Below are 57671 nucleotides of genomic sequence, written 5' to 3'. Positions count from 1 at the left end.
CTCCTTGGGGAAACACCAAGATCCTTAAGGAGGATGAACAAAATGAAAAAGAGTTTGGTTTTTGCTATGGCCATGGCTCTCGGCGTAAGCGCTACCGCTTTTGCTGCGAACCCCTTCTCCGACGTTCCTGCTGGCCACTGGGCTTATGCAGCCGTTGCTAAACTGGCTGCAGCTGGGATTGTTGATGGTTATCCTGATGGCACCTATAAAGGTGACCGCACCATGACCCGTTATGAAATGGCCCAGATTGTGGCCAAAGCCCTTGCTAAAGGCGCTATCGGTGCTGATGACAGACTGGTTGGCGAATTTGCTGACGAACTCGATAACCTCGGTGTTCGCGTAGCGAAACTCGAAAAGAACGCTGACAACGTCAAGATTACTGGGAACGTTCGTCTGAGCTACAAGCAAAATAACGGCGGTAAGTTTGACGGGGCCGAAGATAAATCCCAGTCCAGACTCCGTACCCGTCTGTTCTTCACGGGCGAAGTGAACGACAACTGGCATTATGTAGCCATGCTCGAAAATAACCAGTACTTCCAGGGCCAGAATGAATCCGGTGATGATGACACGGACTTCCAGAGAGCATATCTTACTGGTAACATCGGTGTTGTGAACCTCTCCGCTGGCCGTCAGGAAGGCTTCTGGGGCGACGGCAACATCTATGATGACCGTGTAGACAGCGTGAAGGCTACTGTTCCTTTCGGTGTTGCTCGCTTCACCGCTGAATACGGTAAAATGGCTAACAAGAGCACTTATAGCTGGCAGAAAGAGGTTTCGAAGCAATACCCTAATTACACGGACGATGACTCTGTTGCCGACGAATTCTGGGCTACCGGCCTTTATGGAACCTGGGGCAACTTCGACCTCGGTGCTGAATATGTCCATGCCGATGATGTAAACGGCAACGTTGGCATTATCAATGGTACTGACAAGATTTGGGATGTCAGCGCTAAATACAATGTGGGTAAGTTCAACCTTGGCGCTATGTACCTCAAAGGCGACGACGACACCCTGAAAGATTATGGTAAATACAAAGATGCCGATGACGATGGATACGTTGTATCCATGGGCTGGGCGGGCGCAAAGGCTTCTGATCCTGGTTCTTGGGGCCTTTATGCTAAATACTATGATCAGGGAGCCCCGACTGTCATTGACCACACCATGAATGGTGCTTGGGACAAATTTGACGGTGAAGGCTTCAAGGGTTACAACGTTGGCGGCAACGTCACCCTCGCTAAGAATATGGTTGCTACCGTCGAATACTACGACCTCAAAGGTAAAGAATCCGATCAGCATGCTCGGACCCTCTGGTCTCAGCTCGTTGTTACGTTCTAATCCCTTTAGAGCGGATAAAAGGACAGTGCTTCGGCACTGTCCTTTTTTATTCCTCGCCGCAGGAACTACGGCATAGTGAAAAGAAAGAGCCCAGCAATGCAGGCTGCATTGCTGGGCTCTTTGTCTTGAGTTATTTTATTTCTTAGGTACGATGCAGGCTGCATCGTACCGATTGCGTCGGGTCTTTTGCCTTCGTGTTTTCGCCTTAGAGACGGCGAAAGCCGTTCCGCCTTGGCAAAGGCGGCTCGATTTCGGAGACATCGAGCTCAGAGGCAAAAGACCGTGCGGGCTGCCAGTCCTCGCTGGCTGCTTGTTTCGGCAGTAAGGTGAAGGACACGGTTTGGCGCCGCCGTGAGGTCTTTTCCCCTTCGGTCTTTTAGCATCAGAGCATCTTTCCCAGCTTTTGCTTGACAGCCGCGGCCTTGGCCGCAAGACGGCGAGAGCCGTAGGCTCGTGACAGCTTGACAGCCTTCTACCTTATCACTATCCCCTTCGTAACCCTCATGAGCAGCGTCACGCCGCTGCTTCCCAGGATTTCCACCGGTGTTTCGACGACTTTCATGACAGGTACTTTCCGAACGGCGCCCTTTTCCCTGACACCCTTGGATCCTAAGGCATGGATCACCATGGGGATTCCGTTTTTTTCTCCGCTGTAGATCATGATATGTCCGGGCATATAGAGGAGACTTCCAACAGGCAATGTCTTTAACAGCGATAGGCGCGCTTTTCGCGATAGCCCTTGAAAGGAAACGCCCGGTGTCGTGCGGGCCTGTTCTCCGCTGTTTCGCGGCAGCTCGATTCCCATGGACCGATAGACGTCCTGCGTGAGGGCCGAGCAATCGACGCTTTCTTTTCTGCCGCCCCAGCCATAGGGCGCACCGAGATGACGCCGGGCAAGAATAAGCAGGTTTTCTTCCGTGTAGGGGAGGGGCCCCTTGTGCAGGGAGTCATCAAAACGCGCTTTTTCTTTTTGGATGACAAGGCGGCCTGCCTGATCTCGCATGGGAAGGAGAAGATGGCCCTTTTCAAGGGGAAGGGAGCTTCCCATTTGGTAAAGGGCTGTGTCTTTTCCCTTTCCCAATGTAAGGACCCTATTTGTGACGACGGCTTTTTCCTTGGGCGCGGCATACGTCAGCCATGTGGCGCGGTCTGTTTCGGCTACGCTTTCTTTTGGCACCCAGCCGCGGTAAAAATAGGCGCGGACAAAAAGAAACCGCCCTGTCGCATCCTCGTGATAAATCAGGACCGGTACGGCTGGATCGACAGCTGTTTCCTGGAAAACGTCAAAGTCACGGTCCGTAGGCGCCGAATAGGCACGCATCCCCGTCGGGAAACTCTTAAGATCCGTGCGTTTCACAGTGACCCCGTAGCGTAAGGGGATGACAGAAGGAATGCGTCCGTAGGCACAGCTGATAAGTTCCTTCTTTTCTTTCTCCGTCATGAGACGTCCATCATGGTATAAGGCGCGCTTCATCTGATAGCGGCTGAGCTCGCTTTTAAGCTTTTCTGCCGTCATGGGAGCGGTTTCGTCTGTGATGGGGCCGCCCATCTTTTGGGATATGGCGGTATTTAGGGCATGGATCTGCGCGCGGTCCATCAAAAGGGGCGGTTGCTGCTGATGTTTTGTGGCCTGCTGAACCTCAGCGGCCGGCTTTTTTGCCTGTACGGGGGTCGCTGTGAGGGAAATTCCCACAACCGTGAGTATACAAAGTAAAGTCATGGACTTCATGAAGGCACCTTCTTTCCGTATCTATTATAAGAGAGATGAAAATGAAAGAAAAGGGGCGAGGATATTGTGATGGGGTCCTTCGCCGTCCTAGGAAAGGCGCCTTATGTCCTGAAGGCCCATGAAAAAAAGAGATCAGGAATCCCGTACCAGAAAGGGAAAGGGCTGCTGATAGGAACGCCTTTCAATCCATCATGCAGTCCTGTTCCCTGTTTTGCTATAAAGATTGGCCTTCCCATCTCCTACTGTCTTTCTCTTAATTAGGGAAAAGTTTTTCCCTTTTTTCTTTCGCCTTTTATTTTTTTGCTCTTTTGAATTGGCCATGTTGCCAATATTTATAAAATATCACGAATTTTCTTTTCATTATGCAATAATTCTTTTCGAAAAGAGAAATAAGCTTGCGCTTCTTTAGGCGATATGGTACTATTCTTATACGAGAGTAAAAAGCGGACAACGTCCAACAACACAAGGGAGGCATCTCACATGAAGAAACTCGGCTTACTGCCACGCCTGATTCTCGGAATTATTTTAGGTATTGTGATCGGAAATCTTAATTTACCTAGTATAGTCAGAATTTTGGCAACATTCAACTCTATCTTTGGTAATTTTTTAGGCTTTACGATTCCCCTGATCATCGTTGGTTTCATTATCCCCGGGATTGCCGATTTGGGTAAGTCAGCCGGTAAGCTCCTTGGCGTGACCACCCTCATTGCCTATTGCTCCACCGTTATTGCTGGCTGCCTGGCCTTTTTCACGAATCATGCCCTTCTTTCCCATATCATTTCCCCTGATATGGCCCGCGATCTGGCTAACCCCGAAAAGGGGCTGCTCCATCCGTTTTTTACCATTGATATGCCGCCTTTGATGGGAGTCATGAGTGCCCTTCTCATTGCGTTCATCCTTGGTATTGGCATTGCCGTCTGCCAGGATGACTTGCTGCGAAAGGGATCCCACGAATTCCAGCGCATCATTGAAAAACTCATTGCCAGCATCATCATTCCGCTTTTGCCGCTTCACATCTGCGGGATCTTTGCGAATATGACCCACGCTGGGCAGGTGGCCGCCATTATGAGCGTCTTTGCCAAAGTTTTCCTTGTCATCATCTGCCTGCACATTGTCATCCTTGTGGTTCAGTACACCCTTGCTGGTTCGGCAGCAGGCGGCAATCCCATCAAACTGCTCAAAGGCATGCTTCCAGCTTACATGACGGCAATTGGGACCCAGTCCTCAGCCGCTACGATTCCTGTTACCTTGGCCTCTACGAAAAAGAACGGGGTCGCCGCGGGGATTGCGGATTTCGTGATTCCCCTTTGCGCCACGATCCATCTGTCGGGCAGCACCATTACATTGACGAGCTGCACCATGGCCGTTATGCTGCTTAACGGCAGACCCATTGAATTCAGCAACATGTTTGGGTTCATCCTCATGCTGGGTGTCACCATGGTTGCCGCCCCGGGCGTTCCTGGCGGTGCTGTCATGGCTGCTCTGGGCATCCTGCAGAGCATGATGGGCTTTACGGCTGATCAGCAGGCCCTCATGATTGCCCTATACCTGGCACAGGATAGCTTTGGAACCGCCTGCAACGTAACGGGTGACGGTGCCATTGCCATCCTGGTCAATAAGATTGCCGGCAATAAGCTGGTTCCTTTAAAAGAAGTCTCTTTTGAAACTGAGGGCGAAGCCTAACATGACGCCTCCCCTCACAGAAGGGAAGGTAAGACGTAAGGAGGTCCTTTTAGGCGTTTGTGCCAAAGGACCTCTTTTGTCATCCTTTTCGCAAAAAGACAAAAAATATTTTTCTTTTGAGGCAAAGAATCACGAATTGACTTATGACATCATGGAAGATACAATAATACGTATAGAAAACCAAGGAAAGTGCTAGTCATTCCATTTCCAATGCAGTTCGGTACTTTCAACCTCTAGGGAGATGGAATCATGAAATATAATCCGCTTCTTGAACCATATAAGGCATTGGTGCCCTTTTTGGCAGAACTCTTGGGCGAAAGCTGTGAAATCCTGCTCCACGATATTTCCCAGCCCAAACACTCCGTGATTGCCATTGCAAACGGATTTCACACTGGCCGCAAGGTAGGCAGTCCTTTTACGGACCTTGCCATCAAGATCATGGAGGAAAAGGCCTATGTGAAGCGGGACTATTTGGCAAACTATAACGGACGCAGCAAGAACAAGAATTTTGTTTCGTCCACGTTTTTTATCAAGCATGAAGGAAAGGTCATTGGGCTTTTGTGCATCAACCGCAATATGGACGCTATGACAGAGCTTGACCTTGTCCTGCAAAAATTGAAGAAGGCCTATAATCTTGAGGGAGCCCTCGATGATACGGATGAATCCATGGATACGCCCGTCGGGGATATCCTGCCCCGCATGGTAGCAAGTGAAATGAGGGCCGTAGGGGTGCCGCCGGAACGGATGACGCGGGAGGAAAAAGGAACGGTCATCCGCAATCTCATGAACGCCGGTATCCACCAGATGAAGGGCGCTGTCGTCGAGATTGCCCGTCAGCTTCATTTGTCCGAACCGACAGTGTACCGCTATATCAAGCGGGAAAAAGGGGAGGACAAGTAAGGGCTTCTCCAAAAAAACTGACCCATCCAGGATTTTTCTCCTAGACAGGCCAGTTTTTCTTTTTTTTAGAGGACCAACGTTGGAGCGGCGTAGACACGGGCCAAAAGATCCTGGTTCAGGGCGTAGAGGCTCTTGGGGTCGCTGCCGAAGAGTTTCATCTTTTTAATGATGTCATCGACGTTCTTTTCTTCTTCTCCTTGTTCTTTGACGAACCAGTTGAAGAACTGCATGGTCCGGTAATCATCTTCTTCATGGGCGGCCCCATAAATCTTATTGATGGATTTTGTGATAAATTGTTCGTGCTCAAGAGCGGCTGTGAGCGGACTCATGAGATCCTTATATTTTCCTTCCGGTTTATTGATGGTGCCAAATTCGACATGGACATTGTTGTTTTGCAGGTACGTTCTCATGAGCATGGCATGATCGCGCTCTTCCTGGGCCTGGATTTCAAACCAGTGGGCAAAGCCATCAAGACCCTGATCCGTGTAGAAATTGGCAAAGTCAAGGTAGAGGTAGGCGGAGTAAAATTCCAGGGTTACCTGTTCATTGATGAGTTTTGCAGTTTTCTTGTCAAGCATGCATATCGTCTCCCTTGTAAATGATTTCGCCCCTATTATAGCACGGGAAACGGGTAATGGCGCGGTTTGTCATTGACACGATGGAAAATGCTGGGTATAGTAAGGGCGTCAAGCACAATATTGTACCGCCGGGTACGCCGCCCTGTTCCAGTAGGCCTTGAAGGGATAGGGGGCGTACCCTTTTCCTCATTTTATTTGACGCATCAATTACGCTGATTCGATGCATGTCTATTTTTTGTTAGGTAAGGAGGAATTCCTGATGGACGAATTCATTTATAAAGCCCCTTATGAAGAAGAGGGCAAGCGGATCCTTGAAGTCAATATCCTGCCTGAAACGTACTGCAGCTTTAATTGCATTTATTGTCCCATTGACCGGAAAGAAGATCGGCATCAGACGGATGAAATCCAGGATTTGGGGGACGTAACAAAAGCGCTTGATGATTTGGGGCGCCGCATGGAGGAAGAGCGGATCGAGGAAGTCTTCCTGAATGGTCATGGGGAGAGCTTGCTTCATCAGGCCTTGCCCCGTATCATTGACTTCATTCATCAAAAAGGAGCTGCCGTGCGGCTTCTTTCAAATGGCTACCTCTTGCATCGGCCCGAGTACCAGGCTCTTGCCAATCGTTGTGAGGCCGTTATCGGCGAACTCAAGAATGCTGCGGATGCCGGTTTCCAAAAAAGTCAGCGGCCCCTTTCCGGTTATACCTTGGAGCAATATACTGCCAATATGAAAGCCTTCCGGGCGCAGTATCACGGCCGCTTCATCTTTGAAGTGACCATCGTAAAAGGCTATAATGACGATGAAAAAAGCGTGGCTTTTTTGGAACGCGTCGTAAAGGAGCTCCATCCCGACAACCTTGCCGTCATCCCCATTGATGAGCCCTTCCAAAAGGTCCTGGGTGTGGGGGAAGACCGATTGGAGGCAATCCGAAAAAGATTGGAAAAGGCGAGGGGATAAAACACAACGCTGGCTCCAAACCGTCCCTTCTTTGAAGGGGGCCGAATCCATTTACCCTGAACCATGTTTTTCGGCTCTTTGCTGGCACTTCAGTGGATATTTTCCGGTTTCAATTCCCCGCCTTACCCAAGGCGGATCGATGCTGCGCATCGAGTACTAAGGCAAAAGACTGAACATAGATCATTCCAGCTGCTATCGTGATTTCTACATTTCAAAAGCCCCCGTCTTACAATAAAAGCGAAGGGCCCAAAACCGAACCTACGTCTACGTCGGTTTTGGGCTTAACTTGCCGTTTTTTTCTTGCGGCCCTTTGCCTTAGTGTTTTCCCCTTGGAGACGGCGAAAGCCGTTCCGCCTGACCAAGCTGGCTTGGTGGGTAGTTGGATGAGGAGGGGCGGTTTGGCGCCGTGCGTTCCGGTCTTTTTCTCCGATTGTTTTTTGTAAAGTCGGTTCAGATGGATCCAATTGCGAGGAGCCCCCGCTTCCCCATCAAATCAGGCCGATTTTGCCCTGAATTCACAGCATACACGAATCGCTATATCCGCGTGAACAAGATGCGTCGGCAACGACTCTTTTCAATTGTCGCCTTTTTTGGTAAAATAGGCGGGACTACTTTGCTACGAGACCAAAAAGGAGAGACTCATGAGTATACTTGATGTTGCCCATCTGTCCCACAGCTATGGCGGTCGGGAGATTTTTGAGGATGTTTCCTTCCGCCTTGAAAAGGGGGAGCACGTGGCCCTTGTCGGTGCCAACGGTGAGGGCAAGTCGACGTTTATGTCAATCATTACGGGAAAACTGTCCCCTGATGATGGCAAGATCACCTGGGCGCGGCGTACGAAGGTTGGATACATGGACCAGCACGCGGCCCTTGAGGCGGGAAAGACCATCCGCGAAACGCTGCGCACGGCCTTTCAGGATCTTGTCGATGAGGAAAAGGAAATGCTTGCCGCTTACGATAAGATGGCATCGGCTTCACCGGACGAGCTGGAGCGCCTCATGGCGGATACGGCCGAAATCCAGGAACGGTTGGAGGCGGCTGATTACTACAACCTTGATACAAAAATCGAGGAAGTCGCGGCGGGCCTTGGACTGCGCGATATTGGCCTTGATCATAAGGTCGATGAGCTTTCGGGCGGTCAGCGCACGAAGGTGCTTCTTACAAAGCTCCTCCTTCAACATCCTGACATCCTGCTTCTTGACGAACCGACCAATTATCTGGATGCGGAACATATTGAGTGGCTTACGCGCTACCTGCAAAACTATGAGAATGCCTTTATTGTCATTTCCCATGATGCGCCATTTCTTAACGCCGTAACGAACGTCATTTGGCATGTCGATAACCTGGGTCTCACACGTTATACGGCAAACTATGAAAAATTTGAGGAAATGGTGGCCATCAAACGGCGCCAGTTGGATGCCGCTTATGAACGGCAGCAGGCAGAAATCAAAAAAGAACAGGACTTCATTGCTCGTAATAAGGCCCGTGTCGCGACGCGGGGGATGGCCAATAGCCGAATGAAGAAACTGGCCAAGATGGAAGTCCTTACAAAACGTGCCGAAAAACCCAAACCCCATTTCCAGTTCAAGGAAGACCGGGCGCCTTCTCGTTTTGTCCTTGTAGGCACAAACCTTGTCCTAGGGTATCACGATCCCCTGACAAAACAGGTGGACCTCAAGATCGAGCGGGGCGAAAAGATTGCCATCCGTGGGACGAACGGCCTTGGGAAATCGACCCTGTTAAAGACCTTGCTTGGCATGATTCCGCCCATTGCAGGAACCGTGGAACGAGGGGAATTTGTTTCCGTCGGCTATTTTGAGCAGGAAAGCGCAAAGGGCAACCAGAACACGGCCCTTGAGGAACTGTGGCAGGAATACCCGGGCATGGCCAATGCCGAAGTCCGTGCCGCCCTTGCCGCCTGCGGCCTCACCAATGATCATATTACGACCAAGATGACGGCCCTTTCGGGCGGTGAAGCGGCCAAGGTGCGGCTCTGCAAGATCATGCAGCAGCCGGCCAATCTGCTCGTCCTTGACGAACCGACAAATCACCTTGATGTGGAGGCCAAGGAAGAACTAAAGCGTGCCCTCAAGGACTATAAGGGAACCTTGATCCTTGTTTCCCACGAACCGGATTTTTATGAAGACTGGATTGACGAGGTCTGGAATATTGAAGGATGGTCGACAAAGATTGTCTAAATTGTATATAATGTAATACAAAGCAACGTGAGGCTGTGGAGTGTGAATGTGAATGCACCGCTCACTGCTCCGCAAAAATGGCAGCATGCCGTATTTTAGAGGGGAGTCAATATGCTTACACTGGATGAACTGTACAAAAAAATGCTCGCTCGTGCTGTGGAAGGAAAGGACGTTACGGACATCAAGGATGCCGATCCCAAGATGATCGAATGCCTGGCCCATCCGGAAGAAACGAGTCTTGTTTGGCGCGCCAAGGACTGCACTTGCTCTGAAGAGGAACAAGGCAGCTGCGCCCAGGTCTGCCACTGGGATGCCCTGCATCCAGGCAAGGACGGGATTTCCATTGATAATGATAAATGCGTAGGCTGTCAGGCCTGCGTCGACGCATGCAAACTGGATGCCTTAAAGACCAAGAAAGATATCATTCCCGTTGTGGAAGAACTCAAGAAAGCGGAAACACCGATTTACGCTCTTGTAGCGCCGGCTTTTTCCGGTCAGTTTGGTTCCAAGGTCACGGCTGGCCGCCTGCGCACGGCCTTAAAGATGTTGGGCTTTTCGGGGATGCTCGAAGTGGCTGTCTTTGCCGATATCCTGACGCTCAAGGAAGCACTGGAATTTAACAAGAACGTCAATAAAGAAGGGGACTTCCAGCTGACGAGCTGCTGCTGCCCTATGTGGATTGCCATGATCCGCCGTCTTTATCATGAACTGATGCCCAATGTACCGGGCTCCGTTTCTCCTATGATTGCTGGCGGCCGTACAGTCAAAGTGCTGCACCCCAATGCCAAGACGGTCTTTATTGGGCCCTGCATGGCTAAAAAAGCCGAAATTAAGGAGCCGGACCTTAAGGGGGCCATCGACTATGTCCTCACTTACGAGGAATTGCGGGACCTATTTACGACGACTGATATTGACCTTGAGCACTTGGAAGAAGATAATGTACCACACGCGTCTAGAGCGGGCATTCGGTATGCCTATGCTGGCGGTGTGGCAGAGGCTGTTGCCGCAACGGTAAAACGCCTTGATCCAAACCGCAAGATTGAAGTCAAAGTGCGCCGCGCCGACAGTGTGCCTGACTGTAAGGCCATGATCGATTCAATCCTGAAAGGGAACCGAGAAGGCAACTTCTTTGAAGGTATGGGCTGCCGCGGCGGCTGCGTCGGCGGACCGAAGGCCCTTGTTCCCAAGGAACAGGGAAAACTGAATGTTATGGCCTACAGCGATGAATCAACGTACAAAACGCCGGCCGAGAACCCCTATGTGATTGAACTCTTAAAACAGCTCGGTTTTGAAACGGTTGAAGAATTCCTCACAAAGAGCGACCTTTACGACCGTAAATTTGATTAAAAAAAGTTCCCTTTGGGCTGATGAGGCTCAAAGGGAACTTTTTTGTTTTCGTCAGAAGAACGATCCAGTATGCCGGGGCCCGTCAGCTAAATTTGCGGACGCGGAGCTTGATGCCGCAGGAGGCTGCGACCTTGCGGCTTTTTTCAATATCCTCGGGCGAAAGGACATCAACAACGGTCATGCGCGTATCGGGAATGCTCTTTTTGCAGGCTTTGGCAAAGTCCAGCATGGCCTTATAAGCACCGGTGAGGGTGGGCTTTGTTACACGGTTATATTCCTTTTCGTCCGGCGCGTTGAGGCTGATGGAAACGGAATCAAGCAGCCCTGCCAGTTCTGGTACGATGTCGCGGCCGTTTTCTAGGCTGCCAAGACCGTTCGTATTGAGACGAAGGTTGAGCCTTGGATGGAGGCGGCGTACATAACGAGCCGTTTGTTCCAAGAGGGGAAGGGCACAGGTCGGCTCTCCGTAGCCGCAGAAAACAAGTTCCTGAAAACCGGTGAAATCAAAGGCGTCAATGGCTTTTTTGACCTGGTTCCAGGTAGGGTTTACTTTGTGCCACAAGGTGGGCGCATCACCAATGCCGTCATGCTGGAAGCGGATACAAAAGGTACAGCGGCAGTTGCACTTGTTTGTGAGGTTGGCGTAGACACCGTCCTTATACGTGTAGAGAATTTGAGCCATGATGGGTCGCACTCCTTTCCAAAGGAAGAAATAGGGCTGTCTTGACGCCGCTTTTATCAAGAAGGCTGGCTATGAACCCATAAAATAGGAGGCTGCCGCCAGATTGAAGGGCGCTCCCTATGATGGAGGTCAAAAGTGCGGTTTTGCTGCCAAAAATGAGCCCTTCTGCCAGATAATAGCCTATGGTGGAAATGATCCAGGAAAGAAAAGGGGCAATCTTGTTGCGGCGGCAAAGAAGCGTTGGGGCCTTTGACGTAAAGGGCAGGGTAATGAGCATTTTGATGATGATCGTTGCCGGTGCCCACATAGGAGCCGTCAATAGGTCCGCCAGGCCGCCGCCAATGGCGCCGGCAAGAAGAGCATAGGGCTGAGGCAGGAGGGACGCGGCCACATAGATGAACGTATCGCCAAAATGGAGATAGCCGCCATTTGGACCAACAGGGATGTGGCAGATATAGGCCGTAAAAAGACAAATAAGGGCGGCAATGATTCCAGTCAGGGTAAGGAGCCGGAGCCGCGTTTCACGCATGGGCTGAATCATGACCATCCTCCTTTGAGGAACGTAAGAGAGGGAGAAAAGGCTCGTAATCAATGCCGGCGTTACCGGGGGTATGCTCTTTTTGTGCAGCAGTAATGCCTTTTGCAATGAACTGGCCTGCTTTATTGACGCTGGGGACGAGACCCTCTTTGTGCAGGCGTGCCGCAAGGAGTACGGCCGCGAAAAGATCGCCCGTTCCTGAATAGGAGCCGCCTAGATGAGGGAATATCACGGGGTGCCTGCTGCCTTTGGAAATGATAAGGTTGCAGATTTCCTTTCCGCTTTTTTCACCCTTTAGGGGAATGCCTGTAATGACAAGATCTGTCTGGGAAAAGGCGGCAGCTTTTTGAGTAAGAATGGCAAAAAGGGCATCTTTATCTTCTTTTTCTCGGTTCATGATGGCATCCATTTCTGTACCTGTAAGAAGGCAGAACTCTGTAAGATTCGGCGTGAGGAAATCGGCCTTTTCCGCAAGGCTCCGCATGGCTTCGATGGAAGCGTCCGTAAAACCCTTATAGACGCGTCCCTGATCCCCTAGGACTGGGTCGCAGAGATAGGTCACGCCTGGATGGTGAAACGTGTCAACAAATTCAGCTGTCTGATAGGCTGCTTCAGGGGACGCAAGATAGCCTGAGAGAATCCCGGCAAAAGTGATCCCGAGCGCGTTCCAGTGGCGCCGATAGGCTTCCATGTGGGATGCCAAGGAAACCGAATGATATCCTTCATAGCCCGTTTGGGCTGTAAGTACGGCTGTGGGCAGGGGACAGGCTTCTATACCCATGGCGGCAAGAACGGCAATGTCCGCCGTAAGGGAGCAGCGACCCAGGCCGGAAAGATCGTTGATGACAGCTGCCCGCAGGTGCATGAAATCGTCTCCTTTTTGTTGTGTTTTGGGATGGCCCCGTAAGTCTGGGGTCTGTCATTGTTTTCTGTTATAACACAGGAAAAGAACCTTGAAAAGGAACGATTCGAAGAAAAATGAAGGCAAACCGTGAACCTATGGGCTAAGCGTAACATCTTTCTCGGTAGGGGATACATCATCCAGGCAAAATAACGGGAAGCTCCTTATTGTTAAGATTATGTTGTCCAGATACTGCTTATCAAAATAAAGGAAGGTCTCCCATGGAATAGAGTGATCTGTCATCAAAATAATAAGGGAGCTAAGAACGAAAGTGAGATGAATAAGACCTTCTGGGCCGTCCTCCTCAAGGCAGCAGGACCTCTTGCAGAGAACAGAGGGTTTTGCCGCCTTCGCGGCGATTTAAATAGAAATGGGGTTCCTCGTTTTTGCAATACAACTTCTTCCCTTTTAGCACCGTTGATTCCCGTTTGCGGGTTGCTGTACTTGGCGGTAACTTCCTGTGGCAGGACGTTCACTTTATCGGATTGCGCCATGCCTGGACACAAAAAAAGACCATCGCGGCGCGATGGTCTTGCTTTTTCAATTGGTGCCGAAGGCCGGACTCGAACCGGCACGCTTTGAGGGCGCTTGATTTTGAGTCAAGTGCGTCTGCCAATTCCGCCACTTCGGCACGGGTTTGGTGCAACGAAGATATTCTAGCATTGAAGCATCATTTTGTCAACGGATTTCCCCGTTTTGGTGTGCTGCAGTCAGAACGCAAATTCATAGGACGCGTCAATACGGACTGGCCCGCCGATGGTGATGCCTGTCAGTTTTCCGTCTTTCATGGCTGCCTTGATGGAAATGGGACCGCCCGGTTCCTTGAGGATGAGGGCAAGCGATTTTTGATGACGCAGGCCTAGCGCTGCCGCCGCTGCCGCACTGCCGCTGCCGCAGCTGCGCTCCCAGTAGAGGGTCCCTGTTGCGGTCACAAACACAGCGGGAATCATGCGGGCCGACTTTTCTTCTACAAGGATGAGCCCATATGCATCGGGAAGTGGCCCAGTACTCACCTTGTTTTTAAGGGCAAGCCAGTAGTCCATAGGGGACAGGGCATCAAGTTCTTCCGTAAAATAGACATAGTGATCGATACCGGGAAGAACGACATGGATGAGGGAGACTTCTTTTTCGCCAACCCTCATTGCTTCTTCTGTTATGGATAAGGGCAGCGGCAGGTCAATTTCCGCGTCATAGGTGGGGGGAGTGCTGCCAAGCTTTTTGACGCGGGCTTCCATGGGGGCTTTTGCGCCGGAACAGGTTACTTCAAAGACCCCTTCTTCGCCATGGATGTGGGCCCAATAGGCGGCTGCGGAGCGGGAGGCATTGCCGCAGAATTCCCCGCCCATCATTTCAACGCGGACGGAGCGGCCGCTTCCTGATAGGCAGCCTGCCTGTTCGGCGTCAGGATCTGCTGAAAGCAAAGCATCATTGAGTTCCCGCCGATCATCCACAGGAACAGGAGAGAGCACGAAAAGCGTGATGTTGCCGCTGGGATCAAGTTTTACCACATTGACGTTCATCATAAGCACTCCTTTATTGAAAAAAATCATAAGCTCCATGAATCATGGTAAAACTATTATAACCTATTATTCTGATAATTTGGAAAAATTCTTTTACGATTTTAGAAAAAAGGAAATTTCATATAATGAACCGCAAAAATTTACAAGGACGGCACATTTATATGGTACAATAAAGATTACGACACAATAGAAAGGAAGAGAAAAGATTCGCATGAAAACAAAGAAATTCCTGGAAACCCTTCTTGCGGGCTTGACTTGTCTTTCATTCTGGTCCGGGACCGGAGAGGCGGCCGATGCACGCTGGGATGACGGGGTTCCCCGCTATACAGAGGCAAAGGTCATCATCCACGAGGATGGGCCTAACCTTCTTTTTTCGGATAGTCCGGAAATGGTTCAAAAATGCGGTGTCATGTACCGCGATACGGTCAAGGGCAAGTTCCGTCTTTTTTTCCACCATGTCAATGATACGGACAGCAGCAAGCGGCTTGCCATCGTCCTGCGCCGAACCGGGATTCGTCCGGCCCTCGTGCAGCTGGGAAGAAATGGCATTTCAGATCCTAACCGTGACTGGCTGGAAGCCGGAAAAGAGGCCCAGATCCGCTACTATGGCAAGCAAAAGGAAACAGATCCCTTGAGGATAAGCCGGATGACTGACTTGCTTGGGCTCCAAAAACCGACCATCATCCGTCCCCAGGAACTAGTGACGGGCATTGTCAACCTAGAGTCGGACCGGCCTGTAGAAGTTTCCGTCATGATGATTCCTGTAAAGACCGATCTGGGGCTTGCCCTTGACGCATATGGCATCCTGCCTCCTGATGAAGGGGATCATGTCCTGCGCGGGACCTTCCCTGCGTCCGATGTCCATGTTCGGCTTCAAGAGGCGTACCCATCGAATAAACTGGAAACCTGGGGCATCAAACTTGCTGACGACGTCCTCAATCCCTATGTGCGGGGAAAAGACGCGACAACGGGTAAGAAGGTTGTCAATTATGGCAATTATGGGGTCATGTATGATGTCATCCTTCCGACCAAAGGAAAGCGGGACACGGTCCTGCGCTTTAATCCATATGGCGGACCTTATGCCGGCGCGGGCCTTCTTTCCATGAATGGCGAAGAGGCTAAGGAAATAAAGATTCCTGGACATGGACTGGCCTTTGGCTGGTCCCATGACGGTGAGACCATGGTTCTTGGAACCATTCCGGAAAACGGGGAGGCGACCTTGCATTTTTCACCGCCTGGATCTTCCAATCTGCCAATTCGCCTTTTTCTTTCTCCTAAATCCTAAGCCCTGATGAAAGTGCAAATGACGCTGAGATGGGCATTCATCATGATTATATTCCTTTTTAAAAATAATTCTTAAAAAGTTGTTGCTATTGTTTAGGATATGTGGTATACTCTAGTTGTTACCGAGAGAGGGTAATAAAAAATACGGTATAAGGAGAGATCATCATGAAAGAATTAAAAGGTACGCAAACGGAAAAAAATCTTCAGGCTGCTTTTGCTGGTGAATCCCAGGCTTACAATAAGTATGGATATTATGCAAGTGTGGCTAAGAAAGAAGGCTACGAAAAGGTCGCTGCAAACTTCCTGGAAACCTCCAAGAACGAAAAAGAACATGCAAAGATCTGGTTCAAGGCCCTTCATGGCGGTTCCATTCCTGATACGGTAACGAACCTCAAAGATGCTGCTGCTGGCGAAAACTATGAATGGACCGATATGTATAAGGAATTTGCTGAAACGGCAGATAAGGAAGGTTTCCCTGAACTGGCCTTCAAATTCCGCGCTGTCGGTGCCATTGAAAAGCATCATGAAGAACGCTATAAGGCCCTCCTCCAAAAGGTAGAAGACGGCACCATGTTCAAACGCAGCGAAAAGACCGTTTGGATCTGCTCCAACTGCGGTCATATCGTAGAAGCCGAAGAAGCGCCTCAGGTTTGCCCGGTCTGCGCTCATCCGAGATCCTTCTTCATGGTTAACTGCGACTGCTTCTGATTCATCGGACTGGATGCAGGTGCACTAACTGGCGGAAGATTCCCTGTTCTTTCCTTCAGGAGAGGGCAGGGAATCTTTTTTATCCTTATGTTAACTTAAAGGTAAATTTGGTTGACAGTGGGTGGATAGGTCCCTATAATGAACCTATCCGATATAAGGTTCAAGCGGACGCCCCATAGGGCAAACCCTTCCTTTCCCTCTAAACCAGGAGTCTTGAAGATGCATCCTTCGAGGCTTCTGGTTTTTTATGCATTTGTTGTTTGGACAACGGTTCTTTTTGCATGCGGGACGTATACTGGATCCATCAAGCGGAGGTCCCTTCTTGTCACGATGATGAAGGCCGCAGGTGACAATTTGCAGCATGATAAAGGAGTGTGTCTTATGGCAAAGAAAATTACAGATACGGTGACTTGGGTTGGGAAGGTTGACTGGGAACTGAATGAATTCCATGGTCATGAGTATTCGACGGAAAAGGGGTCCAGTTATAATGCTTATCTCATTAGGGATAAAAAAACAGTGCTCATGGATACGGTTTGGAAACCTTATGACGATGAGTTTGTAGAAAACCTAAAAAAGGAAATTGATCTTCACCAGATTGACTATATCGTCATGAACCATAATGAGAACGATCACAGCGGTGCCCTGCCGGCCCTGATGGCAGAAATTCCGGATACGCCGATTTACTGCACGAAGAAGGGAGAAGCCATCCTGCGCGGTCTTTATCATAAGGACTGGAATTTTGTCAATGTAAAGACGGGGGATACCTTGGATCTTGGGACCCATCAGCTGATTTTCATTGAAGCTCCCATGCTGCATTGGCCTGATACGATGTTCACTTATATGACGGGTGAGAATATCCTCTTTTCCAATGATGGTTTTGGCCAGCATTTTGCAAGTGAAGATCTTTTTAATGATCAAGCCGATCAGGCTGCCCTTTATGGTGAGGCCATGAAGTATTATGCTAATATCCTCAACCTTTACAGTCCCATGGTGACAAGAAAGATTGACGAGATTCTTGCCATGAATGTTCCTGTTTCCATGATTTGCCCAAGTCACGGCGTGATTTGGCGGAAAGACCCGCTATCCATCGTAAAGGCGTATCAGAAATGGGCCCAGGCTTATCAGGAAAATCAGGTGACCATCCTTTACGATACCATGTGGAACGCGACGCGGCGCATGGCAGAAAAGATTGCGGAAGGCATCAAAAAGGCTGATCCGACGATTGTAGTCAAACTCTTCAATACAGCCGTTGACGATAAGAATGATATGATAACGGAAGTCTTTAAATCAAAGGCCATCCTTGTTGGTTCACCAACAATCAATTATGGCTTCCTTTCTTCTATTGGAAGCATGATGGAAATGATCCGGGGCCTGAAGTTCAAAAATAAGAAAGCAGCTGCCTTCGGCAGTTACGGCTGGAGCGGCGATTCAGTGAAACAGATCTCGGAGCTTCTTGATTTAGCCGGGTTCACGGTTGTGAATGAAGGACTCAAGATGCTGTGGATGCCTGATGAAAAAGGCCTTGAAACCTGTGAACAATTTGGTGAGGATTTTGTAAAGAGCTTGAACGCATAAATCATCTATAGGCAGTGAAAAAGGAAATCATGTCTGCCGCGTTAAAAAATAAGAAGCCTTGAAGCAGCGATAACCTTCAAGGCTTCTTGTTTTTTAGATCAAGGATGTTTCGAACGGTCTCATTTTTTAAGAACAAAGGAAGCAGCAGATTTCCTAAAATCGTGACGCTGATGATTTCTCCGAGGGCCACGTACCCCATGGTAGGAAGAAGGGGCAGGTCCGCCATGTAGTTGAGCTCAAACCCGATGAGAAGGCCGTTGGAAAAAACGGGCATCAAACTTGCCAGGAAGGCGGATCTGCAAAAGCGCATGAAATAAAGTCCCAGGAAGGTGGCCGAGGTGCCAATCAGCATATCCGTAATGCCGAAAGGACTTCCTACATTGGAAATAAGGCAGCCCAAAGTCAGGCCCGGAATAAGGCCTTTATCATAAAAGGCAAGGAGTGTCATGAATTCTGAGACCCGCACCTGGACCGCACCGTAGCTTACAGGTGCCAATCCCAAGGTCAGGGCTGCGTAGAGGGCTGCCACCATGGCTCCGCGATAGGCTTTCAAGCGGGTTTCCATCATGATAGGGCCTTTGCTTTCATTTCCAGGTAGTGGCGGGAATAATAGGGCCCGAGCTGGGACTCCCTATGATCATAGCCATAGGCCCGCTTTGAAATGGAAAGGATGGGCGGAGCCTGGATCCTTTTGGCAACGGAGAGGCCGCAAAAAAGGTTCCACCACCGTTCGAGATCGCTGATAAAGGAGGCCGCATCGGGAAAGAGCTTATGGGATAGGCCTTCTTCACAGCCGATGCGAGCATCCAGGGTGCTATCCAGATACCAAGCAAGGAACTCTTCCGGTGCCTGCTTTCCCCAGCTTTCGACGAAGGCGCGGAAAAGATAATCGTGGTAGGGATAGTGAAGGGGATCGCCGCCCGTACCGACGGTCTGTTTCTGAGAAAGTTCAGCACTCGGTTTGATCGTAAAGACTTCATCAGGAATAACATCCTTGTGGTAGACCTGTTCATTGAGATAGCGCCCCAGGGCATAGACTTGGTGCTTCCATAGGTCGCCAATGAGAGCCATGACACCGGCAATGTCTCCATAAAAGGTGGCATAGCCAACGGTCATTTCCGACTTATTGGAGTTGCAGGAAAAGCCGCCGCCCCAAAGGGAAGCCATGCCGGCAATAACGCGGGCCCCACGGTCACGGGCTTGGATATTTTCAAGGGCAAAGGACGATACGGAAAGGGTTTCGTCTTTTCCCGTGCCATAATCATGAATGGTTGCGGATTGCAACTGCTTTTCCGTGAGGGATACGGATTCTTCAATGGGAATCACGGCATAGTGGGTACCCAGGGCTTCTGCCATCTTTTGGGCAAGGCCCTTGGTGAGGCTCGAATTAAAGCGTGATGGCAGGTTGAGGAGAAGCACATTTTCCGGGCCCAGGATGTGCACATAAAAAGCAGCCGTTACCGCTGAATCAATCCCGCCCGAAAGACCGATGGTCATCTTACGGATGCCTAGCTGGTCCAGGAACTTTGAAGCTCCATAATAGAGGGAATGGTAGATTTCCTCGATTTCCGTCATCTTTGGATGGACCGTTCCGGTTGAGGAAAGGGCTCCTGTTTCGGTATCAAAACTGCCGGTAAGGAAGGCCTCCTCAAAGGAAGGCGCATCGCAGAGCACATTTCCTTCCTTTGTATAAAAGGTGCTGCAGCCGTCAAAGGTGAAGATGTTCTTCCCGTTATTCTGGATGCCTACGCCGTTGCAGTAAAGAAGCGGCAGACCGCAGTCCCTTGCTTGTTTTTTAAAGAGCTCCCCGCGTTTGCGGTTTTTCTGTAGGGTAAAGGGCGAACAGGAAATATTGATAAGAAGCTGTGCCCCGTTTTTAGTCAGGATCTGTGGAACATTGAAATCATAGTTTTCGGTCCAGCCGTCCTCGCAAATAAAGACACCGAGCTTCACTTCTTTCCCCCTGATGGTCACAGATACAGGCTGGATGAGGTCTTCCAGGGTTTTCCCCGGAAGATGGGGCAGGAGTTTTGCCAAGCTGTGGAAATACCGGCTGTCATCAAATTCCCGGTAGTCAGGCAGGGCCGTTTTGCTGATAAAAGCCTGAGACAGGCCACCCTTTTTGAGTTTTCCATCTTGGGCAATGAAGGCGGCATTATATTTGCGGGGCCGGCCATCTTCATTCACAGCCCTTTCATCAAGGGCAATATTGCCGAAGATGACGCAAATATCCTGCGTGGCTGCAATGAGATCCTTCCCGTAATCGCGGCAGTCACGCAAAAAAGCGCGCTGCTCCCAAAGGTCACCTAAGAGGTAGCCTGGAATCAGCTGTTCAGGAAAGATGAGAATATCGATGCTGGCACGCTTTGCTTCTTCAATGGTTTCGAGGGCCCGGCGCAGATTGATCTCGGGACGGCCGGGGCGCACTTCCACCTGTGCGCATGCAATCTTGATTTCCATAATGCGTCAACTCCTATCGGGGGACAGCCGCAACAGGTCGGCTGGGCTTTTTTCGTCCACTGTCTCCCTTCATGTTCCTTCCCATTATAGCAAAGGAAGGCCCCTGTTAAAAGCAAAAAAGCGGGGACGATGCCATCCTTTATGAATGAGGCCCTCAGATGGCCCTGGGCGTTCTTTGGAGCAGGAACGGAAAAAAATGACTGTTACTCATCAGACACGATGCTTGCGCATCGAATTTGACTATGCTATGATACGAATACGAAAGCAGAAGTGGAGGGGACTATGTTATACGTAAGTACAAGAGGTAAAACAGATATGGTGAGCTCTGCCCACGCTATTTCCAGTGGGCTGGCCAAAGACGGCGGTCTTTTTGTGCCCCGGGATTTTCCTCCTGTGGCCCTTGCTGAGATCGATGCCATGAAGGGTAAGCCTTATGGCGACCGTGCCGTACAGATCCTTTCCCGGTACCTGACGGATTTTTCGGAGGAGGAACTTCGGGAATGTGTTTCAGCTGCTTACAGCAAAGAAAAGTTTGGCGGTTTTGCAGCGCCGCTTCATCTTCTCAAAAAGGATACTGATATTCTGGAACTATGGCATGGTCCAACGAGTGCCTTTAAGGATATGGCACTCCAGATCCTGCCTCATTTCCTTACGAGAGCCGTCCGCAAGACGGGCGAACAAAAAAAGAGCGTGATTCTCGTTGCGACAAGCGGCGATACGGGAAAAGCGGCTATGGCCGGATTCAGTGATGTGCCGGATACAGAAGTCATCGTCTTTTATCCCCATGGCGGGGTCAGCGATGCCCAGCGCCTGCAGATGACGACGCAGCGGGGGAATAATGTCCATGCTGTTGCGGTTGAAGGCAATTTTGATGATGCCCAGACTGGGGTCAAATTGCTTTTTGGCAAAGCGGAGCTTGCAGCTGAGCTGAAGGAGCAAGGCTGCGCTTTTTCTTCTGCAAATTCCATCAACTGGGGCCGCTTGGTGCCGCAGATCGTCTATTATTTCAGCGCCTATGCCGATGCTGTGGAAAAGGGACGTATCCAAAATGGTACGGAAATCGTCTTTTCTGTTCCCACGGGCAACTTCGGTGATATTCTTGCCGGCTACTATGCCAAGCTCATGGGCCTGCCAGTGAAGAAGTTCATCTGCGCGTCAAACAGCAACAATGTCCTGACCGATTTCATCAACACGGGGACCTATGATCGGAACCGCGAGTTTCATCGAACCATTTCCCCGTCTATGGACATCCTTGTTTCAAGTAACTTGGAACGGCTCCTTTATGAAAAGACCGAGCATAACTCTGAGAAAATCAACGAGTGGATGGATGCCCTCCAGGAAAAAGGCGCCTATTCCATTGGACGTGATATCCAGGATGCCGTTGTCAGTGACTTCTTTGGGGCTTGGATCGATGAAATCGAAACCCAGGAAACAATTAGTGATGTCTTCAATAACTATGGCTATGTCCTTGATCCCCATTCAGCTGTTGCCTATAAGGCCCTACAGAAGTATCGCCTCATGACCAGCGACGAGACGTACGGCATTGTCCTTTCAACGGCCAGCCCGTTCAAGTTCAGCGATGTGGTCCTGCGGGCCCTTTATCCTGATGACTATGAAGGCAAGGTCCTGACGGCTTTTGAGGCCATGGATGAGCTGAGCCAAAAGGCTCGAATCGACATTCCGCAGGGCCTCAAGGAACTGCGCGGCCTGCCGGAACGGGAAAGCGATATCGTGGCCCCGGGCGAAATGGAAAAGGAAGTCAAGAAGATTCTTGCCATTGACTAAGATAAGAACGATAAGAGACTGTGAAAAATGAACCATCATTTTTCGCAGTCTTTTTTGCCTGTTACAAAGTGCAGCTAAGTAGGGTGGGGCCGTCTCTTATTTTTTACTCGGAAGCACAAATCGCTCCAATTCGATGGAGTTAGGGACCTTCTTTGCTTGGAAAAAGAGTCTTTTGAGAGCCAGGAAGGCATGGCGATTCGTAAGAAGTCCCGTACCACAATCCAAATTGTGAAGACGCCTGAAACAATCCCGCTGTCGGTCGGGCCGCTCCTAGGACTTTACGGATTGCAGAAGCCCCTGTTTCGCCTACGTCCATAAAGGAATTAAATAGTGGAGGCAAGAATTTGTGGGAAATTGGTATGTATTTTGCGCCGAGCCTGATACTGCCCCTATCTGTCCACACTGAATAGACAAATAATTCTAACAATGGATAGGCAATAATGACTATTAATTTGTAAATTTTGTTGCATTTTTACGAGGATTTTATGGTTTTGAGGCTTATTTTTTTAGCTGAAGTATGATATCATAGTGTCCATAGATTTTAAACATATGATGAAGGGGTATCAAATGGAAGTCACTCAAATTACGCAAATCAGACGGAAAGTCCTGACCATGCTCTCGAAGATGGCCTATGATGGGAATCTGCCAGACCATGTCTACGACATCCTCCAGATCGTCCAAGAGGATTCGCCGCGTCTGCGCTGCTGCGTTCACAAGGAACGGGCCGTTTTGAAGGAACGCATCAACGTAGCCTTAGGTCTTGATACGGACCTGAATATCATTGAAGCTGCCAAAAAGGCCGTTTCGGAACCGGTTGACCGCACGCAGCATGTCATTGCCGTCCTGCCGGAAGGCTGCTCGGCCTGCCCGGTGAATAAGTACATGATTACGGATGTCTGCCGCCGGTGTCTGACCCATCGCTGCATGAATGGCTGCCCGAAAAAGGCCATTTCCGTATATCAGGGCCGTGCCCATATTGATTATGATGTATGTGTTGAATGCGGCAACTGCAAACGGGCCTGCCCTTATGGCGCTGTCGTTGAAATCTCCCGTCCCTGTGAAAATGCCTGCAAGGTCCACGCCCTTCATATGGGGGCTGACAAAAAGGCGGAAATCGATAAAAATGTCTGTGTGGAATGCGGTGCCTGCCGTGGGGCTTGCCCCTTCGGCGCCATCGAGGAACGGAGCCACATTGTACAGCTTATCCAGGACCTCAAGGCTGAAAATCGCAGCGTCTATGCGCTTTTGGCGCCCTCTTTTGTCGGTCAGTTCGGGCTCAAGGTCTCTCCCGGTCAGATCAAAAAAGCCTGCCGCATGCTGGGCTTTACGCAAGTCAAGGAAGTTGCCGTTGGGGCAGATATGACGGTCATTTCAGAAGCTGAGGAATACGTGGAAAAGGTGGAGCACGGCGACCAGAAACTCTTGACAAGTTCCTGCTGCCCTGCTTTTGTGGCAACGGTCAAGCGTCATGCTCCGGCCCTTGCTGACTGCATCTCCGATACGGTTTCCCCGATGGTGGCCCGCAGCAAGGCTGTAAAACACAATGATCCTGGTGCCATCACGGTCTTTGTCGGTCCCTGCATTGCAAAGAAAGTCGAAGCCCGCGAGCATCCGGATGAAATCGATTATTCCCTGACTTTTGAGGAATTAAAGTGCATGATGGACAGCCAAGGAATCAACCCGGCTGAACTGGAAGCCGAGGACTTCCAGCCTGATTCTTCCGCTGATGGATGCAGCTTCCCTCAGGAAGCCGGCGTCAGTAAGGCCGTGAACGACTATACGGAAAAATTCCATGACATCACGGTAAACAGCCACTATTGCAATGGTCTGGAAGAATGTCTCAAAGCACTCAAGGATTACCAGGATGGCAAGCTTGACATCAAATATCTAGAAGGTATGGCCTGTGTCAAGGGCTGTCTCAATGGTCTGGGATCACTCACGGAACCGGGGCTTACGCGTGTTCTTCTCAAACGCTTTGCTGACACAACGAAGGTCAAATGTGCCGGCGACAACGATTTTGCCCAGAACGAAGTCAAGCATGTTGACATGGAACGCGTCTATTTGCGCAAATAAGCGCTTTGTGATAGAATAGGCGGGTAGTACACAGTTTTGTTGGGAGGAATTCAGTATGTCCGGACACTCCAAGTGGGCCAATATAAAGTTCAAAAAAGGAAAGGCCGACGCCTTGCGCGGCAAGATCAACACGAAAATCGGCCGTGAAATCACCATTGCTGTCAAGATGGGCGGCTCCGATCCAACGGGCAATATGCGCTTGAAGCTGGCCCTTTCCAAGGCCAAAGCCAATAACATCCCGAAAGAAAACATCAAGCGCGCCATCGCCAAAGGCGAAGGGACGACAGAAGGATCGAACTACGAAGAGATTACCTATGAAGGATACGGTCCTGCCGGCGTTGCCATTATGATCAGCGCTCTGACGGATAACCGCAATCGTACAGCTGCCGATGTGCGTCATGTCTTTTCCAAGGGCGGCAATATGGGTGAATCTGGTTGTGTAAGCTGGATGTTCAAGAACAAAGGCCTTTTCACCATCGAAAAGGAAGGCGCTCCGGCTGAGGACGAAGTGATGGAAATTGCGCTCGAAGCGGGTGCCGAGGACATGGAAACCAACGATGATACCTATGTCATTACGACCGCTCCGGAAGATTATGATGCTGTGGAACAGGCCCTTGCTGACCACAATATCAACGTTGCCATGAGCGAACTGTCCTTGATTCCTGACAATACCATTGCCGTTACCGGTGAGGATGCAGAAAAAGTACAGAAAATGATCGACAGCTTTGATGAACTCGACGATGTGCAGGATGTGTACACCAACGCAGATCTGCCTGACGAGGAATAAGCTTGGATTTGGGCCGGCCGTCTGGGACTACCAGGGCCGGCTTGTTTGTTATATAAGGAAATGGATTGTGATCAAGGAGGCCCCATGTTAGCACTCGGAATCGATCCGGGGACCGCGATCTGCGGTTACGGTCTGGTGAAATTGGAACGAAGCCGGCTCATTCCCATCCATTACGGATCCATCCTGACCGATAAGGATATGCTGCCGGAAAAACGGCTCCAGATCATCTATGAAGCCTTGACCGGCCTCATCAAGGAGTATAAGCCGGATTTCATGAGCGTAGAAAAGCTCTTTTTTAACCGCAATGTCACAACGGCCATTGCAGTTGGACAGGCCCGCGGCGTCATCGTCCTGTCAGCGGCCATGGCCGATCTGCCGGTTTATGAATATACACCGATCCAGATCAAACAGGCCATTACGGGCACGGGCCGGGCCGATAAGAAACAGGTGACCTATATGGTCATGAAGCTGCTCCACTTAACGGAAGAACCGAAACCGGATGATACAGCAGATGCCCTTGCGATTGCCATTACAGGCCTTAATTTTGTCCGCGAAAAAGATCTTATGGAGAAACTCAAATGATTGGATTTATCAAAGGACGCGTCGATACGATTGGAAGCAATTATGCATTCGTTGAAACCCAAGGTGTCGGCTACCGCATCTACATGAACACATCGGATTTGGGACGCATGGTCCTTGATGATAAGGTCAAGGTCTATACGTACCTTGCCGTCCGGGAAGATGCCCTGACCCTTTACGGCTTTCTTTCCCAGGAGGCCTATGGTCTTTTTACAAAGCTCATTACGGTAAGCGGCATTGGCCCGAAGGTGGCACAAGGAATCCTTTCCGCGTCAAAGGTGGACGATTTCCTGCTTGCCATCAAGAATCGGGATGTGAAATTCCTGACCAAGCTTCCAGGCATTGGAAAAAAGACGGCAGAACGCATGCTCTTGGAGCTAAAGGACCTGACGGGACCAGAAGGCCCGCTGCCCGAATCAAATGGAGGCTTCCTCGCTCCAGAAGGCCCAGCTTCTGCCCTGACGGAAACCATGGAGGCGCTTGCTTCCTTAGGGTACACCCAAAATGAAATCTCAGGCGTCATGAACCGCATCAAGGTGACGGCGGACATGTCAGCGGAGGACCTGCTCAAAAAGGCCCTCCAGGTCATGGCAAGGAGGGGATAAGCTGTGGAAGAAGATCAGCGCATCATTGCCGGCGGTGAGCAGGTTCAGGATGGCTGGCAGTACAGTCTCCGGCCGCGCAGGCTCCAGGAATATATTGGTCAGGAAAAGGTCAAAGAGAATATGACCGTCTTCATTCAGGCTGCCCTCAAACGCCGGGAAGCCTTGGATCATGTCCTGCTTTATGGACCGCCTGGCCTTGGCAAGACGACCCTTGCCAACATCATCGCAAACGAATTGGGCGTCAATATCCGGATTACCAGCGGACCTGCCTTGGAACGGCAGGGGGACCTAGCCGCTATTTTGACCAATCTGGACGAAAGCGAAGTGCTTTTTATCGATGAAATCCACCGCCTGCCCAAGACCGTGGAAGAAATTCTTTATTCGGCTATGGAAGACTACGCCCTTGATATCATCATCGGCAAGGGCCCTGCTGCCCGCAGTGTGCGCCTTGACCTGCCGCGCTTTACTCTCATTGGGGCGACAACGCGTATGGGAAGCGTGGCAGCTCCGCTGCGGGACCGCTTTGGTGTCATCTGCCATCTGGAATTTTACACGGCCGAGGAACTCCAGATCATTGTGGAACGGGCAGCGGAAATCCTGAACGTCAAGATTGACCATGAAGGAGCTTATGAAATCGGACGGCGCAGCAGGGGTACGCCCCGTGTAGCCAATCGCCTCCTGAAACGGGTCCGGGATTTTGCCGAAGTGGCCGGGGCGGACACGATTACCAAGGAAATCTGCAGGAAGACCATGGAGCGACTTGAAATCGACGACTTGGGCCTTGACCGCAGTGACCGGCGCCTGCTTACGAAGCTTGTCAAGGATTTTGGCGGCCGTCCTGTCGGTGTCGATACCCTGGCTGCTTCGTTAAATGAGGAATCAGAGACGTTAGAAGATGTCTACGAGCCTTACCTCATGCAGCTGGGCATGCTCCAGCGGACCCCTAAAGGCCGTCAGGCAACAGCGGCGGCATATCGTTATCTTGGAATTGCCTATCCGGAAGGAAGATGACCATGAATATCCTGCTTCATGCCTGCTGCGGTCCCTGTTCCTGCTATCCAACAAAGGAACTGACGGCTGAAGGGCATACCTTTACGATGTATTACTTCAATCCCAATATCCACCCTTACAAAGAATTCAAGCGGCGCCTCAATACGCTTCGTGAATTTTGTGAGGCCCGTCATTATCCCCTCGTAGCGGATAAGAGCTATCCTCTGGAAGATACGCTTCGGGGCATGCTCAGTGAACCGACTGTGCGCTGTGCTTACTGCTATCGCGTGCGTCTTGAAATGGCCGCCCGCTACGCCAAGGAACATGGCTTCGATGCGTTTTCCACGACCCTTCTCGTAAGCCCTTACCAAAAGCATGACCTCATCCGCAGAACCGCCGAAGAAGCGGCTGCGCGGTTTGAGATTCCCTTCTATTATGAAGATTTTCGTACGGGGTATGAAGAAGGCGTTGAAATCAGTCTCGATCTTGATCTTTACCGTCAGCCGTATTGTGGCTGCATCTTTAGCGAACGGGATCGCTATGAGATTCGCAAGCGGAAGAAAAACATTCCCGAAATCATGGCAAAGGACGCGGGGCGATGAAGATGAAAAAGATCCTGACCGCTTTTTTTCTCGCCGTTATGCTGCTTTTTTCCCTAAGTGCTTCGGCCGCTTCCCTAGGTCCTAAGATCCGGGTTGGCCTGGTCGTGGATCAGTATTCGGCAGAACTGAGTTCTGCTGGAAAAATAACGGTCATTGATGGACGGGGAAAGAAGGTCACCCTGTCACCAGGGCGGCATTTCATCTCCGTCAAGGGCGGACGTTTTTATGCCGATAAGAAAAAGCTTTCTGGCGGCAATCTTTCTTTTGTGGCCCAAAATGCCAGTCAGCCCGTCCTTGTGAACCGGAAGAAATACCGCGGGGCCTTGACGGCGGTCATGACCCGTGAAAAAAAGCGCCTTACCATTGTCAACGCGCTTCCCGTGGAGGAATATCTTTATGGGGTGGTGGCTAAGGAAGTCATTCCTTTGTGGCCTGATGAAGCCATCAAGGCCCAGGCCGTTGCTGCCCGCAGCTTTGCTCTCTACCATTTGGATCATCCCCAGTATGAAGGGTTTGATATCAAGGCGACGGACCAAGGACAGGTCTATGGCGGTATCGAAGCTGAGCATCCCAATACGACAAAACTCGTCAAGGCAACGCGCGGCGTGACGGCTGTTTATGACGGGGAGCCCATCCAAGCCTTTTTCCACAGTACGAGCGGCGGTTATACAGAAGCGGCCGTAAATGTCTGGGGAAAGGATATCCCTTATCTTCAGGCCGTCAAGGATGATGACAAGGATTCTCCCAACTACAGCTGGACCAAGAGCTTTACGGAGGCTCAGCTCGAACGGACGCTGAAACAGGGCGGCTATGACATTGGCAAGCTGCAGGGCATCCGTCTCCTGCCACTGGGAAAAGCGCCCATGAAGTGGTCCAGTGATCGCGGTACCAGCGGCCGGGTCAAACGGATGACCTTCAAGGGCAGCCGCCGTGACGTAACCCTCACGGGCAGCCAGGTGAGATCTTTATTGGGCCTTAACAGCACTCTTTTTGAGGTAACCATCGGAACGGATGAACCTGACTCCATCGATGTGTCCATCAAGAATGCCTATGGTTATGAAGTGGGCCGCAAGAAGATCCCCATCGACAAGAAGACTCGCCAAGGCATGGGAACGAAGGTTGGGGACCTGCGCTTATTTGCCGGGGTCAAGGACGAAAAGGTCTTTTTTGTCGGCGGCGGTTGGGGACACGGTGTGGGACTCAGCCAGTGGGGCGCCCGCGGTATGGCCCTTGAAAAGAGTGCCCGTCGGAAAAAGGATTATTATAAGACCATTCTCCGGCACTATTATCGGGGCATTTACCTTGAAGAACGTTACTGAGCCTTACGGCCATGGATGAACCAACGCAAAAAAGCGTCTTCTTTTTGCCTATCATTTTTGACCGTCCAGCCCATTCCTGATACAATGGAGGCTGGACGGAACTATTTTCTGCCTGATTGATGAATCAAACAAACGGGGAGGCCCAGGGCCGAGCCATGAAGGAGTTAATATGGAAGTTACTGATTTTGATTATGATCTGCCCAAGGAGCTCATTGCGCAAACACCGATTGAACCAAGGGATGCTTCGCGTCTGCTTGTCATGGATAAAAAGACAGGTGCATTGGAACACCGCCATTTTTATAACCTTCCTGAATACCTAAGACCGGGTGATGTCCTTGTCTTCAATGATACCCGCGTTATGCCGGCGCGTCTGCACGGGACAAAGACGACAGGCGCCCATGTTGAAGTCTTTTTGCTTACGCGAAAAAACAATACGGATTGGGAAGTCCTTGTGAAACCAGGGAAAAAACTCCAGGAAGGGGCGGAAATCATCTTCAGTGATGAACTTTCCTGCACCATCCTTGAAAAAACGGATTTTGGGGGCCGTATTGCCCGTTTTCGCTTTGACGGTGTTTTTGAGGAAATCCTGGACCGCTTGGGAGAAACACCGCTGCCGCCATATATCCATGAAAAACTCAAGGATAAGGAACGCTACCAGACCGTGTATAACCGGGAGCTTGGAAGCGCCGCGGCGCCGACGGCGGGCCTTCACTTTACTAAGGAATTGATGCAAAAAATCAAGGAGATGGGCGTTGAAGAAGTTTTTGTGACCTTGAATGTTGGCCTTGGAACATTCCGCCCTGTCAGTGAGGAACGCATTGAGGACCATGAAATGCATAGTGAGTTCTATACGGTTTCCCCTGAAGCAGCCGCTGCCTTGAACCGGGCCAAGAAAGAGGGCCGGCGCATCATTGCCGTCGGCACGACGAGTGTCCGCACCTTGGAATCGGCGGGAGCAAGCGGCACCATGGTGCCCGGCGGCAACTGGACCAAGATTTTTATCTATCCGGGCTTTAAGTTCCATTTCGTCGATGCCCTTGTCACCAATTTCCACCTTCCCCAGAGTACGCTCATCATGCTGGTTTCGGCTCTTTCGAGTCGGGAGAACATCCTTCATGCCTATGGGGAAGCGGTGAAGGAAAAATATCGTTTCTTCAGTTTTGGCGACGCCATGTTCATCAAAGATTGATAAAGGAGTCTTTATGCACGCTGTTTACTTCGAACTCATCAAGGAAGATCCCCGGAGCGGTGCCCGCTTGGGCAAGCTTCATACGCCTCACGGTACCTTTGATACCCCGATGTTCATGCCCGTTGGGACCCAGGCAACAGTCAAGACGCTTACGCCGGAAGAACTTTACGACATGAAAAGCCAAGTCATCCTGTCCAATACCTACCACCTGTTCCTGCGGCCTGGGACGGAGCTTATCCGTAAGGCCGGCGGCATCCACCGCTTCATGAACTATGAACGAGGCATGCTGACGGACAGCGGCGGCTTCCAGGTCTTTAGCCTTGGTGCCATCCGTAAGATTACGGAAGACGGGGTGACCTTCCGTTCCCATATTGATGGATCCAAGCAGTTCCTGAGTCCGGAAGTGGCCATGAAGGCCCAGGAAGACATCGGGGCCGACATCATCATGGCCTTTGATGAATGTATTCCTTATCCGGCTGATTTTGACTATGCCAAAAAGTCGACGGAGCGAACGACACGCTGGGCAAAGCGCTGTCTTGCCGCAAAGACGCGGGATGACCAAGGCCTGTTTGGCATCGTTCAAGGCGGTATGTACCCAGAACTGCGCAAGTACAGTGCCGAAGCCTTGTCAGAACTTGACTTTGCCGGCATGGCTATTGGCGGTCTCAGTGTCGGCGAGCCCCACGAGCTGATGTATGACATCTTGGGCAAGACGACACAGTACCTGCCGAAAAACAAGGCCCGTTATTTGATGGGCGTTGGCACGCCGGACTGCCTCGTGGAAGGGGTGAACCTAGGCGTCGATATGTTTGACTGTGTCTATCCGACGCGGGTCGCGCGCAATGGAACGGCTATGGTCCGGTCGGGGCGGCTCGTCCTCAAAAATCTTGAATTCAGGGAGGACTTCCGACCTATTGAAGAAGGCTGTGACTGCTATACCTGCCGTCACTTCTCAAGAGCCTACATCCGGCACCTTTTTAAATCGGAAGAACTTCTTGCCATGCGCCTTTTATCTATACATAATCTGCGTTTTCTGTTAAAATTTGCAGAGGACATGCGCAGTGCCATTGCTAATGATACGTTCCCTGAATTTAGGGCGGCGTTCTTAGACCAATACCAAAGAACCAGTAGGAGGTAAGTAAAAGATGGAAAACGTTGTACAAATGGCTTGGCCTTTTATCCTTATGGGTGTGATTTTCTATTTCATGATCTACCGCCCGCAGAAGCGTGATCAGAAAAAGCGCGCCAATATGCTCGATTCCCTGAAAGTGGGCACGCGGATTGTCACCATTGGCGGCATCTTTGGCGAAATTGCCAAGATCAAGGATGACCGCATCCGCATCAAGGTCGCGGAAGACGTTGAAATCTGGATTCGCCGCGCTGCTGTCGGGACCGTTATCACTACGGAACTGCAGAAGGCTGCAAAAGAAGAAAAATCAGAAGCAAAAGCAGAAGAAAAAGTAGAAGAAACCAAAGCAGACGCTGCTGAAGAGGCGAAGGAAACGGCTGCTTCCGAGGCTTCCAAATAAGATGGATAAGCGCACAGTCCGTAAGGAAGTCGAAGAAAGACGCGCCAGGCTCAATCAGCGCGAACTGAATAAGTTCAATAAAGAAATCAACAGCCACATTTCTGTGAGCCGCTTATTTCTAGAAGGAAAGGTCATTATGGGGTATCTTGCCATGGCAGGAAAGGAAGTTTCCGTCGACCAGGCGATGCAGACAGCCCTTAATATGGGAAAGACAGTCTGTGTCCCCCAGATCTTGGACCTTGATGGCCATATGCAGGCTGTTCGCCTTGTAACCTTAAAGAAACTGGCAAAGGATATGTATGGCATCCGTACTCCGCAGGAGCCGGTCGAGGTCATCAGCCCTGAGGATATTGACCTTATCCTTGTTCCTGGTGCGGCCTTTACGGAACACGGCGACCGCTTGGGAAAGGGCAAAGGATTCTATGATCGTTTCCTGCCCCGCTGCACGAAAGGGGTTGCCATGGGTGTTGCCAATGAGGTCCAGGTCCTTCCAGAACTGCCGACTCAGGCCCATGACTTCAAAATCCGCTATCTTGTGACGGAAAAAGCACTTAGGGTGTGTAAATAAGCCTCATAACAGGGGAGGGACCGCGCTCAACCGGAGCCATGAAAGGGCCTTGTGCCTTTTTGTGGGTCCCTTGTCTTTTTTCTTGGATGCCAGGCATCCGCAAAAATTTGCAATCCATCAAGGAGGAACTTTATCTTGCAGCAGAAAAATCGGATCAAGCTGATTGTGTCAGTGTTGGCCATTATCATCTGCTTTGCGCTCCTAGTCAAGCCTTTGGCGCTTTCTGTCAAACAGGGCCTTGACCTTCAGGGAGGGACCCATGTTGTCCTTCAAGCCGAAGATACACCGGAAGCCAAAGTTGATGATGATGCCATGAACCGTTCCATCAGCATCATTGAGCGCCGTGTCAACGAACTCGGCCTCACGGAACCGGTCATCCAGCGTCAGGGCCGGGACCGGATCATTGTTGAGCTCCCGGGCGTCAAGGACCCGGAACAGGCCATTGCCATGCTTGGCAAAACGGCTATGCTTGAATTCAAGGACATGGAAGGCAATACGGTCCTGACTGGTAAGGACCTGAAAGATTCCAAGGCAAGTGCCGATCAGTCGGGCCGTCCTGTCGTTACCCTTCAGTTCAATGAGGAAGGAGCCAAGAAGTTTGCCGAACTGACCGCAAAGAATGTAGGCAACCAGATTGCCATCCTGCTGGATGGCAAGGTCCTGACAGCGCCTCGTGTCAGTGAACCGATTACGGGCGGAAATGCCCAGATTACAGGTTCCCAAAATGCCCAGGAAGCTGAACATCTGGCTATCTTGCTCCGCAGTGGATCCCTTCCCATCAAGCTCGAAGTGGTGGAAAACCGCACCGTCGGTCCGACCTTGGGCCAGGATTCCAAGGATAAGAGCGTCAAGGCATTTGCCATTGGGGTTGCTGGCGTCTTTATCTTCATGCTGTTCTTTTACCGCCTGTCTGGGTTCATTGCTGACGTTGTGCTGCTTCTTTATACGCTCCTCGTCCTTGCCGTCATGAAAGGCCTCAATGCCACACTGACCCTTCCGGGAATCGCGGGGATCATTCTTTCCATTGGGATGGCGGTTGATGCCAACGTCCTTATCTTTGAACGCTTCAAGGAAGAACTGAAAGCGGGCAAGACCTTGCGCGCAGCCGTAAATGCCGGTTTTTCCCGTGCCTTTGTAACCATTATGGACTCCAATGTGACGACCATCATGGCCGCTGCCGTGCTGTTCTATCTTGGCACAGGCCCCATCCGTGGATTTGCCGTGACGTTGGCCTTAGGTGTCCTCATCAGTATGTTTACGGCCATTACGGTTACGAAGTTCATCTTGAACGCCTTGGTTGGCAGCCAATTTACGAAGAATCCTTTCTTCTATGGAGCCAGCCTTCCGAAAAAAGATAAGGAGGTGGAAAAATGAAGCACTTTTCCATTGTGAAAAAAGCGAAGGTCTTCTTTTCCATTTCCCTGATCTTCCTTTTGGTGGGCGTTGTGTCTATGCTCACAAGGGGCTTCAATCTCGGTATTGATTTCACGGGCGGCAGCATCATTGATGTGAAGTTCGAGAACCCTGTAACCGTAAGTGAGGTCCGTGATGTCCTTTCAGACCATAAGCTGGGCAGCAGTATCATCCAGTTGGGCAGTATGGATGGACAGCAAACCGAAGAAAGCCAGTCCGTCCTCATCCGTACGGGCATCATCAGTGATGACCAGCGCGTTGAGACCATGACGGACATGACTAATCGGCTGGGACCCAATGAGGTCCTGCGTGTGGAAAACGTCGGGGCCACGGTAGGCCGCGACCTTGTAAAATCGGCTATGGGCGCCGTTGCTCTCAGCTGGGTGCTCATGATCATCTACATCACGATCCGCTTTGAGCATAACTTTGCCTTTGCCGCCATTATCGCCCTTATCATCGACGTCATGGTCACGCTCAGTTGGTTCTCCCTTCTGCAGCTTGAAATGGATTCGTCCTTTGTGGCGGCGCTCCTTACGGTGGTTGGCTACTCCATTAACGGAACGATTGTTATTTTTGACCGGATCCGGGAAAACCTCCATACTCACCGCCGCAGCGAAAGCTTGGGGGATATGGTGGATAATTCAATCTGGCAGACGATGAACCGTTCCATCTATACGTCGGCGACGACCCTTTTTGCCGTCATTGCCATCTTCCTGTTTGGTGGGGAGACGATTCGGAACTTTTCTTTTGCTATGCTTGTTGGCTTTAGCAGTGGGTTCTATACGTCGACCTTCCTGGCTGGTCCCTTGTGGATCAAGCTGCGCAGCCGCGGCACTCACAAATAAATGAATCATAAAGCAGGGTATCGTTTCGTTTTTGGGGACGGTATCCTGTTTTCTTTTGAAAAGTCTCCTTTGAAGGGGAGGAGAAGGGACGTTTTGTCCATAGGGAATCCAGCAAGATCCTGTAAAATATTTTTCAAAAAAAGAAAAAAAGTACTTGCATAAAATGACCTCATGCTGTATTATATACGAGTAGTCACTTTTCAGTGACTGACGTGGTCCGCTAGCTCAGCTGGTAGAGCACCTGACTCTTAATCAGGGTGTCCAGAGTTCGATCCTCTGGCGGATCACCATTTTTTTTGGCCGGATGGTCAAGCGGTTAAGACACCGCCCTTTCACGGCGGTATCGGGGGTTCGATTCCCCCTCCGGTCACCAACTTTGATGGGCGCTTAGCTCAGCTGGGAGAGCGTCTGCCTTACAAGCAGAATGTCAGCAGTTCGATCCTGTTAGCGCCCACCAACTCCCGAGAATAAGACCTTTGGATGATTCCAGAGGTCTTTTTTGCTGCTTAAAAAAGGAATTTCCCGTATGTTGTAGAATATAGAGGTAAACGCCTCTGATAAAAGGAGGGATTCCTTATGTTTATGACGTTTCTTCTAATCGGCGTCGTCTTGCTCATGGTAGAAGCTGCAATTCCCGGATTTGGGATTTTTGGCGTGACCGGTCTTTTCTCCCTCTTGGCCGCTCTCTTTCTCTATCTTGGCGGTGGAGGACAGGCGCTTTTCATTGTCGGTGCCCTGCTTTTTTTGACCCTTGTCCTAGGCTATTGGTTCTTTCACAAAGGCCCGCATAGCCGCATTGGGCGGCGCATTACCTTAGGACTGCGCTTTACCGCCGATAAGGGCTATGAAGCCACTGAACGCCTAACCCAGATGGTGGGACAGACGGGAACGGCGGCAACGCCCCTGCGCCCATCCGGACGCGTCGCAATCCACGGGGAGCCTTATGACGCCATGACCCGTGGGGAATTCTATGAGGCCGGCACACCGGTCAAAGTCATTGCCGTCAGTTCACGGCAGCTCGTTGTCGAAAAGGAGGTCCCATGATTGCTTTATTGAGCAGTTCCTTCGTTGTCCTGATTCTTTTTGTCCTCATTGTCCTCTTTCTGCACTTTGTGCCCCTTGGTCTTTGGGTGTCCGCTCTTGCCGCCGGGGTCAATGTGGGAATCTTTACCCTTGTTGGGATGCGGCTGCGCCGTGTTGTGCCCTCAAAGATTGTCCTACCCCTGGTGAAGGCTAATAAAGCCGGTCTTGATGTCAATGTGGATCAACTTGAAGCCCATTATCTTGCCGGTGGGGACGTGGACCGCGTTGTTGATGCCCTCATTGCAGCGGAACGGGCTGCCATCCCCCTTACCTTTGAACGGGCTGCTGCCATTGACCTAGCTGGACGCGACGTCCTGGAAGCCGTGCAGATGAGCGTCAATCCGAAAGTCATTGAAACCCCGTTGATTTCAGCCGTGGCCAAAAATGGGATTGAACTTAAGGTTCGGGCCCGTGTTACGGTTCGTGCCAATATTGACCGTCTTGTTGGCGGTGCCGGGGAATCGACCATCATTGCCCGAGTCGGAGAAGGCATTGTCACCACGGTAGGTTCCTCGGAAGAGCATACGGACGTCCTCGAAAACCCGGATCATATTTCCCGCACGGTCCTTAGCAAGGGACTTGATGCTGGCTCGGCTTTTGAAATCCTTTCCATTGATATTGCCGATGTTGATGTGGGACGCAATATTGGTGCCCAGCTCATGACAGACCAGGCCGAAGCCGATAAGAACATTGCCCAGGCAAAAGCGGAAGAACGGAGGGCCATGGCTGTGGCCAAGGAACAGGAAATGCGTGCCTATACGCAGGAAATGAAGGCCAAGGTCGTCGAAGCCCAGGCTGAAGTTCCGGCCGCCCTGGCGTCCGCCCTGCGTGAAGGACACCTGGGTGTCATGGACTATTACCGCATGAAGAACATCAATGCCGATACGGCTATGAGGGAGCAGATTGCAGGTGGTGAGCCCCTGCAGGGAGTGGATCATCCAAGTGAAGAGTAAGGAGGCCGCCGCATGGATCATTTCATTTTCTTTGTCTTCCTCGCTTTTATCGTTTTTTCCAATGCACACCTCATTGCGCGAAAAAAGCGTCCTGTCCTCAAGGAAAAGCGGCCCTTGCGGATAAGGCCAAAAAAGCGGCCGCATGAAGCACCCGCTCCTTGTGATGGAGCGGCGGCAGTCCTTGCGGAAAGTAAGGACCGCGGTCCCCTCAAAGAAAGCCTTGAGGAGCTAAAACCCAGCGTTCAGTTAGTCTCGAACCAGGAGGACCTGAGAAAAGCTCAAAAAGCCGTCCAGACAGCGCATAGGCGCCACAGCCGGCAGCAGAAACTGCGGGAAGGCATTCTGTGGAGTGTCATTTTAGAGAAAAAATGGTAAAATAGATAGGACCTTTGCTTTTGCTGACGGGACTGCGGCACTGCTGCAGCCCCGTTTTCCTGTCACTTTGATGGGGCCTTGCCCCTTTCTTGAAAGGAACGTACCTATGAAAGACGTGATATTCTTTGACCTTGACGGAACCCTCACGAAATCGGAGGAGGGAATCATCCGCTGCGTCCAATATGCGCTCAGGGAACTAGGCATGCCGGTGCCTGCAAAAAAGGACCTTTTTTATTTCATCGGACCGCCCCTTGTCGATTCTTTCCTGACCCTTCCTGGGTTTACCGAAGCCATGGCCCTTGAAGCGACAGCTCTGAACCGGAAACGCTACACTGCAATCGGCATCTTTGAAAATGAACTGTACCCAGGCATTACGGACCTATTGGAGGCGCTTGATGAGGCAGGGTTCCTGCTTGCTACGGCATCGGCCAAACCGGAAGTTTTTGTGCGCCACATTACCGATCATTTTGGCCTTACGCCTTATTTTCGGGAAATTGGCGGTGCTTCCTTCGATGCCTCCCGGCGAACCAAAAGTGCAGTCATCGCAGAGGTCCTGAACCGGCTTGGCCTTCAAAAGACAAAGGAACGCGTCCTCATGGTGGGGGATACGGCCTATGATGTTGAAGGTGCCCGCAAGATAGGCATCGACTGTGTAGGGGTAACCTACGGCTACGGAAAGGAAACGGAGCTTGCCGCTGCTCATCCTCTTGGGCTTGCTGCTACGGTAGAGGCCCTCAAGGACGGTCTTTTGACCCATGCCTTTGGCTGATGACGGCAGGCTCCTGATTTGACCTTGCTTCCCACTTTTTCTATAATAAGGGGAATCATCATCCTAAAAGGAAGTGTCACTTTGGAAAATCTTGAAATCCCATCAGGGATCCTTGCCCTGATCCTTGTTCTTTTTATCTTTTTTTCGGCGTTTTTTTCAGCGGCGGAAACCGCGCTGACCGGAAGCAACAAACTGCGGCTCAAGAATATCGCCCGCACGGGTGATAAACGGGCGAGCATCGTGATGAAACTCCTTGACAGTTTTGACCGGACGCTCACGACCATCCTGATTGGCAATAATGTCGTCAACATTGCTGCGGCCTCCTTGGCTGCTGCCGTCTCAACAGCCTATATGGGAGCTTCGGGCCTTGCCCTTGCTACGGTGCTGACGACAGTCATCATCCTGATTTTTGGAGAAATCATCCCTAAAGACCTCGCTAAGGATCAACCTGAAAAATATGCCATGAAATCGGCGCGGCTCCTTTCCGTCCTCGTCCTCCTATTTATTCCCTTTACCTTTTTGTTCCGTATCGTCAAAAAGGCCATGGGACGCTATGCTTCCAAGATGCCCCCTCGTTCTGCTACGGAAGAGGAACTCATGCTCATGGTTGATGAAGTGGAAACAGGGGGCTTCATCAAGAAAGCGGACAGCCTGCGCATCAAGTCAGCCATTGAATTCAGTGATATCCGTGTTCGGGAGATCATGACGCCTCGTGTCGACATTGAAGCCATCGATATTTCTGAGGGAAACAAAGCGGCCCTTGCCATTTTTTCAACAAAAGGATTCTCCCGTCTTCCCGTTTTTAAGGACGACTACAGTGAAATCATCGGGGCCGTCCATGCCCGTGATTTTTATGCGTCCTATCTCAAAGATCCTGATTTTGACCTCAAGACCATCTTGAAGCCTGTGGTTTTTGTCCATACTTCGACAAAAATTGGCCTTGTCATTCAAAACTTGCAGAAGGCCAAGGTGGAAATGGCTATTGTTGTCGATAGTTATGGGACCATTGACGGCCTTGTGACAACCGAGGACATTGTTGAAGAATTGGTCGGTGAGATTTGGGATGAACATGACCGCATGACTTCATCTTTTCGCAAGATTGCCCAACATACGTATCTTGTTAACTGCGATTCCAATGGACAAAACGCGAACCTCTTTGATCTTTTCCGCTACCTGGACCTTGATAATGCTGTCTATGGCCTGGAAAATAATTCCATCAGCGGATGGGTCATTGAGCGTCTGGGCGAAATTCCCGAAAAAGGGGCTTCCTTTGACGAAAAGAATCTCCATGTAACGGTGACAAAGACGGATGCCCACCGCGTGAAGGAAATTGTTGTTGAAGTGCGTCCTATAAAAAATGAAGAACATGGCTGAACTGTACCTGATCCAACTGATATGTAGGGCTTGCTTCTTCTAAAAAAAGCTTTTTCAAGACCTTCCGTTACATTGGGCGGAGGGTCTTTTTTGCCTCCCAAAAGGTCTTGGAATCATTTTCCTGACGCCTAGAACAGAGCTTTTTTCCTGACGGAGTCACAGCGCTGCTAAAATATTTTTCCCGTTTCAGGAAGGACATTGTGTTATAATAGAATGGCTATGGTATCTTCAAAACTTGTTTTTTCACGCCGAAGGACCCTTGCCCTTGAAATCGACCGGGACGGTCAGCTCATCGTGCGGGCCCCTTACGGGACGCCAAAAATATATATTGATCGTTTTGTAGCGGAAAAAAAGGAATGGATTGAGACGCACGCCGCGAGGATGCGCCGCCGCCGCGCTCGCTACGGAGCCCTTACTCTGAGGGAAGGGGAGACCCTTCCTATCTTGGGAAGGAACGTGACGCTTCGCATGACGGAAGAAAATGGCATTTCCTTCAAGGAAACAAGCGGGGAACTCTTTTTTCCTGTGACTGCGGCAAAGGTGGACCTGCAGCGCTATTTGTACGGGCTTTTAAAGGAGTTTTTACAGCGCCTTGTCAGCCGTTACGCTGCCCTTATGCAGCTTCCCGCACCGCCCTTTTCTTTATCCAAGGCACGGACACGGTGGGGTTCATGCAGCAGCCGGGGACATCTGCGCTTTAATTGGCATCTTGTTTTTTGCACGCCGTCAGCGGTGGAGTATGTGGTTGTCCATGAATTGTGTCATCTTTTTTCCATGCATCATGACCGCGTCTTTTGGTCTTACGTAGAAAGCTATCTTCCTGACCGAAAAGTACGGGAAGGATGGCTCAAACAAAACCAGGGGGTTATGGAAATCTTATGAGTATCAACAAACGGATTCTTTTGTGTCTTTTACTCCTGCTTCTTGTGGGTGGGGTATCCTTTCATCTCATTCATCAGAGCCCTAAATATATTGCCCAGAAAAAGGAAATTGAAAAACAGGAATCCCAACTTGTCCATGATAAGGATACAAAGCTGCCTTATACTTTCCTTAATAATGTCATTGCCCAGTCGGGGGCAACGAGTTCTGTCTATTATAAATCCCTCGATACGGGAGAGGTCTTTTATAACTTTTCGGGAAAGATGCCAGCTGGAGGACTCATCCGGCCTTACGTTGCAGCGGCGCTCCTGGATGCGGTGAAAGAGGGCAATCTGTCCCTTGATGAGACGGTCACCGTGACAGCCAAGGCCCTACGCAAAAAGAGCCCGGCTCTTTCCAAAATCAAGCCGGGGAGCAAGGTTCCCGTCCGCATCCTTTTGGAAGACATGATGCTCGATCAGGATGAAACCGCTCTTTATGAACTCGTGCGCTTTATCGGATGGGATGAAATCAATGCGTACCTTCTTCGAAAAGGGTATGCAGACACCATTTTGGGGAGCCCCGATCTTGTAAAAACGGAAGAAACGGCTGAGGACAAGGAAAAAAGTGAAACCATTTCCTATACCTCTGTCAATGATATGGTCACGCTCCTAACACGGCTCTATGAAGGAACCTGTGTTTCCAAGGAACTGGATGCCTATCTGTTGGGACTCATGGAAAAACAGAATGATCGGCAGCTTTTAGGTGCCCTGCTTCCGAAGAAACTGCGCCTTGCCCAGGTCTCAACCAGTGAGGGCCGCGTCCAAAATGCAGGGGGCATCATTTATGCCAAGGAAAAATACATCCTTGTCATCATGACGGATAAAGCCCTTCGCAAGGATGAAACCATGAAGACCATCAATCAGATTTCTTCCATTATTTTCAATACGGTCAATGACAAAGAGGTGTTCAAGAAATGAAAAGAGATGTAGCAATCATTGGCGGCGGTCCTGCGGCAATTTATGCCGCTTATGAATTTGCCCTGAAATACCCCGATATAAAAGTTGTGATTCTTGAAGAAGGGCATGCCATTGATTTCCGTAACTGTCCCATCATTGCAGGAAAGACCGAACAGTGTGTCCGCTGCACGCCCTGCAGCATTATGCGCGGCTTTGGCGGGGCCGGCGCCTTTTCTGACGGCAAATATAACTTTACGACGGAATTTGGCGGCTGGCTGAGTGATTACCTGCCGAAAAAGACCGTCATGGAACTCATTGATTATGTCGATGAAATCAACTGCCGCCACGGCGCGCCGGGGGAAGTCTTTTCCACAAAGAACTGTCGCATTGGGAAAAAAGCGCTGGGCCATGACCTGCATCTGCTCAACGCGAAGGTCCGTCATCTGGGGACCGATAACAACCGCCTCCTGATGGGAAGCATCTACCGTTTCCTTTTGGCTCATGGCATTGAAATCAGCTGCGATACCCAGGTGGACCATATTGAAAAAAAAGAGGATGGCTATCGCCTCCTCATCAAAGGGCAGGAAGAACCGGTGGACTGCACCTACCTCATTGGTGCTCCGGGCCGCGCCGGTGCCGAATGGTTCAGCAAGGAATGTGAACAGTTGGGACTTGACCTGACAAACAACCAAGTTGATGTCGGTGTTCGTGTCGAAGTGCCGGCTCAGGTCTTTGAAGATATCACAAATGAAGTCTATGAAGCCAAACTCGTATATACAACCAAGCAGTATGGCGACAGGGTCCGCACTTTCTGCATGAATCCCAATGGGTATGTCGTTGCAGAAAATACGGATGGAATCGTTACGGTCAACGGGCACTCCTTCAGCGATCCGGCCCGCAACAGCGGCAATACAAACTTTGCCCTTCTTGTGAGCAACAAGTTTACAGAACCTTTCAAGGAACCGCACCGCTACGGAAAACACATCGCTTCCCTGTCAAATATGCTGGGCGGCGGCGTCCTTGTCCAGCGCTTCGGGGATTTGGTCAAGGGCCGCCGAACCAATGCCCATCGTCTCAGCAAGAGTTTTCTACGACCGACCTTGAACGCCGTGCCCGGCGATTTGAGCCTTGTCCTGCCAAAGCGGCATTTGGACAACATCATTGAAATGATTTACGCGCTCGATAAGGTTGCCCCAGGAACGGCCAATGATGATACGCTTCTTTACGGTGTAGAGGTCAAGTTTTATAGTTCCCGTCTGGAACTTGATGGCAACCTGGAAACCCAGCTGCCCAATTTCTTTGCCATCGGCGACGGCGCGGGCATTACTCGCGGCCTTTCCCAGGCGAGTGCATCCGGTGTCTACGCCGCCCGCGTGATTGGTGAGCGCGCAGCGCGGAAAGGATAACCCGTCATGCGAGCCATCCTCGACCAGCCGCTGTTTTTGGCGTATCTTGCTGTCATCAATGTGGCGGCCTTCTTCATCTACGCCTATGATAAGTACTGTGCCATCCATAATAAATGGCGCATTCCCGAAAAGGTCCTGCTCCTTCTTGTCGTCTTTGGCGGCGGAATGGGGGCCTTTGGCGGGATGAAACGCTTTCGGCACAAGACGCAGCATATAAAGTTCCGCTTTGGTGTCCCTCTCATCATGTTGCTCCAAGTGGCGGGACTCATCTATCTGAAATAAGGAAAGTCCCGTACTTTTCTGCATCATCCGTTTGAGCTAGGGAAGGTGCTGCGCGATTTTGCGGCATCTTCCTGTTTTTTTATTGATAAGGAGTCCTTTATGGATCAATTTGTCCATCTCCATACCCATACGCAGTTCAGCCTCCTAGATGGGGCCTGCCGGATTCCGGACCTTGTCAGTTATGCCAAGGAGCTGGGAATGCCGGCCCTTGCCATTACCGATCATGGTGTCATGTATGGTGCCATCGAATTCTATCAGGAATGCGTCAAGCAGGGAATCAAGCCCATCATTGGCTGCGAAGTCTATATTACAAGCGGTTCCCACACCGTAAAGAATATGGAGGCCCGCGGCAAGCTTTATCATCTGATCCTTCTTGCCGAGAATCGGACAGGGTACCAAAACCTCATGAAGCTTGTTTCCATTGGGCAGGTTGAAGGCTTTTACTATAAGCCGCGCATTGATAAACAGGACCTGCGCAAATATCATGAAGGCCTTATCTGCCTCAGTGCCTGTGTGGCCGGAGAAGTGGCCCGCCACATCGTGCGGGGCGAAAAGGAAACGGCGGAAAAGGTCATGCTTGAGTACCTTGACATCTTTGGAAGGGACCATTATTATCTCGAAATCCAAAATCATGGTCTGCCCGAGGAAAAGGCTGTGGCCGACGAACTCCATCACCTGGCCCGCAAATATAACGTGAAGCTTGTTGCCACAAATGACCTCCATTATGTCCATCAGGACGATGCCAAGGGTCAGGATATCCTCCTGTGTATCCAGACCAATGCCCGCTATCTTGACCCGCAGCGCATGCGCTTTAATAACGACTCCTATTATCTAAAGAGCCGAAGCGAAATGGAAGCTCTTTTCCCTGATGACGCAGAGGCTCTTGACAATACTCTTGAAATCGCGGACCGCTGTGATCTCACCCTTGAATTTGGGCATCTTCTCCTTCCTGAATTCCCACTTCCCGAAGGGGAGACGAGTATGGATGCGTATCTGAAAAAGCTCTGCGTCAAAGGATTTCAAGAGCGCTATCCCAAGGATGATGGATCGGCTCAAAAGCGGATGGACTATGAACTTGGTATCATCCGTCAGATGGGCTATTCAGGTTACTTCCTCATTGTCTGGGACTTCATCAATTACTGCAGGACCCATGATATACCCGTTGGTCCGGGCCGTGGCAGTGCCGCCGGAAGCATTGTTGCGTACCTTACAGGCATTACGGACATCGATCCCTTGAAATATAACCTCATCTTTGAACGTTTTCTTAATCCGGAACGCGTGAGCATGCCGGATATTGATACGGATATCTGTTATGTGAAACGCCATTTGGTGGTGGACTATTTGGCCAGTAAATACGGAGAAAGCCACGTGGCCCAGATTGTCACCTTTGGGACCCTGGCGGCCAAGGCGGCAATCAAGGATGTGGGCCGTTCGATGGAAGTGCCCTTGAACGTTGTCGGGCAGGTCAATAAACTCATCCCCAATACACCGGGGACAACCCTTAAAAGTGCCCTTGAAGGAAGCCGGGATCTCCAACAGCTCGTCCAGAACGATCCCAGCATTGCCCAGCTCATGGACTTTGCCGGCCGTGTCGAAGGCATGCCGCGTCATACGTCGACCCATGCGGCCGGGGTTGTCATTACGCCGGGAGAACTGACCAATTACGTCCCGCTCCAGATTACCTCGACAAGCGATGATGACCATGAATATATCTGTACCCAGTATGACAAGGACTGTTCCGAGGCCTTAGGCCTTCTTAAAATGGACCTTTTGGGGCTCCGGACCCTCACTGTCATTGATGATACGGTGAAGATGATCGAAAAGAATCAGGGCATCAAGCTTGATATCCACCATATTGACCTCGAAGATCCCAAAACTTGTCAGATGCTCTGCGCAGGTGATACGGCGGCCGTCTTTCAAATGGAATCAGACGGGATGACCCGACTGATGAAGGAACTGGGACCGGAATCCATGGCCGATCTCATCCCTCTTGTGGCCCTTTATCGACCGGGCCCCTTAGGAAGCGGTATGGCGGAGGACTTCATTGCCGGCCGTCATGGAAAGCGCACGGCTAGGGTCCTGCATCCTCTTATGGAACCCATTGTAGCCGATACGTACGGCGTTATCCTTTATCAGGAACAGGTCATGCAGATTGTCTCCGTGCTCGGCGGTTTTAGCTTGGGCGAAGCCGATATCCTGCGCCGCGCCATGGGAAAAAAGAAGGCAAAGCTCCTTGACAGCATGAAGGAAAAGTTCCTTGCCGGCGCGGCAAGGGAGCACCAGATCAGCCGTCAGCTGGGGGAAGAAATCTTTGCCCTGCTGCAGCACTTTGCTGGTTATGGCTTCAACAAATCCCATTCTGCCGCCTATGCCCTTGTGGCCTACCAGACAGCGTATCTTAAAGCCAATTATCCGGTGGAATATATGGCGGCATTCCTTAACAGCGTGATCACGGTAGCGGAAAAAGTCAGCTGGTATATCAGTGTCTGCCGCGATATGGGCATCAAGGTCCTGCCGCCTGACATCAATTCCAGTGAAGCCGCTTTTTCCGTTGATGGCGATAATGTGCGCTTTGGCCTTGGCGCCATCAAGAGCGTCGGGGAAACGGCTGTAGCCGTTATCCTCAAGGAAAGGGAAAGACATGGGCTTTTCAAGGACTTTTTTGACTTTGCCAGCCGGGTAGACCTGACCAAGGTCAACAAGCGGGTCGTGGAAAACCTCATCAAAAGCGGTTCCATGGATACCTTTGGTTATCGTCGCCGTCAGCTTCTTGCCATCATGGACCGGGCGCTTGACGCGGCGGCCCAGGATCAGCATGACCGCATGACAGGGCAGCTTTCCCTGTTTGGCGGCGATACGCGGCAGAGCGCTGCGGCCATCCCTATCCCGGACCTGCCGGAAATCCCTAAGGACGAAGTCCTGCGTCTTGAAAAGGAACTCATCGGATTTTACGTCACGGGCCATCCCTTGGACGCGTTCCGCAAGGTCCTTTCGTCCATGACCGGTATTGCCCGCTGCACGGAGGAACACTATCATGACGGCGAACGCGTGACCGTTGGCGGCCTCATTACAGGTGTCCGCATCCGCTCAACGAAAAAAGGGGAGCGTATGGCGACCTTTATGCTGGAAGATTTGACTGGCAGCATCGGCGTCATTGCCTTTCCCCGCACGTATGGGGAGTGCCGCAGCCAGATTGAGGAAGATCAGCCTGTCGCCATTACGGGCATGCTGAAATTTGACGAAGAGACACCGCGCCTGTTTGCCAATCGCATTGAACCTTTGCGGGAGCGCGAAAAGGAAATCCACCTTTTCATTGGCAAAGGACGCAACACGCCCGATGTCCAAGCCCAGCTGGGCGCCATTTTCAGCGCCTTTCATGGGAAAAATCCTGTCTATCTTCATGTGGAAGAGACCCGGCAAGTGATCCGTACGCGGCCCCAGTTCTGGGTGGACGGGAAGGCACCGGGATTTACCGACGCCATCAAAAGGGTCCTAGGGGAGGAGGGCCTCCGCTGAGTCATGTCTTTTCATAAGGGTCCCTGCAATTTTGACAGGGACCCTTTTTATCCTTCTCTGGAATCTTCCGTTTCTGTTAGCGGAAGAGGTTCAATGGAAGGACCATCTTCGGCAATCAGGAATAGGGGGCTTTTCTTATAGGAGAAAGGAAGAGGAAGAGGGAGAAAAATGAGTCTTCATGCCTCTTTTTCATTTCTTTCCTGTCGTTTAGAAGGAATGCTTCATAAGTTAAATATTATATGTAACTTCAATGAGTTCAGTAAAATCATAGCTTTTCTCTTTGCCGATTCTCACAAGATTGGGCAAAATAACCAAGTTGTACGTTACAAGTGGACAATGAATGTGAATATAAAACGTAAATTTTCTCAATTTTGTAAAGAAAATAAAAATAATGACCATTCCTCCGCTCATAAGAGCCTTCTAACTTGCATGACGCTGGTCTCCGTGTTACAATAAAGCGGTATGGATTGAATATTTCAAGTTTTTAGGAGGTCGCTTTGTAATGAACATCTTTGTATGTGTTAAACAGGTACCGGATACCGCCGAAATGAAAATCGACCCGGTTACCAACAACCTCGTCAGAGACGGTGTCACCAATATCATGAACCCGTATGACCAGTATGCTTTGGAAACGGCTCTGGAAATCAAAGATTCCATGGGTGCCAAGGTTACGGTCATCACCATGGGACCGCCCCATGCTGAATCCGTCCTGAAGGATTGCCTTGCTGTCGGTGCTGATGAAGCTATCCTCGTCAGTGACAGAGCTTTCGGCGGCGCTGATACGCTTGCTACGAGTGCTGCCCTGGCTGAAACCATCAGACATCTTGGGATTCCTGATCTCATTATGTGCGGCCGTCAGGCTATTGATGGTGATACGGCACAGGTTGGTCCTGAAATTGCTGAACATCTGGATCTGCCGCAGGTTACGGCTGCCCTGAAAGTTCAGGTCAAAGATGATAAAGTCGTTGTTGACCGCGACAACGAAAATACGTCCATGACCCTGGCCATGAAGATGCCTTGCGTCGTTACGGTTATGCGCAGCCCTGAACTTCGTTTTGCCAGCATCAAAGGCAAGATGAAAGCCAGAAAGACCCAGGTTCCTGTTTACAGCGCTGACGATCTCCAAATCGACCACAGCATCATCGGTAAAGCCGGCTCCCCGACTCAGGTCATGAAGAGCTTCACTCCGAAAGTTACGCAGGTCCATGGCGAAATCTTCAACGATGAAGATCCTGCAATTGCTGTCGATAAGCTGGTCAACAAGCTGATCGCTGACAAGATTATTACGAAGTGAGGTAGGGATAACAATGGCTAAGAAAACCGGTAACGAAAAAGATTTATGGGTTTATTGCGAACATTACGAAGGTAAACCCGTTCATGTCGTATACGAACTGCTCGGCGAAGTTAGAAAAATGGCCGATAAGTGCCATCAGCGTGTTGGGGCTGTCCTCCTGATTGATGATCCGAAAGACATCCCTCAAGACCTGATCGCTCATGGCGCTGACGTTGTTTACGTTGTCCGTGATCCAAAGTTTGCTCATTATTCCACGGAACTTTACACCAACGCTTTCGCAGAATTGATTACTGAATATCGTCCTAACGCCATCCTTATCGGCGCTACGAATGATGGCCGTGACCTTGGTCCTCGCGTGGCTGCCCGTGAACGTACCGGTCTGTGCGCAGACTGCACCATTCTGGACGTCGAAGAAGACGGACTTGTTGAATGGACCCGTCCGGCTGCTGGCGGTAACATCATGGCCACGATCCTCTGCAAAGAAGACCGTCCTCAGATGGGGACCTGCCGTCCGAAGACCTTCAAGGCTCCGGAAGCTGATCCTTCCCATAAAGGTGAAGTTGTTGAATATACCCTGAAACATCAGATTGAAGACCGCGTTGAAGTCCTGAGAAGAGATCCGGTCGTCACCGAAGGTGAAATGGCCATCGATGATGCTCCGTTCGTCTGCTCCGGCGGCCGCGGCATGAAAGCCAAAGAAAATTTTGCCCTCCTGCAGGATCTGGCCCATGTGCTCGGCGGTGCAGTTGGCGGTTCCCGTGCTGCTGTCGATGAAGGTTTCATCGAACATCCTCGCCAAGTTGGCCAGTCTGGTAAGACCGTTACGCCGAAGATTTACTTCGCCTGCGGTATTTCCGGTTCTGTTCAGCACAAAGCAGGTATGAGTAAATCTGATACCATCGTCTGCATCAACAAGGATCCGGATGCTCCGATGTTTGAAATCTCCCGCTATGGTATCGTTGGCGATGCCCTGAAAGTCCTGCCTCTGCTCACCCAGAAGATCAAGGAATTCAAGGAATCCTAATTAGCGGCACTCCTATGAAGTTTCGTAAAGCCCGAGCCTTTTTGGCCCGGGCTTCTTGCGTTTTCTCTCGAAAAAAGAAGGTCAAGAGATTGCCCTTTTCTGGTCAAAGGGATTTGCCCCGCTACTTTCTTTGTAGTACAATGAAATGAGCCGGTTTCAGGAAATGTCACTTGCTGGATGGCTAAGGAGAAGGTCCTCATTCTTTACCTGGATTGGTTCCGTACCGATCCTGTTCTGGATGGAAAGTTCCCCTTCCTTGCGAGGGCAATCCATGCGCACCGCGGCTTGTGGGCTATACGATCTATTTCCTGGGATGACGGCTTTTTTACAGGGATGGATGAATACAACACCAAAGACTCTCCCCGGTGGGAAGAAAGGTCAAGATAAAGGAGTTCTTACCATGAAAAAAACGAAGATTATTTGTACTTTGGGTCCGGCAACGGACAGAAAAGAGATCCTTGTCAAGATGATTGAAAGCGGCATGGATTTGGCTCGTTTCAACTTTTCCCATGGATCCCATGAGGAATGTGCCAAACGATTGGCCCTTTTGAAGGAAGCCATTGCCGAAACAGGCCGTGTCATCGGTTTTATCGGCGATACAAAGGGACCGGAAATGCGCCTGGGCCTGTTTAAGGGGGACAAGGTGACACTGAAGGACGGGGACGCCTTTACACTGACTGCAGAAGCTTGCGAGGGCACAGCGGAAAAAGCCCATGTAAACTACAGCGGTCTTCCCCAAGAGGTGAAAAAAGGTGATACGATCCTTCTGAATGATGGGAAACTGACCCTTCGGGTAGAATCAACGACGGATACTGAAATCCATACAACGGTCACCAACGGCGGGGAGATTTCTTCCCGTAAGCGTGTCGCTGTGCCAGGGGCTATCTTGAAGCTGCCCTTTATGTCGGAAGCAGACGTGTCCGATATTACCTTTGCGGCAAATGCGGGAATGGATTATATTGCAGCCTCCTTTGTACGCAGCGCCGATGATGCCATGCAGATCCGGCGCCTTCTGGAGAGCCTCGGCTCCAATATGGGCATCATTGCCAAGATTGAAAACCAGGAAGGCGTCGATAACATCGATGAAATCCTGAAAGTTGTCGACGGTGTCATGGTCGCCCGTGGTGATTTGGGTGTCGAGATTCCTATGGAAGATGTTCCTGTTGTCCAAAAGCAGATCATCGCAAAATGCAATGCAGCTGGCAAACCTGCCGTCACGGCAACCCAAATGCTTGAGAGCATGATCACAAATTACCATGCCACGCGTGCTGAGGCAAGTGATGTGGCAAATGCCATCTATGACGGGACCGATGCCATCATGCTGAGCGGTGAAACCGCTTCCGGTGCCTATCCTGTCGAAGCCGTGGAAACCATGAGCCGGATTGCCAAACGGACTGAAGCTTCCCTTGACTATGTGAATGTCTTTAAACATAAAGGCATTGGGGCACAGGTCCAGATGACGGACGCTATTTCCCATGCCACGGTGCAGATTGCTCAGGAACTTGATGCCAACGTGATCCTGTCCATTACGGAATCTGGATACACGGCCCGCATGGTTGCCAAATATCGTCCCCACGCCATGGTAGTCGGTGTTTCCCCGAAAGAAGAGAGTCTGCGCCGCATGGCGCTTTATTGGGGCGTCGTTCCCCTTAAAGGCCTCAATAAACCCAATACGGATGCCCTTATTGACCTTGCCGTCAACGAAGCCAGAAATGCAGGTCTTGTCCGGAAAGGGGATTCGGTCATTGTCACGGCGGGTAAGAACGTGGGGAAAGTAGGAAGTACGAACCTTATTCAGGTTGTCAATGTCGGTGAAATTGTCGTCAAAGGGCAGGGCATTGGCCGTAAATCCGTTACGGGCGAAGTGGCCCGCGTGGAGCATCTCAGTGATATCGATAAAATAAAAGAGGGTTCCATTCTTGTCTGTTCCGCCCTTGAAAACGAAATGGGTGCCAAAGCGGCCCAATCAGCGGGCATCATTGCTGAAGAAGGGGGCTTTACCTCGCCGGCGGCCATTGTGGGCATCAATTTCGGAATCCCTGTGATTGTTGGGGCCGCTGGAGCCATGAAGGAACTGGAAGATGGCGATGTGGTGACCCTTGACGTGGAGTCCGGTACGGTCTATGCCGGGAAAATCAACGTCAAATAAAAAGCGCATTGATGGATCTAAAAAACTTTACAAACAGCGTCACGGAGGCTTTTTTCCGTGGCGCTGTTTTGGTTATTCTTAAAAATACTAAGGCCCTTTCGTGAATTTAAAAAGAAGGCAATGGCCGCTTTTCCCGTTTTCTTGGAATCCAATCTGCTACAATAGAATTAAAATGGAGGAAGGTGAAGAATGTGGAAGGCTTTTGGCAGATGCTCTCCATCCAGATGCTGCTTTTTGTCTATATGGCCATTGGCTATGGACTGCGTAAAGGGAAAATCCTCAAAGCGGAGGCGCGGGATGCTTTTACGGAATTTGTCATCCTTGTTACCCTGCCGTGCATGATCTTTGAGTCCTTCCAGATTACCTTGACAGTTGAAACGCTGCAAAAAGGGCTCCTGAGCCTTTTTGTCGCCTCTTCTGTGGAAGTCCTTTCACTCATAATCAGCAACGTAGCCTTTCGGTTCTGTAAAAAAGATGAGATTCCTATCATGCGCTACGGGACGCTGGTCAGTAACTCCGGTTTTGCCGGTCTGCCGGTTATTGAAAATGGGTATGGGCTGGACGGTCTTTTTTATGCCAGCCTCTATATCATCCCTACAAGGATCCTCATGTGGAGTGCGGGCATCAGCCTTTTTACGACGGCACCGCGCTGGGAGCGTATAAAGAGGGTCCTATTCAACCCGGGCATCATTGCCGTAGAACTGGGGCTCCTGCGGATGCTCTTTGAACCCGACCTGCCGCTGGTTGCCGTGAGTGCAATCCACGCCTTGGGTGAATGCACGACGCCCCTTGCCATGATCATTGTGGGGATGATTTTGGCAGAGATTCCATTAAAGAACTTCCTATCGAGCAAGGCTTTGCTTCTATCCGCTATCCGTCAGCTTTTCATGCCGTTGGTGCTCCTTCTTAGCCTTCACGGCCTTCACATCGATCCCCTTCTGACGGCGGTCGCAACCATCCTTACGGGAATGCCTATCGGGTCTACGACGGCCATCCTTGCTGCAAAATATGGGGCCAATGCGGAATTTGCTTCTGCCTGTGTCTTTACGTCAACCGTGACAAGTCTCGTGACGGTGCCCTTTTTGGCTCTTTTCCTCTAAAAAAGAACTCCCAACAAATCCATGATTGGAAGTTGCTGGGAGATTTTTTATGCCTTATTGGGTAAACGTGCCAGAAGGTTTCTTTTAAGGGGCGGGACGATGCGTTGCAAAAGACCGGCCGCAACATAGGAGACCGTGACAAGGAGCACGTAAAAGACGGGCATGGGGAATCTGTCAAAGGGAACGATGGCTCGATCGATCCAGTAGCTTAATTGGTCGAGAAAGAAGGGATGGATGAGGTAGATATAAAAGGAACGATCCGATATTTTTTCCAATAAAGGCAGTTTTCCTTCAGGATAGCGGTCCAGAACGGCACTGGCAAAGAGGATGAAGATGACTGTATAGGTCAGGCCCGGTGTGGAAAGCTGCTGCAGTGCATTCGTCGTATCCTCAAGGGGCATGTGATGGATGAGGATCCAGCGGTAGAAGATCAGCGTGTTGCAGCTTGCAGATAGCACAAAAGCCGCGCCCAAGACTTTTTTCCATTTTCTGATGAAGGTAAGGAAGGCCTCATAATGACGGGCAATGACGCCGCCCATCATAAAGACAAAGAGATAGAAGAAGGGAAAATAGTTCAGCCTGTATTGGAGCAGGTCATACAGAAGGGGCGTATCGACAACCCATTGGGGATAGGCCCAGAAGTGGGCACTGACCCGGTATAAGAAAAGCTCTAAGATAAACAGGATGGATAGGCTCAGATAAAGGCCCATGGCTTCCATCTTTTTCATGAGGCTTCTCCATAGGGGAAAGAGCAGATAGAACCACATGAGGATGACGAGAAAATAGATGTGATAATTTCCCAGTCCAAAAAAGAGGGTGAAAAGCACGTATTTGGGATGCCACATGGCAAGGTTTCGGGCCATGAGACTTGCGACACCCATATAAAAGAGGCTCGTCACTACATAGGGAATCCCGATGCTCTTGAATCTTTTCTTGATAAAGGACCTATACTCCAAGGGCTTTTCCAAGGGATGGGAATAAAAAAGTCCGTAGCCGGAGATAAAAAAGAAGGTGGGCACGCTGTAGCGGCTCAGCACTTCACACAAAAGGTAGAGCCAGTTCCATGGTGTACCGGACTGCATGACAAGGTCACCGACGTGGATGGCAACGACGCCCAGCATGGAAAGGGCGCGCAAATGGTCAAAGATAATGTTTCGTTTTTTCATAAAAGAGCTCCTCTAAACGGTGTTTCCTTAACTTATCAATTATAATATACCCAAAGGGAAAAGGCCATCGAAAAAATCAACTGGTCAGATGGACCTTGCCTTGCTACAATGAAAATAAGAAAGGAGGGATCCCTATGAACCATCATACAATGCAGGCTTTTGCGCGGGGGAGCCTTTTTTGGCTTTCGCTCTTATGGTGCAGCAGCTGCGTATTTTGCTGCCTTTGCCGCCTTTTGTGATGACGCTCATCATCGGGAGCCTTGTCAATTTGTCCCTGGTCCTTGCGGGGCGCTTTACGGCGCCTGCCGTAATCTGGGCCATGAGTGCGGCCCTGCCTGCAGTGGCCTTTATGCAAGGTCATCTGGCCCTTCCCTTCATGATTCCTGTGGTCTTTTTCTCAAACGCGGCTTACGCTTTTTTCTGTAAAGAAGCGCAGCGTGCGCGCCTTCGTATCTTGATTGCCCCGCTTTTCAAGGCATCCTGTATGACAGCGGGGCTTTTTGCCGTGAGCTCCCTCTTTCAGGTCGGCCCTCAACTCGTCTGGCGGTTTCTTCTGTTCTATGGGAGCATGCAGTGGGCGACCTCCTTTTTAGGCTGCCTCTTTTTCGAACTTGTGGCTCGGCGTCTTGCTGGAAAAGAAAGTGTATGAAATGGTACAATCATATGGCTTTTTGGAAAGGCCCGTTATATAATAGATTGATACGCTTTTAGATTTGCTGTGGGGGAGAACAAAATGCAAATTATCGTTGTCGGCTGCGGTAAGGTGGGACGAAATATCGTTACGCAGCTTATCAAGGAAAACAATAATGTGACCGTCATTGATACCAATGCGGACCTCATCCACCATATTTCGACCAACTACGACGTCATGGGTATCATAGGCAACGGCTCAAGTTTCAACGTCTTGCGGCAGGCCGATCTTAAGCATGCGGATATGCTTATTGCCGTGACGGAAAGCGATGAAGTCAATCTTTTGACCTGCGTCATTGCCAAACTCAATAATAGCGGCTGTCACACCATTGCCCGTGTGCGGAGCCCGCATTATTCGGAGGAAAGCCATTTCCTGCAAAAGGGCCTGAATCTTTCCATGACCATCAATCCGGAACTGGAAGCTGCCAAGGAAATGACGCGGCTCCTTAATTTTCCTACGGCAATTGATATCTTCAGCTTTGCCAAGGACCGAATCGATATGCTGCGCTTCCGCGTTCCCCAGCGGTCCATGCTCATTGGGATTTCCTTAAAGCAGTTGGCGCAGCTGACGACAAATAATCTGCTTATCTGCATCATTGAACGCAATAGTGAAATCATTGTTCCTAACGGGGATACAGTCATCATGAGCGGCGATATCCTGACCATCATGGCTATGCCCAGCGATGTCGAGGAATTTTTCCGCAAAATCGGTGTCAAGACAAACAAAGCGGAAAACGTCATGATTGTCGGCGGCGGAGCTACAAGCTATTATTTGGCCAAGCTTCTTTCCAGCCGCAATATCCACGTGACCATCATCGAAAAGGATATGAAACGCTGCGAAGAGCTTGTGGATGCCTTGCCCGATGTAACTGTCGATTGTGGGGATGGAACGGACCGCCAACTGCTTGATGAGGAACATCTGGAAAATATGGACGGCTTTGTGGCCTGCACGGGCATCGATGAAGTTAACGCCATCCTTTCCCTTTACGTCATGAACCGTGTGAAGAAAAAGGTTGTCACAAAGCTGAATCATGTCGATTTTGGGGAACTTTTGGATAACCTTCATCTGGACAGCGTCATCAATCTGAAGGAGATTACGGCCCAAAAGATTGTGCAGTATGTCCGGGCTGCCGGCAACAGCATGGAGTCCAATGTGGAAACCCTTTATCGCCTTATGAATGGGCGCGTCGAAGCCATGGAATTTTTCATTGATAAGGATTCCTTGGTGACCGGGCAGAAGCTCGTCGATATGAAAATCAAGGACGGTGTCATCATTGCTGGAATCCTGCGCGGCGGCAGGCTGATTATCCCAGGCGGTCAGGATGAATTCCGGATTGGGGATACGGTCATTGTCGTAACAACCCATATCGGGTTCCACGATATTTATAATATTTTAAAATAGTGGGGTGAGGCCATGAATTATGCTGTGATTGGAAGGATCCTTTCCTGGGTCCTTCGTACGGAAGGCCTCTTAATGCTGCTTCCCTGCCTCATTGCCCTCATTTATGGGGAGTGGCAGGGCCTGGTCTATCTTGCCCTGGGAGTCGGGGCCATAGCGGCAGGCTGGCTCCTTTCCCGCAAAAAGATTGCCAATCCCGCCATCTATCAGCGCGAAGGCTTTGTGTCCGTTGGGCTTTCTTGGGTTGTCCTTTCCCTTTATGGAGCAATTCCTTTTGTCATTACCGGTGAGATTCCGGTTTTTCTTGATGCCCTTTTTGAGATTGTGTCAGGGTTTACGACGACAGGTTCTTCCATATTGGCCAATGTGGAGGCGCTCTCTCATACAAGCCTGTTTTGGCGGAGCTTTTCCCACTGGATTGGCGGGATGGGCGTCTTGGTCTTCATTCTCATGATGATCCCCTCAGGCAGCGGTGGTACGCAGATCAATCTCATGAAAGCGGAAAGCCCCGGTCCTGATGTATCAAAGTTCGTGCCCCGTGTAAAGAACACGGCCATCGTCCTTTACCGTATCTATCTTGGTATGACCCTTCTCATGATTGCCATCTTGGCTTTTTCTGGGATGAACTGGTTCCATAACCTGTGCATTACTTTTGGCACAGCGGGAACGGGGGGCTTCGGGGTCCTCAACAGCAGCTGCGCTGAGTATACGCCCTTTCAGCAGTGGATCATCACCATTTTTATGATTGCCTTTGGCGTCAATTTCAGTTTCTATTACTTGCTTCTGACAAAGAATTTCTATGAAGCCTTCCATCTGGAAGAAGTGGGGGCGTATCTTGCCATCATCCTTTGTGCCGGCCTTGCCATTACCTGGCAGATTGAACCGCGGTATGGCAATTTTGAGGAAGCCCTGCGCGTGGCCTATTTTCAAGTCGGTAGCATCATTACGACGACAGGGTTTTCAACGGTGGACTTTGACCTATGGCCAAGCTTTTCCAAAACCATCCTTGTCATGCTCATGATCATCGGAGCCTGTGCCGGATCAACAGGGGGCGGCGTCAAAGTCAGCCGCGTTGTCCTTGTCATGAAGAGTATCAAGCAGGAACTGCGCCAAATCATTCATCCCCATGGTGTACAGTGTGTCCGGATGGACAAGAAGACCGTGGACCGCAAGGTCCTCAGTTCCCTTTATGTCTATTTGACGAGTTATTTCTTTGTCTTTGGTCTTTCCGTGCTTGCCATCAGTCTCGAAAACTTTAGTTTTACGACCAACTTTACGGCTGTTGCGGCCACCCTCAACAATATCGGACCGGGACTTGCAGAAGTGGGTCCGAGCCGTAACTTTGGCGTATATGGAGACTTTTCCAAGTTGGTCCTGATCTTTGATATGCTCGCTGGCCGTTTGGAACTGCTCCCCATGCTGCTGCTTTTTTACCCACGGACTTGGTCCAGCAAATGCTAAGGAGCCTCATATGACAAATGAAGTGGAATACTGGACGGAGCGTCTTATAAAAGAAGTTGTCCTGCTGGGTCACCCTGCTGAATTTGGACGTCTGCTTGCTGCAAATTTGGGCTCTGAAAAAAGCATCCGCCGTTTGGCCCTTTATGTCGCGCACAATCAGCCGGCTTCGGCTGAGGACATTGCTGATGAAATGCTTGCCATCTGCGATGAACGAGACGCATGGCGCCGTAAAAAGGAAGCTGAATATTACAGCCAAAAAGTGAACGCGTGGTATAATCGAGACCGCAAAAAAGACCAGGACTGAGGGCCTGGTCTTTTTTTCGGCTGTATGACGGAGCGCCCTACCTGTGGTATAATGAGCTGATAACAAAGAAAGGATGAAGCAAATGGATACTTGGCAGCAAGTCAGCATCAGTGTAACCCGTGAAGCCGTCGAAGCAACAGCCAATCTTTTTTGTGAAGCCGGCGCCCGTAACGGAGTTGAAATAGACGATCCCCTGCTCCTCAAGGAGCTCAAGGAACATACAACGTGGGAACTGTGTGACCTTCCCATGCCGGAAGAAACGGAGATTGTGACCGTTTCTGCCTATTATCCTGAAGATGAAGAACTGTCCGGACGCCTTTCCACCATTAAGGAAGGCTTGTCAGAGATAGAAAAGAGAATTGGCAGCTTCCAGGTTGGTCAGCTCCGCTTCCGTAAGGTGAGTGAAAAAGATTGGGCCAATGAATGGAAGCAGTATTTCCATACGACGAAGATCGGCAGTCAGATTGTCATCAAACCCGATTGGGAAAGCTATACCCCGACGGCGGAAGAAAAAGTCATCGAACTTGATCCCGGTATGGCCTTTGGTACGGGAACGCATGCTACAACGCGGATGTGTATCGAACGCCTTGAGGAACTGGTCACGCCCAATATCGATGTGTATGACGTCGGTACAGGAAGCGGGATCCTTGCCATGACGGCCGCGCTTATGGGCGCCCGTTCCATTCATGCCATTGATATTGACGGCAAGGCTGTGGAAGTGGCCAAGGAAAATATTGCCAAAAATCACCTTTCCAACCGGATTACGGTCAAAAAGGGCAATCTCCTCGATGATGCCGATGAAAAGGCCGATCTCATTGTGGCAAACATT

51 protein-coding genes and 4 tRNA genes (1 of these 55 only partly in view) are annotated in these 57671 nt (G+C 50.6%); 45 read left to right on the top strand and 10 right to left on the bottom strand.

Annotated features, from left to right (window positions below; all coding sequences use genetic code 11):
• Window positions 1-42 precede the first annotated feature (42 nt).
• Complete coding sequence (locus tag H503_RS0101910) at window positions 43-1335, top strand: S-layer homology domain-containing protein (RefSeq protein WP_016459659.1); 1293 nt, start codon at window positions 43-45, stop codon at window positions 1333-1335.
• A gap of 472 nt (window positions 1336-1807) precedes the next feature.
• On the opposite strand, the gene H503_RS0101905 is transcribed toward H503_RS0101910, so the two are convergent.
• A complete protein-coding gene (locus H503_RS0101905) occupies window positions 1808-3064 on the bottom strand; it encodes a C40 family peptidase (protein WP_009015953.1) in 1257 nt (418 codons plus the stop codon).
• 480 nt (window positions 3065-3544) lie between these two features.
• On the opposite strand from H503_RS0101905, the gene H503_RS0101895 reads away from it, so the two are divergent.
• Together H503_RS0101895 and H503_RS0101890 are read left to right on the top strand one after the other, a co-directional pair.
• A complete protein-coding gene (locus H503_RS0101895) occupies window positions 3545-4747 on the top strand; it encodes a dicarboxylate/amino acid:cation symporter (protein ID WP_009015954.1) in 1203 nt (400 codons plus the stop codon).
• 249 nt (window positions 4748-4996) lie between these two features.
• Window positions 4997-5647 carry a helix-turn-helix transcriptional regulator gene (locus tag H503_RS0101890; RefSeq protein ID WP_009015955.1) on the top strand — a complete coding sequence of 217 codons (651 nt, stop codon included), beginning with the start codon at window positions 4997-4999 and terminating at the stop codon, window positions 5645-5647.
• Between the two features lie 65 nt (window positions 5648-5712).
• On the opposite strand, the gene H503_RS0101885 is transcribed toward H503_RS0101890, so the two are convergent.
• Window positions 5713-6225, bottom strand: coding sequence for a ferritin (locus tag H503_RS0101885; RefSeq protein WP_009015956.1), 513 nt, complete (start codon window positions 6223-6225; stop codon window positions 5713-5715).
• A gap of 259 nt (window positions 6226-6484) precedes the next feature.
• Here H503_RS0101885 and H503_RS0101880 point away from each other — a divergent pair, with 259 nt between their 5' ends.
• From H503_RS0101880 to H503_RS0101870, 3 genes are all read left to right on the top strand, one after another.
• A complete protein-coding gene (locus tag H503_RS0101880; protein ID WP_009015957.1) occupies window positions 6485-7183 on the top strand; it encodes a radical SAM protein in 699 nt (232 codons plus the stop codon).
• Window positions 7184-7824: 641 nt separating this feature from the next.
• Window positions 7825-9381 carry an ABC-F family ATP-binding cassette domain-containing protein gene (locus H503_RS0101875; protein ID WP_009015958.1) on the top strand — a complete coding sequence of 519 codons (1557 nt, stop codon included), beginning with the start codon at window positions 7825-7827 and terminating at the stop codon, window positions 9379-9381.
• 111 nt (window positions 9382-9492) lie between these two features.
• Entirely contained in the window at window positions 9493-10728 is a 1236-nt protein-coding gene (locus H503_RS0101870; protein WP_009015959.1) for a [Fe-Fe] hydrogenase large subunit C-terminal domain-containing protein, read from the top strand.
• A gap of 82 nt (window positions 10729-10810) precedes the next feature.
• Here the strand turns inward: H503_RS0101870 and H503_RS0101865 are convergent, their stop codons facing one another.
• From H503_RS0101865 to H503_RS0101845, 5 genes are all read right to left on the bottom strand, one after another.
• Window positions 10811-11410 carry a TIGR04100 family radical SAM protein gene (locus tag H503_RS0101865; RefSeq protein WP_009015960.1) on the bottom strand — a complete coding sequence of 200 codons (600 nt, stop codon included), beginning with the start codon at window positions 11408-11410 and terminating at the stop codon, window positions 10811-10813.
• On the bottom strand, window positions 11385-11951 hold the full coding sequence (locus H503_RS0101860; RefSeq protein WP_026385403.1) for a TIGR04002 family protein: 567 nt from the start codon (window positions 11949-11951) through the stop codon (window positions 11385-11387). The genes H503_RS0101865 and H503_RS0101860 overlap by 26 nt, the downstream gene beginning before the upstream one ends.
• Entirely contained in the window at window positions 11932-12813 is an 882-nt protein-coding gene (locus tag H503_RS0101855; RefSeq protein ID WP_026385402.1) for a bifunctional hydroxymethylpyrimidine kinase/phosphomethylpyrimidine kinase, read from the bottom strand. Before H503_RS0101855 ends, H503_RS0101860 begins: the two co-directional genes overlap by 20 nt.
• 581 nt (window positions 12814-13394) lie before the next feature.
• Window positions 13395-13480: transfer RNA gene (locus H503_RS0101850), tRNA-Leu, on the bottom strand.
• 79 nt (window positions 13481-13559) lie between these two features.
• Complete coding sequence (locus tag H503_RS0101845; RefSeq protein WP_226828612.1) at window positions 13560-14372, bottom strand: histidine racemase CntK family protein; 813 nt, start codon at window positions 14370-14372, stop codon at window positions 13560-13562.
• A gap of 208 nt (window positions 14373-14580) precedes the next feature.
• Between H503_RS0101845 and H503_RS0101840 the strand changes: the two genes are divergently transcribed.
• The 3 genes from H503_RS0101840 to H503_RS0101830 all read left to right on the top strand — a co-directional run bounded on the left by H503_RS0101840 (window position 14581) and on the right by H503_RS0101830 (window position 17936).
• Complete coding sequence (locus H503_RS0101840; protein ID WP_009015964.1) at window positions 14581-15654, top strand: hypothetical protein; 1074 nt, start codon at window positions 14581-14583, stop codon at window positions 15652-15654.
• Between the two features lie 164 nt (window positions 15655-15818).
• Window positions 15819-16361, top strand: coding sequence for a rubrerythrin (gene rbr / locus H503_RS0101835; RefSeq protein ID WP_009015965.1), 543 nt, complete (start codon window positions 15819-15821; stop codon window positions 16359-16361).
• Window positions 16362-16742: 381 nt separating this feature from the next.
• On the top strand, window positions 16743-17936 hold the full coding sequence (locus H503_RS0101830; RefSeq protein ID WP_009015966.1) for an anaerobic nitric oxide reductase flavorubredoxin: 1194 nt from the start codon (window positions 16743-16745) through the stop codon (window positions 17934-17936).
• A 76-nt stretch (window positions 17937-18012) separates the two neighbouring features.
• Here H503_RS0101830 and H503_RS0101825 read toward each other — a convergent pair whose 3' ends face one another.
• Complete coding sequence (locus tag H503_RS0101825; protein WP_009015967.1) at window positions 18013-18504, bottom strand: QueT transporter family protein; 492 nt, start codon at window positions 18502-18504, stop codon at window positions 18013-18015.
• Window positions 18501-20396 (bottom strand): NAD(+) synthase, encoded by a 1896-nt coding sequence (gene nadE / locus H503_RS0101820; RefSeq protein WP_014128292.1) that lies wholly within the window; start codon window positions 20394-20396, stop codon window positions 18501-18503. The genes H503_RS0101825 and nadE overlap by 4 nt, the downstream gene beginning before the upstream one ends.
• Before the next feature lie 282 nt (window positions 20397-20678).
• Between nadE and thrC the strand changes: the two genes are divergently transcribed.
• The 31 genes from thrC to H503_RS0101650 all read left to right on the top strand — a co-directional run bounded on the left by thrC (window position 20679) and on the right by H503_RS0101650 (window position 51822).
• Window positions 20679-22181, top strand: coding sequence for a threonine synthase (thrC, locus tag H503_RS0101815; RefSeq protein ID WP_016459656.1), 1503 nt, complete (start codon window positions 20679-20681; stop codon window positions 22179-22181).
• Between the two features lie 567 nt (window positions 22182-22748).
• Window positions 22749-24254, top strand: a complete 1506-nt coding sequence (locus tag H503_RS0101810; RefSeq protein ID WP_026385401.1) for a 4Fe-4S dicluster domain-containing protein — start codon at window positions 22749-22751, stop codon at window positions 24252-24254.
• A gap of 55 nt (window positions 24255-24309) precedes the next feature.
• Window positions 24310-25041, top strand: coding sequence for a YebC/PmpR family DNA-binding transcriptional regulator (locus H503_RS0101805; protein ID WP_009016298.1), 732 nt, complete (start codon window positions 24310-24312; stop codon window positions 25039-25041).
• An 84-nt stretch (window positions 25042-25125) separates the two neighbouring features.
• Window positions 25126-25623, top strand: a complete 498-nt coding sequence (gene ruvC / locus H503_RS0101800) for a crossover junction endodeoxyribonuclease RuvC (protein ID WP_009016299.1) — start codon at window positions 25126-25128, stop codon at window positions 25621-25623.
• Window positions 25620-26225, top strand: coding sequence for a Holliday junction branch migration protein RuvA (gene ruvA, locus H503_RS0101795; RefSeq protein ID WP_009016300.1), 606 nt, complete (start codon window positions 25620-25622; stop codon window positions 26223-26225). Before ruvC ends, ruvA begins: the two co-directional genes overlap by 4 nt.
• 3 nt (window positions 26226-26228) lie before the next feature.
• Entirely contained in the window at window positions 26229-27236 is a 1008-nt protein-coding gene (ruvB, locus tag H503_RS0101790; protein WP_009016301.1) for a Holliday junction branch migration DNA helicase RuvB, read from the top strand.
• A 2-nt stretch (window positions 27237-27238) separates the two neighbouring features.
• Window positions 27239-27817 (top strand): epoxyqueuosine reductase QueH, encoded by a 579-nt coding sequence (locus H503_RS0101785; protein ID WP_016459655.1) that lies wholly within the window; start codon window positions 27239-27241, stop codon window positions 27815-27817.
• Window positions 27814-29136, top strand: coding sequence for a SpoIID/LytB domain-containing protein (locus H503_RS0101780; protein WP_014128297.1), 1323 nt, complete (start codon window positions 27814-27816; stop codon window positions 29134-29136). The genes H503_RS0101785 and H503_RS0101780 overlap by 4 nt, the downstream gene beginning before the upstream one ends.
• Before the next feature lie 169 nt (window positions 29137-29305).
• Window positions 29306-30325, top strand: coding sequence for a tRNA preQ1(34) S-adenosylmethionine ribosyltransferase-isomerase QueA (gene queA, locus H503_RS0101775; protein WP_009016304.1), 1020 nt, complete (start codon window positions 29306-29308; stop codon window positions 30323-30325).
• 13 nt (window positions 30326-30338) lie between these two features.
• A complete protein-coding gene (gene tgt, locus H503_RS0101770; protein WP_009016305.1) occupies window positions 30339-31463 on the top strand; it encodes a tRNA guanosine(34) transglycosylase Tgt in 1125 nt (374 codons plus the stop codon).
• Window positions 31464-31470: 7 nt separating this feature from the next.
• Window positions 31471-31854 (top strand): preprotein translocase subunit YajC, encoded by a 384-nt coding sequence (gene yajC, locus H503_RS0101765; protein ID WP_009016306.1) that lies wholly within the window; start codon window positions 31471-31473, stop codon window positions 31852-31854.
• A gap of 1 nt (window position 31855) precedes the next feature.
• On the top strand, window positions 31856-32422 hold the full coding sequence (locus H503_RS0101760; protein ID WP_009016307.1) for a 5-formyltetrahydrofolate cyclo-ligase: 567 nt from the start codon (window positions 31856-31858) through the stop codon (window positions 32420-32422).
• A 135-nt stretch (window positions 32423-32557) separates the two neighbouring features.
• The gene (gene secD, locus H503_RS0101755) at window positions 32558-33796 is read left to right on the top strand and encodes a protein translocase subunit SecD (RefSeq protein WP_016459654.1); all 1239 of its coding nucleotides are present in this window, start codon (window positions 32558-32560) and stop codon (window positions 33794-33796) included.
• The gene (gene secF / locus H503_RS0101750) at window positions 33793-34680 is read left to right on the top strand and encodes a protein translocase subunit SecF (RefSeq protein ID WP_014128298.1); all 888 of its coding nucleotides are present in this window, start codon (window positions 33793-33795) and stop codon (window positions 34678-34680) included. Before secD ends, secF begins: the two co-directional genes overlap by 4 nt.
• 214 nt (window positions 34681-34894) lie before the next feature.
• Window positions 34895-34970, top strand: a tRNA-Lys gene (locus tag H503_RS0101745).
• Window positions 34971-34978: 8 nt separating this feature from the next.
• Window positions 34979-35053 (top strand) — tRNA-Glu (locus H503_RS0101740).
• An 8-nt stretch (window positions 35054-35061) separates the two neighbouring features.
• Window positions 35062-35137 (top strand) — tRNA-Val (locus H503_RS0101735).
• 119 nt (window positions 35138-35256) lie between these two features.
• A complete protein-coding gene (locus H503_RS0101730) occupies window positions 35257-35724 on the top strand; it encodes an NfeD family protein (RefSeq protein WP_009015945.1) in 468 nt (155 codons plus the stop codon).
• Complete coding sequence (floA, locus tag H503_RS0101725; RefSeq protein WP_009015944.1) at window positions 35721-36716, top strand: flotillin-like protein FloA; 996 nt, start codon at window positions 35721-35723, stop codon at window positions 36714-36716. The genes H503_RS0101730 and floA overlap by 4 nt, the downstream gene beginning before the upstream one ends.
• 12 nt (window positions 36717-36728) lie before the next feature.
• Window positions 36729-37091 (top strand): hypothetical protein, encoded by a 363-nt coding sequence (locus tag H503_RS0101720; RefSeq protein ID WP_009015943.1) that lies wholly within the window; start codon window positions 36729-36731, stop codon window positions 37089-37091.
• A 106-nt stretch (window positions 37092-37197) separates the two neighbouring features.
• A complete protein-coding gene (locus tag H503_RS0101715) occupies window positions 37198-37860 on the top strand; it encodes an HAD-IA family hydrolase (protein WP_026385400.1) in 663 nt (220 codons plus the stop codon).
• An 81-nt stretch (window positions 37861-37941) separates the two neighbouring features.
• A complete protein-coding gene (locus tag H503_RS0101710) occupies window positions 37942-39234 on the top strand; it encodes an HlyC/CorC family transporter (protein ID WP_009015941.1) in 1293 nt (430 codons plus the stop codon).
• Window positions 39235-39453: 219 nt separating this feature from the next.
• Window positions 39454-40116, top strand: coding sequence for a M48 family metallopeptidase (locus tag H503_RS0101705; RefSeq protein ID WP_227077568.1), 663 nt, complete (start codon window positions 39454-39456; stop codon window positions 40114-40116).
• Window positions 40113-41072: a serine hydrolase gene (locus H503_RS0101700; protein ID WP_014128749.1), complete on the top strand. Its 960-nt coding sequence runs from the start codon at window positions 40113-40115 to the stop codon at window positions 41070-41072. Before H503_RS0101705 ends, H503_RS0101700 begins: the two co-directional genes overlap by 4 nt.
• Complete coding sequence (locus tag H503_RS0101695) at window positions 41069-42457, top strand: NAD(P)/FAD-dependent oxidoreductase (protein WP_009015938.1); 1389 nt, start codon at window positions 41069-41071, stop codon at window positions 42455-42457. Before H503_RS0101700 ends, H503_RS0101695 begins: the two co-directional genes overlap by 4 nt.
• A gap of 6 nt (window positions 42458-42463) precedes the next feature.
• The gene (locus H503_RS0101690) at window positions 42464-42739 is read left to right on the top strand and encodes a DUF1294 domain-containing protein (RefSeq protein WP_009015937.1); all 276 of its coding nucleotides are present in this window, start codon (window positions 42464-42466) and stop codon (window positions 42737-42739) included.
• A 99-nt stretch (window positions 42740-42838) separates the two neighbouring features.
• On the top strand, window positions 42839-46255 hold the full coding sequence (locus tag H503_RS0101685; protein WP_016459650.1) for a DNA polymerase III subunit alpha: 3417 nt from the start codon (window positions 42839-42841) through the stop codon (window positions 46253-46255).
• A gap of 502 nt (window positions 46256-46757) precedes the next feature.
• Window positions 46758-47549, top strand: coding sequence for an electron transfer flavoprotein subunit beta/FixA family protein (locus tag H503_RS0101675; protein ID WP_016459649.1), 792 nt, complete (start codon window positions 46758-46760; stop codon window positions 47547-47549).
• Window positions 47550-47562: 13 nt separating this feature from the next.
• The gene (locus H503_RS0101670) at window positions 47563-48573 is read left to right on the top strand and encodes an electron transfer flavoprotein subunit alpha/FixB family protein (RefSeq protein ID WP_016459648.1); all 1011 of its coding nucleotides are present in this window, start codon (window positions 47563-47565) and stop codon (window positions 48571-48573) included.
• A 400-nt stretch (window positions 48574-48973) separates the two neighbouring features.
• On the top strand, window positions 48974-50722 hold the full coding sequence (gene pyk / locus H503_RS0101660) for a pyruvate kinase (RefSeq protein ID WP_009015934.1): 1749 nt from the start codon (window positions 48974-48976) through the stop codon (window positions 50720-50722).
• Between the two features lie 182 nt (window positions 50723-50904).
• Complete coding sequence (locus tag H503_RS0101650; RefSeq protein ID WP_009015933.1) at window positions 50905-51822, top strand: AEC family transporter; 918 nt, start codon at window positions 50905-50907, stop codon at window positions 51820-51822.
• A gap of 47 nt (window positions 51823-51869) precedes the next feature.
• Here H503_RS0101650 and H503_RS0101645 read toward each other — a convergent pair whose 3' ends face one another.
• Window positions 51870-52988, bottom strand: a complete 1119-nt coding sequence (locus H503_RS0101645; RefSeq protein ID WP_009015932.1) for an acyltransferase — start codon at window positions 52986-52988, stop codon at window positions 51870-51872.
• 178 nt (window positions 52989-53166) lie between these two features.
• Between H503_RS0101645 and H503_RS0101640 the strand changes: the two genes are divergently transcribed.
• The 5 genes from H503_RS0101640 to prmA all read left to right on the top strand — a co-directional run.
• Window positions 53167-53637 (top strand): hypothetical protein, encoded by a 471-nt coding sequence (locus H503_RS0101640; protein WP_009015931.1) that lies wholly within the window; start codon window positions 53167-53169, stop codon window positions 53635-53637.
• Window positions 53638-53721: 84 nt separating this feature from the next.
• On the top strand, window positions 53722-55080 hold the full coding sequence (gene trkA / locus H503_RS0101635; protein WP_026385397.1) for a Trk system potassium transporter TrkA: 1359 nt from the start codon (window positions 53722-53724) through the stop codon (window positions 55078-55080).
• 12 nt (window positions 55081-55092) lie between these two features.
• Window positions 55093-56538 carry a TrkH family potassium uptake protein gene (locus tag H503_RS0101630; protein WP_009015929.1) on the top strand — a complete coding sequence of 482 codons (1446 nt, stop codon included), beginning with the start codon at window positions 55093-55095 and terminating at the stop codon, window positions 56536-56538.
• 10 nt (window positions 56539-56548) lie between these two features.
• Window positions 56549-56842, top strand: coding sequence for a hypothetical protein (locus H503_RS0101625; RefSeq protein ID WP_009015928.1), 294 nt, complete (start codon window positions 56549-56551; stop codon window positions 56840-56842).
• A gap of 82 nt (window positions 56843-56924) precedes the next feature.
• Window positions 56925-57671, top strand: partial view of a 50S ribosomal protein L11 methyltransferase gene (gene prmA, locus H503_RS0101620; RefSeq protein ID WP_009015927.1) — the 5' portion only. 195 nt of this gene lie beyond the right edge of the window; only the first 747 of its 942 coding nucleotides appear in the window; the start codon lies at window positions 56925-56927; its stop codon lies off the right edge, out of view.

The organism is Acidaminococcus intestini DSM 21505, from assembly GCF_000425045.1.
Classification (GTDB): domain Bacteria; phylum Bacillota; class Negativicutes; order Acidaminococcales; family Acidaminococcaceae; genus Acidaminococcus; species Acidaminococcus intestini.
The sequence above is the reverse complement of the archived record's forward strand: the minus strand, read 5'-3'. Positions and strand labels throughout refer to the sequence as shown.

Bases quoted from the DNA above. Each gene is read 5' to 3' on its own strand.
- H503_RS0101690 (WP_009015937.1), top strand. From the start codon at position 42,464: ATGCGAGCCATCCTCGACCAGCCGCTGTTTTTGGCGTATCTTGCTGTC.
- H503_RS0101670 (WP_016459648.1), top strand. From the start codon at position 47,563: ATGGCTAAGAAAACCGGTAACGAAAAAGATTTATGGGTTTATTGCGAA.
- H503_RS0101645 (WP_009015932.1), bottom strand. From the start codon at position 52,988: ATGAAAAAACGAAACATTATCTTTGACCATTTGCGCGCCCTTTCCATG.
- H503_RS0101870 (WP_009015959.1), top strand. From the start codon at position 9,493: ATGCTTACACTGGATGAACTGTACAAAAAAATGCTCGCTCGTGCTGTG.
- pyk (WP_009015934.1), top strand. From the start codon at position 48,974: ATGAAAAAAACGAAGATTATTTGTACTTTGGGTCCGGCAACGGACAGA.
- H503_RS0101630 (WP_009015929.1), top strand. From the start codon at position 55,093: ATGAATTATGCTGTGATTGGAAGGATCCTTTCCTGGGTCCTTCGTACG.
- H503_RS0101895 (WP_009015954.1), top strand. From the start codon at position 3,545: ATGAAGAAACTCGGCTTACTGCCACGCCTGATTCTCGGAATTATTTTA.
- H503_RS0101840 (WP_009015964.1), top strand. From the start codon at position 14,581: ATGAAAACAAAGAAATTCCTGGAAACCCTTCTTGCGGGCTTGACTTGT.
- H503_RS0101875 (WP_009015958.1), top strand. From the start codon at position 7,825: ATGAGTATACTTGATGTTGCCCATCTGTCCCACAGCTATGGCGGTCGG.
- H503_RS0101785 (WP_016459655.1), top strand. From the start codon at position 27,239: ATGAATATCCTGCTTCATGCCTGCTGCGGTCCCTGTTCCTGCTATCCA.
- H503_RS0101625 (WP_009015928.1), top strand. From the start codon at position 56,549: ATGACAAATGAAGTGGAATACTGGACGGAGCGTCTTATAAAAGAAGTT.
- nadE (WP_014128292.1), bottom strand. From the start codon at position 20,396: ATGGAAATCAAGATTGCATGCGCACAGGTGGAAGTGCGCCCCGGCCGT.
- H503_RS0101760 (WP_009016307.1), top strand. From the start codon at position 31,856: ATGGATAAGCGCACAGTCCGTAAGGAAGTCGAAGAAAGACGCGCCAGG.
- H503_RS0101885 (WP_009015956.1), bottom strand. From the start codon at position 6,225: ATGCTTGACAAGAAAACTGCAAAACTCATCAATGAACAGGTAACCCTG.
- H503_RS0101715 (WP_026385400.1), top strand. From the start codon at position 37,198: ATGAAAGACGTGATATTCTTTGACCTTGACGGAACCCTCACGAAATCG.
- H503_RS0101855 (WP_026385402.1), bottom strand. From the start codon at position 12,813: ATGCACCTGCGGGCAGCTGTCATCAACGATCTTTCCGGCCTGGGTCGC.
- yajC (WP_009016306.1), top strand. From the start codon at position 31,471: ATGGAAAACGTTGTACAAATGGCTTGGCCTTTTATCCTTATGGGTGTG.
- H503_RS0101865 (WP_009015960.1), bottom strand. From the start codon at position 11,410: ATGGCTCAAATTCTCTACACGTATAAGGACGGTGTCTACGCCAACCTC.
- H503_RS0101720 (WP_009015943.1), top strand. From the start codon at position 36,729: ATGGATCATTTCATTTTCTTTGTCTTCCTCGCTTTTATCGTTTTTTCC.
- H503_RS0101810 (WP_026385401.1), top strand. From the start codon at position 22,749: ATGGAAGTCACTCAAATTACGCAAATCAGACGGAAAGTCCTGACCATG.
- H503_RS0101860 (WP_026385403.1), bottom strand. From the start codon at position 11,951: ATGATTCAGCCCATGCGTGAAACGCGGCTCCGGCTCCTTACCCTGACT.
- H503_RS0101700 (WP_014128749.1), top strand. From the start codon at position 40,113: ATGAGTATCAACAAACGGATTCTTTTGTGTCTTTTACTCCTGCTTCTT.
- H503_RS0101845 (WP_226828612.1), bottom strand. From the start codon at position 14,372: ATGATGAACGTCAATGTGGTAAAACTTGATCCCAGCGGCAACATCACG.
- thrC (WP_016459656.1), top strand. From the start codon at position 20,679: ATGTTATACGTAAGTACAAGAGGTAAAACAGATATGGTGAGCTCTGCC.
- H503_RS0101730 (WP_009015945.1), top strand. From the start codon at position 35,257: ATGTTTATGACGTTTCTTCTAATCGGCGTCGTCTTGCTCATGGTAGAA.
- H503_RS0101685 (WP_016459650.1), top strand. From the start codon at position 42,839: ATGGATCAATTTGTCCATCTCCATACCCATACGCAGTTCAGCCTCCTA.
- rbr (WP_009015965.1), top strand. From the start codon at position 15,819: ATGAAAGAATTAAAAGGTACGCAAACGGAAAAAAATCTTCAGGCTGCT.
- tgt (WP_009016305.1), top strand. From the start codon at position 30,339: ATGCACGCTGTTTACTTCGAACTCATCAAGGAAGATCCCCGGAGCGGT.
- H503_RS0101880 (WP_009015957.1), top strand. From the start codon at position 6,485: ATGGACGAATTCATTTATAAAGCCCCTTATGAAGAAGAGGGCAAGCGG.
- secF (WP_014128298.1), top strand. From the start codon at position 33,793: ATGAAGCACTTTTCCATTGTGAAAAAAGCGAAGGTCTTCTTTTCCATT.
- floA (WP_009015944.1), top strand. From the start codon at position 35,721: ATGATTGCTTTATTGAGCAGTTCCTTCGTTGTCCTGATTCTTTTTGTC.
- ruvA (WP_009016300.1), top strand. From the start codon at position 25,620: ATGATTGGATTTATCAAAGGACGCGTCGATACGATTGGAAGCAATTAT.
- trkA (WP_026385397.1), top strand. From the start codon at position 53,722: ATGCAAATTATCGTTGTCGGCTGCGGTAAGGTGGGACGAAATATCGTT.
- H503_RS0101830 (WP_009015966.1), top strand. From the start codon at position 16,743: ATGGCAAAGAAAATTACAGATACGGTGACTTGGGTTGGGAAGGTTGAC.
- H503_RS0101825 (WP_009015967.1), bottom strand. From the start codon at position 18,504: ATGATGGAAACCCGCTTGAAAGCCTATCGCGGAGCCATGGTGGCAGCC.
- H503_RS0101695 (WP_009015938.1), top strand. From the start codon at position 41,069: ATGAAAAGAGATGTAGCAATCATTGGCGGCGGTCCTGCGGCAATTTAT.
- H503_RS0101890 (WP_009015955.1), top strand. From the start codon at position 4,997: ATGAAATATAATCCGCTTCTTGAACCATATAAGGCATTGGTGCCCTTT.
- H503_RS0101675 (WP_016459649.1), top strand. From the start codon at position 46,758: ATGAACATCTTTGTATGTGTTAAACAGGTACCGGATACCGCCGAAATG.
- H503_RS0101780 (WP_014128297.1), top strand. From the start codon at position 27,814: ATGAAGATGAAAAAGATCCTGACCGCTTTTTTTCTCGCCGTTATGCTG.
- ruvC (WP_009016299.1), top strand. From the start codon at position 25,126: ATGTTAGCACTCGGAATCGATCCGGGGACCGCGATCTGCGGTTACGGT.
- H503_RS0101910 (WP_016459659.1), top strand. From the start codon at position 43: ATGAAAAAGAGTTTGGTTTTTGCTATGGCCATGGCTCTCGGCGTAAGC.
- H503_RS0101805 (WP_009016298.1), top strand. From the start codon at position 24,310: ATGTCCGGACACTCCAAGTGGGCCAATATAAAGTTCAAAAAAGGAAAG.
- queA (WP_009016304.1), top strand. From the start codon at position 29,306: ATGGAAGTTACTGATTTTGATTATGATCTGCCCAAGGAGCTCATTGCG.
- H503_RS0101905 (WP_009015953.1), bottom strand. From the start codon at position 3,064: ATGAAGTCCATGACTTTACTTTGTATACTCACGGTTGTGGGAATTTCC.
- H503_RS0101705 (WP_227077568.1), top strand. From the start codon at position 39,454: ATGGTATCTTCAAAACTTGTTTTTTCACGCCGAAGGACCCTTGCCCTT.